This window comes from Streptomyces sp. NPDC053542, assembly GCF_044544685.1.
Lineage (GTDB): Bacteria > Actinomycetota > Actinomycetes > Streptomycetales > Streptomycetaceae > Streptomyces.
The window spans coordinates 232,999-290,296 of the sequence record NZ_JBITXL010000011.1; the positions used below are offsets into that span (position 1 = coordinate 232,999).

General features: G+C 72.7%; 46 protein-coding genes and 1 pseudogene (3 of these 47 only partly in view). 20 read left to right on the forward strand and 27 right to left on the reverse strand.

Translation table 11 applies throughout. The annotated features are described in order from the left end of the window. Nucleotides 1-8 carry the 3' portion of an ATP-binding protein gene (locus ACIGXO_RS28670; RefSeq protein WP_399792529.1) on the forward strand. The gene continues 2,350 nt to the left of window position 1, outside the view, so the window shows 8 of its 2,358 coding nt (coding positions 2,351-2,358); its start codon lies off the left edge, out of view; the stop codon is at nt 6-8. On the opposite strand, the gene ACIGXO_RS28675 is transcribed toward ACIGXO_RS28670, so the two are convergent. The 3 genes from ACIGXO_RS28675 to ACIGXO_RS28685 form a co-directional block, all read right to left on the reverse strand. Beyond that, a protein-coding gene (locus ACIGXO_RS28675) for an MFS transporter (protein ID WP_399792531.1) crosses the window boundary here: on the reverse strand, nt 1-1,248 show its 5' portion. 54 nt of this gene lie to the left of the window's left edge; the window shows 1,248 of its 1,302 coding nt (coding positions 1-1,248); it begins with the start codon at nt 1,246-1,248; its stop codon lies off the left edge, out of view. The genes ACIGXO_RS28670 and ACIGXO_RS28675 overlap by 62 nt on opposite strands. A gap of 3 nt (nt 1,249-1,251) precedes the next feature. Then, complete coding sequence (locus ACIGXO_RS28680; RefSeq protein ID WP_399792533.1) at nt 1,252-2,685, reverse strand: CitMHS family transporter; 1,434 nt, start codon at nt 2,683-2,685, stop codon at nt 1,252-1,254. Between the two features lie 149 nt (nt 2,686-2,834). Then, entirely contained in the window at nt 2,835-3,449 is a 615-nt protein-coding gene (locus ACIGXO_RS28685; RefSeq protein ID WP_399792535.1) for a TetR/AcrR family transcriptional regulator, read from the reverse strand. 121 nt (nt 3,450-3,570) lie between these two features. Here ACIGXO_RS28685 and hmgA point away from each other — a divergent pair, with 121 nt between their 5' ends. From hmgA to ACIGXO_RS28700, 3 genes are all read left to right on the forward strand, one after another. After that, nucleotides 3,571-4,929: a homogentisate 1,2-dioxygenase gene (hmgA, locus tag ACIGXO_RS28690; protein ID WP_399792538.1), complete on the forward strand. Its 1,359-nt coding sequence runs from the start codon at nt 3,571-3,573 to the stop codon at nt 4,927-4,929. Nucleotides 4,930-4,941: 12 nt separating this feature from the next. After that, nucleotides 4,942-5,691, forward strand: coding sequence for a GntR family transcriptional regulator (locus ACIGXO_RS28695; RefSeq protein WP_399792540.1), 750 nt, complete (start codon nt 4,942-4,944; stop codon nt 5,689-5,691). Between the two features lie 83 nt (nt 5,692-5,774). Continuing rightward, complete coding sequence (locus tag ACIGXO_RS28700; protein WP_399792542.1) at nt 5,775-6,983, forward strand: type ISP restriction/modification enzyme; 1,209 nt, start codon at nt 5,775-5,777, stop codon at nt 6,981-6,983. Between the two features lie 21 nt (nt 6,984-7,004). Here ACIGXO_RS28700 and ACIGXO_RS28705 read toward each other — a convergent pair whose 3' ends face one another. Both ACIGXO_RS28705 and ACIGXO_RS28710 read right to left on the reverse strand, forming a co-directional pair. Beyond that, a complete protein-coding gene (locus ACIGXO_RS28705; RefSeq protein ID WP_399792544.1) occupies nt 7,005-8,750 on the reverse strand; it encodes an amidohydrolase in 1,746 nt (581 codons plus the stop codon). A gap of 311 nt (nt 8,751-9,061) precedes the next feature. Next, nucleotides 9,062-9,322 carry a hypothetical protein gene (locus tag ACIGXO_RS28710; protein ID WP_030252229.1) on the reverse strand — a complete coding sequence of 87 codons (261 nt, stop codon included), beginning with the start codon at nt 9,320-9,322 and terminating at the stop codon, nt 9,062-9,064. Between the two features lie 342 nt (nt 9,323-9,664). Here ACIGXO_RS28710 and ACIGXO_RS28715 point away from each other — a divergent pair, with 342 nt between their 5' ends. Then, on the forward strand, nt 9,665-11,464 hold the full coding sequence (locus tag ACIGXO_RS28715; protein ID WP_399792546.1) for a protein kinase: 1,800 nt from the start codon (nt 9,665-9,667) through the stop codon (nt 11,462-11,464). A 3-nt stretch (nt 11,465-11,467) separates the two neighbouring features. On the opposite strand, the gene ACIGXO_RS28720 is transcribed toward ACIGXO_RS28715, so the two are convergent. Then, nucleotides 11,468-12,274 (reverse strand): SGNH/GDSL hydrolase family protein, encoded by an 807-nt coding sequence (locus ACIGXO_RS28720; protein WP_399792548.1) that lies wholly within the window; start codon nt 12,272-12,274, stop codon nt 11,468-11,470. Nucleotides 12,275-12,576: 302 nt separating this feature from the next. Between ACIGXO_RS28720 and ACIGXO_RS28725 the strand changes: the two genes are divergently transcribed. From ACIGXO_RS28725 to ACIGXO_RS28755, 7 genes are all read left to right on the forward strand, one after another. Then, nucleotides 12,577-13,812, forward strand: a complete 1,236-nt coding sequence (locus tag ACIGXO_RS28725) for a S8 family peptidase (protein ID WP_399792550.1) — start codon at nt 12,577-12,579, stop codon at nt 13,810-13,812. A 237-nt stretch (nt 13,813-14,049) separates the two neighbouring features. Beyond that, nucleotides 14,050-14,463, forward strand: a complete 414-nt coding sequence (locus ACIGXO_RS28730; protein ID WP_399792552.1) for a hypothetical protein — start codon at nt 14,050-14,052, stop codon at nt 14,461-14,463. 2 nt (nt 14,464-14,465) lie between these two features. Then, entirely contained in the window at nt 14,466-15,608 is a 1,143-nt protein-coding gene (locus ACIGXO_RS28735) for a GNAT family N-acetyltransferase (RefSeq protein WP_399792554.1), read from the forward strand. Nucleotides 15,609-15,928: 320 nt separating this feature from the next. Then, the gene (locus tag ACIGXO_RS28740) at nt 15,929-16,741 is read left to right on the forward strand and encodes a glycosyltransferase family 2 protein (RefSeq protein WP_399792556.1); all 813 of its coding nucleotides are present in this window, start codon (nt 15,929-15,931) and stop codon (nt 16,739-16,741) included. Next, nucleotides 16,738-17,847, forward strand: a complete 1,110-nt coding sequence (locus ACIGXO_RS28745) for a glycosyltransferase family 2 protein (RefSeq protein WP_399792558.1) — start codon at nt 16,738-16,740, stop codon at nt 17,845-17,847. Before ACIGXO_RS28740 ends, ACIGXO_RS28745 begins: the two co-directional genes overlap by 4 nt. Continuing rightward, the gene (locus ACIGXO_RS28750) at nt 17,844-18,674 is read left to right on the forward strand and encodes a polysaccharide deacetylase family protein (protein ID WP_399792560.1); all 831 of its coding nucleotides are present in this window, start codon (nt 17,844-17,846) and stop codon (nt 18,672-18,674) included. Before ACIGXO_RS28745 ends, ACIGXO_RS28750 begins: the two co-directional genes overlap by 4 nt. Nucleotides 18,675-18,761: 87 nt before the next feature. Continuing rightward, nucleotides 18,762-22,682: a polysaccharide biosynthesis C-terminal domain-containing protein gene (locus ACIGXO_RS28755; RefSeq protein ID WP_399792562.1), complete on the forward strand. Its 3,921-nt coding sequence runs from the start codon at nt 18,762-18,764 to the stop codon at nt 22,680-22,682. Nucleotides 22,683-22,789: 107 nt separating this feature from the next. Here ACIGXO_RS28755 and ACIGXO_RS28760 read toward each other — a convergent pair whose 3' ends face one another. Further along, on the reverse strand, nt 22,790-24,175 hold the full coding sequence (locus ACIGXO_RS28760) for a xylan 1,4-beta-xylosidase (RefSeq protein ID WP_399792564.1): 1,386 nt from the start codon (nt 24,173-24,175) through the stop codon (nt 22,790-22,792). Between the two features lie 235 nt (nt 24,176-24,410). Here ACIGXO_RS28760 and ACIGXO_RS28765 point away from each other — a divergent pair, with 235 nt between their 5' ends. Next, nucleotides 24,411-25,544 carry a DUF5925 domain-containing protein gene (locus ACIGXO_RS28765; RefSeq protein WP_399792566.1) on the forward strand — a complete coding sequence of 378 codons (1,134 nt, stop codon included), beginning with the start codon at nt 24,411-24,413 and terminating at the stop codon, nt 25,542-25,544. A gap of 376 nt (nt 25,545-25,920) precedes the next feature. On the opposite strand, the gene ACIGXO_RS28770 is transcribed toward ACIGXO_RS28765, so the two are convergent. From ACIGXO_RS28770 to ACIGXO_RS28800, 7 genes are all read right to left on the reverse strand, one after another. Beyond that, nucleotides 25,921-26,883 (reverse strand): pirin family protein, encoded by a 963-nt coding sequence (locus ACIGXO_RS28770; protein ID WP_399792568.1) that lies wholly within the window; start codon nt 26,881-26,883, stop codon nt 25,921-25,923. 18 nt (nt 26,884-26,901) lie between these two features. Continuing rightward, nucleotides 26,902-27,684, reverse strand: a complete 783-nt coding sequence (ddaH, locus tag ACIGXO_RS28775; protein WP_399792570.1) for a dimethylargininase — start codon at nt 27,682-27,684, stop codon at nt 26,902-26,904. A 207-nt stretch (nt 27,685-27,891) separates the two neighbouring features. Beyond that, on the reverse strand, nt 27,892-28,284 hold the full coding sequence (locus ACIGXO_RS28780) for a GntR family transcriptional regulator (RefSeq protein WP_399792734.1): 393 nt from the start codon (nt 28,282-28,284) through the stop codon (nt 27,892-27,894). Nucleotides 28,285-28,393: 109 nt separating this feature from the next. After that, nucleotides 28,394-29,578 (reverse strand): methyltransferase domain-containing protein, encoded by a 1,185-nt coding sequence (locus ACIGXO_RS28785; protein ID WP_399792572.1) that lies wholly within the window; start codon nt 29,576-29,578, stop codon nt 28,394-28,396. Between the two features lie 204 nt (nt 29,579-29,782). Further along, nucleotides 29,783-31,285: a tripartite tricarboxylate transporter permease gene (locus ACIGXO_RS28790; RefSeq protein ID WP_399792574.1), complete on the reverse strand. Its 1,503-nt coding sequence runs from the start codon at nt 31,283-31,285 to the stop codon at nt 29,783-29,785. A gap of 3 nt (nt 31,286-31,288) precedes the next feature. Then, complete coding sequence (locus ACIGXO_RS28795; RefSeq protein WP_399792576.1) at nt 31,289-31,828, reverse strand: tripartite tricarboxylate transporter TctB family protein; 540 nt, start codon at nt 31,826-31,828, stop codon at nt 31,289-31,291. Continuing rightward, entirely contained in the window at nt 31,825-32,808 is a 984-nt protein-coding gene (locus ACIGXO_RS28800; RefSeq protein ID WP_399792578.1) for a Bug family tripartite tricarboxylate transporter substrate binding protein, read from the reverse strand. Before ACIGXO_RS28800 ends, ACIGXO_RS28795 begins: the two co-directional genes overlap by 4 nt. Before the next feature lie 154 nt (nt 32,809-32,962). On the opposite strand from ACIGXO_RS28800, the gene ACIGXO_RS28805 reads away from it, so the two are divergent. After that, nucleotides 32,963-33,637, forward strand: a complete 675-nt coding sequence (locus ACIGXO_RS28805; protein WP_399792580.1) for a response regulator — start codon at nt 32,963-32,965, stop codon at nt 33,635-33,637. Between the two features lie 201 nt (nt 33,638-33,838). Then, on the forward strand, nt 33,839-34,828 hold the full coding sequence (locus ACIGXO_RS28810; RefSeq protein WP_399792582.1) for a lytic polysaccharide monooxygenase: 990 nt from the start codon (nt 33,839-33,841) through the stop codon (nt 34,826-34,828). Nucleotides 34,829-34,889: 61 nt separating this feature from the next. On the opposite strand, the gene ACIGXO_RS28815 is transcribed toward ACIGXO_RS28810, so the two are convergent. Further along, nucleotides 34,890-35,774, reverse strand: coding sequence for an esterase/lipase family protein (locus ACIGXO_RS28815; protein ID WP_399792584.1), 885 nt, complete (start codon nt 35,772-35,774; stop codon nt 34,890-34,892). A gap of 370 nt (nt 35,775-36,144) precedes the next feature. On the opposite strand from ACIGXO_RS28815, the gene ACIGXO_RS28820 reads away from it, so the two are divergent. Next, nucleotides 36,145-36,756 carry a pyridoxamine 5'-phosphate oxidase family protein gene (locus ACIGXO_RS28820; RefSeq protein WP_399792736.1) on the forward strand — a complete coding sequence of 204 codons (612 nt, stop codon included), beginning with the start codon at nt 36,145-36,147 and terminating at the stop codon, nt 36,754-36,756. Here ACIGXO_RS28820 and ACIGXO_RS28825 read toward each other — a convergent pair. Both ACIGXO_RS28825 and ACIGXO_RS28830 read right to left on the reverse strand, forming a co-directional pair. Continuing rightward, a complete protein-coding gene (locus ACIGXO_RS28825; protein WP_399792586.1) occupies nt 36,732-37,814 on the reverse strand; it encodes a helix-hairpin-helix domain-containing protein in 1,083 nt (360 codons plus the stop codon). The genes ACIGXO_RS28820 and ACIGXO_RS28825 overlap by 25 nt on opposite strands. Before the next feature lie 125 nt (nt 37,815-37,939). Beyond that, nucleotides 37,940-42,214: a DNA polymerase III subunit alpha gene (locus ACIGXO_RS28830; RefSeq protein WP_399792588.1), complete on the reverse strand. Its 4,275-nt coding sequence runs from the start codon at nt 42,212-42,214 to the stop codon at nt 37,940-37,942. A 205-nt stretch (nt 42,215-42,419) separates the two neighbouring features. Here ACIGXO_RS28830 and ACIGXO_RS28835 point away from each other — a divergent pair, with 205 nt between their 5' ends. Then, on the forward strand, nt 42,420-43,496 hold the full coding sequence (locus tag ACIGXO_RS28835) for an ABC transporter permease (protein ID WP_399792590.1): 1,077 nt from the start codon (nt 42,420-42,422) through the stop codon (nt 43,494-43,496). Between the two features lie 104 nt (nt 43,497-43,600). On the opposite strand, the gene ACIGXO_RS28840 is transcribed toward ACIGXO_RS28835, so the two are convergent. After that, nucleotides 43,601-44,371, reverse strand: a complete 771-nt coding sequence (locus ACIGXO_RS28840; protein ID WP_399792592.1) for an SDR family NAD(P)-dependent oxidoreductase — start codon at nt 44,369-44,371, stop codon at nt 43,601-43,603. Between the two features lie 133 nt (nt 44,372-44,504). Between ACIGXO_RS28840 and ACIGXO_RS28845 the strand changes: the two genes are divergently transcribed. After that, complete coding sequence (locus ACIGXO_RS28845; protein WP_399792595.1) at nt 44,505-45,161, forward strand: TetR family transcriptional regulator; 657 nt, start codon at nt 44,505-44,507, stop codon at nt 45,159-45,161. A 105-nt stretch (nt 45,162-45,266) separates the two neighbouring features. Here the strand turns inward: ACIGXO_RS28845 and ACIGXO_RS28850 are convergent, their stop codons facing one another. Further along, nucleotides 45,267-46,910, reverse strand: coding sequence for an amidohydrolase (locus ACIGXO_RS28850; RefSeq protein WP_399792597.1), 1,644 nt, complete (start codon nt 46,908-46,910; stop codon nt 45,267-45,269). A gap of 257 nt (nt 46,911-47,167) precedes the next feature. On the opposite strand from ACIGXO_RS28850, the gene ACIGXO_RS28855 reads away from it, so the two are divergent. Then, the gene (locus tag ACIGXO_RS28855) at nt 47,168-47,722 is read left to right on the forward strand and encodes a TetR/AcrR family transcriptional regulator (protein WP_399792738.1); all 555 of its coding nucleotides are present in this window, start codon (nt 47,168-47,170) and stop codon (nt 47,720-47,722) included. 92 nt (nt 47,723-47,814) lie between these two features. Further along, nucleotides 47,815-48,578, forward strand: a pseudogene (locus ACIGXO_RS28860) (metallophosphoesterase family protein). A 96-nt stretch (nt 48,579-48,674) separates the two neighbouring features. On the opposite strand, the gene ACIGXO_RS28865 reads toward ACIGXO_RS28860, so the two are convergent. From ACIGXO_RS28865 to ACIGXO_RS28900, 8 genes are all read right to left on the reverse strand, one after another. Next, nucleotides 48,675-49,742: a S1 family peptidase gene (locus ACIGXO_RS28865; protein WP_399792599.1), complete on the reverse strand. Its 1,068-nt coding sequence runs from the start codon at nt 49,740-49,742 to the stop codon at nt 48,675-48,677. A gap of 343 nt (nt 49,743-50,085) precedes the next feature. Beyond that, a complete protein-coding gene (locus ACIGXO_RS28870) occupies nt 50,086-51,126 on the reverse strand; it encodes a slipin family protein (protein ID WP_399792601.1) in 1,041 nt (346 codons plus the stop codon). Between the two features lie 276 nt (nt 51,127-51,402). Further along, on the reverse strand, nt 51,403-52,302 hold the full coding sequence (locus tag ACIGXO_RS28875) for a S1 family peptidase (RefSeq protein WP_399792603.1): 900 nt from the start codon (nt 52,300-52,302) through the stop codon (nt 51,403-51,405). Between the two features lie 275 nt (nt 52,303-52,577). Continuing rightward, nucleotides 52,578-53,381: a DUF1684 domain-containing protein gene (locus ACIGXO_RS28880; protein WP_399792605.1), complete on the reverse strand. Its 804-nt coding sequence runs from the start codon at nt 53,379-53,381 to the stop codon at nt 52,578-52,580. 5 nt (nt 53,382-53,386) lie between these two features. Further along, nucleotides 53,387-54,745 (reverse strand): NtaA/DmoA family FMN-dependent monooxygenase, encoded by a 1,359-nt coding sequence (locus ACIGXO_RS28885; RefSeq protein ID WP_399792607.1) that lies wholly within the window; start codon nt 54,743-54,745, stop codon nt 53,387-53,389. Continuing rightward, a complete protein-coding gene (locus ACIGXO_RS28890) occupies nt 54,745-55,776 on the reverse strand; it encodes an LLM class flavin-dependent oxidoreductase (RefSeq protein ID WP_399792609.1) in 1,032 nt (343 codons plus the stop codon). The genes ACIGXO_RS28885 and ACIGXO_RS28890 overlap by 1 nt, the downstream gene beginning before the upstream one ends. A gap of 35 nt (nt 55,777-55,811) precedes the next feature. Next, nucleotides 55,812-56,792: an ABC transporter substrate-binding protein gene (locus tag ACIGXO_RS28895; RefSeq protein WP_399792611.1), complete on the reverse strand. Its 981-nt coding sequence runs from the start codon at nt 56,790-56,792 to the stop codon at nt 55,812-55,814. Between the two features lie 38 nt (nt 56,793-56,830). Continuing rightward, nucleotides 56,831-57,298, reverse strand: partial view of an amino acid ABC transporter ATP-binding protein gene (locus ACIGXO_RS28900; protein WP_399792613.1) — the 3' portion only. The gene runs 312 nt beyond the window's last position; the window shows 468 of its 780 coding nt (coding positions 313-780); its start codon lies beyond the right edge, outside the window — the gene reads right to left on this strand; the stop codon is at nt 56,831-56,833.

A 57,298-nucleotide genomic window follows, 5' to 3' on the forward strand; every position in this document is an offset into this window, starting at 1 on the left:
AGCCCTAGGGGGCTTGTTGCGGCGCCCGCCGGCCCGGCGCCCGCCGGCCCGGGGCTCGCCGCCGGACCCGCGCGGCGCCCGTACCGCGACCGCGGCCGAGCCCAGCAGCAGCACGCCGAGCAGGACGAAGGGCGCGGCGGCGCCCGCGACACCGGCGGCGAGGCCCGCACCGGCGGGCGCCGCGACCTGGCCGAGCCGGTTGCCGGTGAGGCGCAGCGCGAGGGCCGTGGAGCGGGCGTCGTCGGGGGCCGCCTGCACGACGGTGCTCATGGAGAGCGGCTGGCCGACGCCCAGGCAGAAGCCCAGCGCGGCCAGCACGAGGGCCAGCCCCCAGACCGGCAGCGGCACGGCGATGGCCGCGCACAGAAGGGCCGCCGCCGCGCAGGTGGTGGTCAGCAGGACGGTGCGGCCGAGGAGCCGCAGCATCGGGGTCATCGCCAGCCGGCAGGCGATGGTGGCCGCGGCGCGCAGGCTCAGCAGCACGCCGATGGTGGCGGGCGCGATGTGGTGGGCCTCGCCGACGACCGGGAGGTAGGCGGTGAGGATGTCGGTGGCGGAGAGCACCGAGAGGCTGATGAAGATGCCGGCGCCGACGCCGCGGGTGCGCAGGATGCCGAGGACCGGTGCCCGGCGGGCCTCGGCGCGCGACGCCCCGCCCGCGGGCCGCGCGTCCCGCCGCTCCAGCCGCCACAGGGCGGTGCAGGCGCAGGCCGCGGCGGCCGCGGAGACCAGCAGCGCGGTGGCGCTGGTCCGGGCCATGGCGCCGTCGTCCTCGGAGATCAGCAGCCCCGCGCCGACCGGCCCGATGAGCTGGCCGAGCGAGGCGCCGATGGTGAAGTGCCCGAAGTTGCGGTCGCGCTCCTCGGGGGCGCTGCGCCGGGCGACGATGGACTGGGCGCCGATCACGAAGCAGAGGTGGCCGAGGCCCATCACGCCGCTCCAGGCGGCCATGGCGGGCAGCGAGCCCGCCACGCCGCTGAGCGCGCAGCCGCCGGTGATCAGCGCGACGCCGACGGCCAGCAGGGGCGTACAGCGGCCGTGGTCGGTGCGGCGGCCCAGCGGGACCGCGACCAGCAGCGGCAGCAGCGCGTACACGCCGGTGATGACGCCGACGGCGGTCTCGTCGGCGCCCAGCGCGAGCGCCCGGTAGGAGACGGCGGGCCGTGCCATGCTCACCGCCGCCTGGGCGAAGGAGAACGTGAGTACCAGGCGCAGCAGCCAGCCCCTGCCGGGCGTCGCGGTCTTCATGGGTCAGATGATCCCGTACAGGAGTCCCGCGCCGAGCACCACCAGCGAGGTGAGCGCGGCCCATTTCACGGTGAACCTGGTGTGGTCGCCGAACTCGACCTTGGCCATGCCGACCAGGACGTAGACGGCCGGGACGAGCGGGCTGGACATGTGCAGGGCCTGGCCGATGAGGGAGGCACGGGCGATCTCCAGGGCGCCCACCCCGTGGGAGGCGCCGGCCTCGGCGAGGATCGGGACGATGCCGAAGTAGAAGCCGTCGTTGGACATGAAGTACGTCAGCGGGATGCTGAGCAGGCCGGTGACCAGGCCCATGTGCGGGCCGAGCGCGTCGGGGATGTTGGAGACCAGCCAGCGGGCCATGTGCTCGACCATGCCGGTGCCGGTGAGGACGCCGGTGAAGACGGCGGCGGCGAAGACCATCCCGGAGACGTTCAGGACGTTTTCGGCGTGTGCCGCGATGCGTGCCTTCTGGTCCTTCATGTGCGGGAAGTTGACCGTCAGCGCGATGGCCGCGCCGATCAGGAAGAGCACCGGGATGTCCATCACCTGCATGATCAGCAGGGTGAGCAGCGCGACGGTGAGCGCGGCGTTGAACCAGTACAGCTTGGGGCGCAGGGTGGCGCGCTGCGGGTCCAGGCCCTGGAAGTCGCCGTCGAAGGCCGGGCCGCCGCCGGTCCCGGCGGAGCCGCCGCCGGTGGGCAGCGTGCCGGCGGTGGTGCCGCCCTTGGCGCCGGCGCCCGCGCCGACGAGGACGGTCTCCTTCTCGGTGACCTCGGCGTCCTCGGTGACGACCTCGGCGTGGCCGGGCTCGTCGAGGGTGAGGAGGCCGAGCCGCTTGCGCTCGCGGCGGCCCAGCACGTAGGCGAGGGCGAAGACGGCGACCAGGCCGGTGGCCAGGGCGGGGATCATGGGGACGAAGATGTCGCCGGCGTCCAGCTTCAGCGCGGTCGCGGCACGGGCCGTGGGGCCGCCCCAGGGGAGCGTGTTCATGACACCGTTGGCGGTGGCGGCGACGCCGGTCATCACCACGAGGCTCATCTTCAGGCGCTTGTAGAGCGGATACATCGCCGAGACGGTGATCATGAAGGTGGTGGAGCCGTCGCCGTCCAGCGAGACGATCGCGGCGAGCAGGGCCGTACCCACGACCACGCGGACCGGGTCGGCCTTGCAGAACTTCAGGATGCCGCGGACGATCGGGTCGAAGAGGCCGACGTCGATCATCACTCCGAAGTAGATGATCGCGAACATCAGCATCGCGGCGGTCGGCGCCAGGTCGCCGATGCCCTTGATGACGTAGTCACCGAGGTTCGCGCCCTGTCCGACCAGGACACAGAACAGCGCTGGAATGAGCACAAGTGCCGCCATCGGCGACATCTTCTTCATCATGATCAGCACCAAGAAGGTGGCAATCATGACAAACCCGAGGATTGTCAGCATTGGGGGTACCTCACGTTCGCCCTTGAACACCTGCCAGGGGGTGGCGGTCGCAGCGACGTTAGGGGCGGCGAAGTTTTGTTAACAAGACCTTGACGTGTGAGCAATACGAGCAAAACCCCAGGTCAATAGGGGGAGCGGGCGCAGCGCGCTCAGTCCAGCACCCGCCCCAGGTACGCCCGCAGCAGCTCCTTGGTCTCCGCGACGATCGCCGGATCGCCCTCGGGCGCGACCCGGAAGGCCAACTGCACCAGTGCGTCCGCCGCCTCCACGCCCACCAGGAACGCGGTCCGCAGCCGCTCCTCCGCCGGGTCCAGGCCGAGCGGCCCGGCCAGCAGCGCCAGCAGCCGGTCGGCGACGCGGTGGTTGGCCTCCCGGGTGGCCTGCGGCGCCGGCACGGTGAACTCCACCAGCGCGAAGCCCGGCACGGACCGCTTCATGGCGAGGTACTCCTCGACCACCACATCCATCGCGTACCGCCAGTCCAGCCGGTCCCCGGCCGCCGCGAGCCCGGCGGTGACCCGCTCCGCGTACCCGTCGAGGTTGCGCAGCGCCAGCGCCTCGGCCATCGCGCGCTTGTTGGGGAAGAAGCGGTAGACCGAGCCGATGGGCACCCCGGCCCGGGCGGCCACGGCGCGGGTGCTCAGGTCCTCGTACCCCTCCTCGTCGAGGACGTCGGCGCAGGCGTCGAGGATGCGGGTCAGACGCTCGGCGCTGCGTCGCTGGACGGGGGCACGGCGGAGTGACGGGGTATCCACGTACTCCATCCTGCCCGCACTCCGGCCGGTTCCCGCCGCACGCGGGGGTGACACCGGGCGTTTCCGTTGACGGGCCGGGGCACCAATCCTAGTGTCATGCACAGGATTCCTTGAGCGGCGGGAGCACGCGATGACAGGCACGGACGCGGAGCGGGCGAGGAAGACGGCCGAGGGACTGGCCCACTCCTCGGGGTTCGGGAACGAACACACCTCCGAGGCCGTCCCCGGCGCACTGCCCACCGGCCGCAACTCCCCCCAGCGCGCCCCGCTCGGCCTGTACGCGGAGCAGCTCAGCGGCACCGCGTTCACCGAGCCGCGGGCCGCCAACCGCCGGTCCTGGCTGTACCGCATCCGCCCCTCCGCGGCCCATCCGCCGTTCCGCCGGACGGACAACGGCGGCCTGCGCGGGGCCCCCTTCACCGAGACCGAGCCGGACCCGAACCGGCTGCGCTGGAACCCACTGCCCGAGCCCGCGCCCGGCACGGACTTCGTCGCCGGGCTGTGGACGCTGGGCGGCAACGGCGACGCGCGGCAGCGCACCGGCATGGCCGTGCATCTGTACCACGCCAACGCCTCCATGGAGCGCCGGGTGTTCAGCAGCGCGGACGGGGAGTTCCTGATCGTCCCCGAGCACGGCGGGCTGCTGCTGCGTACGGAGTTCGGGCTGCTGCGCGCCGAACCGGGGCACGTCGTGCTGATCCCGCGCGGCGTGCGGTTCCGCGTCGAGCTGCTGGCGGCCGGCGCCCGCGGGTACGTCTGCGAGAACTACGGCCGCCCCTTCCAGCTCCCCGACCTCGGCCCGATCGGCGCCAACGGGCTGGCGAATCCCCGGGACTTCCTGGCCCCCGTCGCCGCGTACGAGGACGTCGAGGGCCCGCACGAGGTCCTCAACAAGTTCTGCGGCAACCTCTGGACCGCTACCTATGACCACTCCCCGCTCGACGTCGTCGCCTGGCACGGCAACCACGTCCCCTACGTCTACGACCTGCGGCGCTTCAACGTCATCGGGTCCATCTCGTACGACCACCCGGACCCGTCGGTCTTCACGGTGCTCACCTCCCCCTCCGACACCCCGGGCCTGGCGGGCGTGGACTTCGTGGTCTTCGCGCCGCGCTGGCTGGTCGGCGAGGACACCTTCCGGCCGCCCTATTTCCACCGCAATGTGATGAGCGAGTACATGGGCCTCATCGAGGGCGCGTACGACGCGAAAGCGGAGGGCTTCGTGCCCGGCGGCGGGTCGCTGCACAACATGATGTCCGCGCACGGCCCGGACCGCGCCACCTACGAGAAGGCGAGCACCGCCGAGCTGAAGCCCCAGAAGGTCGACGACGGGCTGGCGTTCATGTTCGAGACGCGCTGGCCGGTGCTGCTCACCGAGCAGGCCCGTACCGCCGACCACTTGCAGAGCGGCTACGACGACGTGTGGCAGGGTCTCGAACGTCAGTGGGAGTCCGGGGGAGGATTCCCCGGAGAACACATTCGTCCCTGACCGGAGCCCGCCGTGACGACCTTCGCGCCCGACTCGCTCGCCCTGAACCGCAAGCTGCCCCTGTGGTACCAGGTCTCGCAGTCGCTGCGGGCCTCGATACTGGGGCGCTCCCCCGAGGCCCCGCTGCGGCTGCCCACCGAGGAGACGCTCGCCGCGCACTACGGGGTGAGCGTGCTGACCATGCGGCAGGCCCTCAAAGAGCTGGAGACCGAGGGGCTGATCAGCCGGCACCGGCGGCGCGGCACGTTCATCGAGCCCGCCGCGCGGCGCGGCACCCCGGTACGGCTGCTGGGCTCGGTGGACGCCATCGTCGCCCAGCAGTCCGGCATGGTGAGCGAGCTGCTGGAGCACGGCACGGGCCCGGTGCCGCCGGAGCTGGCCGAGCACTTCCCCGGGCTGCCGGAGGTCGCCGTGTACCGGCGGCTGCGCAGCGACGAGCGGACCGGCGAGCCGACCAACCACGCCGTCAACCACGTCCGTCCGGACGTCGCTGCCCGCATCGACCCGGCCGAGCTGGAGCGCCACCCGATGACGAAGGTGCTGCGGGACGCGGTGGGCGTACGGATCGGCCGGATCACCGACACCGTGGAGGCGCGGCTGGCGGACCCGGAGACCGCGCGGCTGCTCGAGGTCCCGCTGCTCAGCCCGATCCTGCACTACACGGGCATTACGTACGACGAGGCGGGGCAGGTGGTGGACGTGGCGCGGATCCATTACCGGGGCGACCGTTTCTCGTTCACGGTGACGCTGGACGCCCACTGACGCTGCTCCGTGCGACCCTGCCGCCGGTTCCGGGGCGTGGTTACGATGCCGGGGTCATCCGAACCGTCCGGGAGGGTTGCCGCGTGACGGCCAAGCAGGACGTGCCCCTGCTGTCCGACCTGATGCCGTGGTCCGTCGCCGCGCCGCGGCTCGGCCGGGCCTGGATCATGGCGCCCGACACCGGGTCGCTGCGGGCGCGCTGGGACGCGCTGCTGCGGGCCGACGGCCCCGCGGAGCGCGAGCGGCTCTTCCGCCCGTCCCGGGCCCGCACCCTGCACACCGCGGTCGGCCAGCTACCCGGCCAGGCCACCGCCACCGGCCGGCTGGCCCGGCTGGCCCCGGGCGACGCGCCCTGCGCGGAGCCGCTGCGGGTCCGGCACGGCGTGTACGACCAGCTGTGGCTGCTGCCCGACCACCGGCTGATCGACGCGGCCCGGCCCGAGCTGTGGCGGGTCGCGGACGCCGCCCAGCTCTTCGCCGTCGAGCAGCCGCGCGTCCCGCAGGACACCGGCCCGGCGCTCGCCCTCTCCACCGTCCTGCCCGTCGGCCGCCAGGGCCGCGTCCGCCCCCTGTACCGCCGCCCCGCCGGCACCGAACCGAACCTCGCGCCCGGCCTCCTCCGCCACCTCGGCGACCGGCTCGGCCACCCGGTCACCGCCGAGGACGCCTTCGCCTACCTCGCCGCCACCGCCCGGCACGACGGCGGCGGCATCGCCGTCCCGCTCACCGCGGACCCGGACCTGTGGGCGCGCGGGGTGGCGCTGGGGCGCGAGCTGATCCGGCTGCACACCCGTGGCGCGGGCACCGGCGAGCGCCCCCGGCTGCCCGGCGGGCGCCGCCCGTACGTCCGCGCCGCGCTGCCCGCCCGGGGACTGCCCACGGAGATCGCGTACGACCCGGAGGAGGAAGCGCTGGACATCGGCGGGGGCCGGATCTCCCCCGTACCGGCCGCCGCCTGGGACGCGCACGCGGGCGGCGTCCGCGTCCTGGAGGCGTGGCTGGAGCGGCGCACGGGCGCCGTCGAGCCGGGCACGCTGGAGGCGGTCCGCCCCGCCGCCTGGCCCCAGGAGTGGACCACCGACCTCCTGGAGCTGATCACCGTACTGGCCCTGCTCGGCGAACTCGCCCCCGAGCAGGACCGTTTGACGGCCGCGCTCGCCGCGGCCACGACAGTCGGCGCGGCGGAGCTGACCGCCGCGGGCGTCCTCCCGGCCCCCGCGGCGGCGCGCCGCCCGGCCTCCGTCCTGGACCACCAGGAGGAGGGCCCGGAGGGCCAGTTCGCGCTGCTCTAGCGGAGCCCGCGGCGCGCAGGGTTACTTCTGCGGCACGAGCTCCGGCCCCAGCGAGCTGAACTTCTCGCTGCTCACCACGCGCTTCGGGGGCCAGGTGATGTTCGGCGGCGGCCAGGACTGGCCGGTGCGCTCCAGGAACCACTGCGGCGGCTCGTACATGGGCGGCTCGTAGCCGTCCGGGAGGGCGGTCTTCCAGCGCACGCCCTTGGTCCGCTCGGCGAACTCGTCCTTGACCGCCTTGAGCCGCGCGGGCTGGGTGATCAGGTCCACCGCGGTCGCCGCGAGGTACTTCGCCGCCGCGAGGAGGGCCGCGTGGCCGGGCGCCGCCGCGGCGCAGGCGGCCGTCGACCAGGTGTGCATCTTCGTGCCGATGGGGGCCAGCGCCGCGCCCATGGAGACGGTGGGCACGTTCCAGCTGATGTCGGCGACATCGGTGGAACCGCCGCCCATGAAGACCGGGTTGGGCGGGGTCAGTTCGCCGATCTTGTCGTGCAGCCCCTTCTCGGGCAGACCGAGCGACTTCTGCAGGTCCTTGGCCAGCCGCTGGGCCTCGTCGCTGAACTCCGGCGGGCCGATCTTCCGCATGTTGTCGTGCATCAGCTCGGCGAAGGACCGGGACGGCAGCTGGTTCCAGCAGGCCGAGGTGATCCGGTGCCGGACGGTGGTCCGGCTGGCCTTGGCGGCCGCCTCGGACACCTCGATGACCTTGTCGAGCAGGACCTGGACCCGCTCCGGGCTGCCCTCGCGCACGTAGTACGAGATCTCGGATATCTCCGGGGTGACGTTCGGGATGTCACCGCCGTTGTTGATCACCCAGTGCAGCCGCCCGGACGGCGCGAGGTTCTCCTCGCGCAGGAACTCCGACATCGTCGCCATCATCACCGCGGCGTCCAGCGCGCTCTTGTTGCCGAGCGGGGTGCCCCCATGGCCCGCGACGCCGAGGAAGGTGAAGGTGACCGCGGTCATCGCGGTGGACGAGCCCCAGCCGGTCGCGTTGGAGGTGGACGGGTGCCAGTCCAGGAAGGCGTCCAGCCCGTCGTACACGCCCTTGCTGACCGCGTACGTCTTGCCGATCAGCTGCTCCTCGGCGGTGGAGCCGAAGAACTTCACCGTCACGTCGAGGCCGTGGGCCTTCGCCGCCTTGGCCACGGCTGCCGCGGCGGCGGCCGCCGCGGTACCGAGGGCGCAGTGCCCGCAGCCGTGGCCGGGCCCGTACCCGGGCGCGAACGGGTCGTGGACGTACTCCAGCGGGTCGTGGTGGCCCACGCCCTTGCGCTGCGACAGCCCCGGCAGCGCGTCGTACTCGCCGCTGAAGCCGAGCACCGGGCCGCCCTTGCCGTGCCGGAAGGTGGCGGTGAAGGCGGTCGGGAAGCCGGCCGTGCCGAACTCCACGTCGAAGCCGGCGGCCTTGAGGAAGTCCGCCTCGGCGAGCGAGGACTTCCACTCGCGCAGCGAGAGTTCGGCGTTCTCCCAGATCTCGTCGTCCAGCCCGGTGATCCTCGCCCGCTGGTCGTCGATCCAGGCCAGCGCGGCGGCCTTGGCCGGGGAGTCCTCGGCCAGCCCCTCGGGCGCCCGATATCCGTCGGGGTCGGCGGCGGTGGCGTCGGACGCCGCGGCCATCGCGGGGTCGGCGGCGGCGCTCATGGCCGCCGTGCTCACCCCCGCGGCCCCCAGCAGTTGAACGATCCTGCGTCTGCTGAGCCCGCCGGGGGCCGCCCCCGCGTCGTGCCCGTGCTTGTGCTCGTGGTCGTCGTGCAGATCACACACCGGCGCCTCCCGCGGCAGAGATGGTTGTACGGGGCAAGCGATCTGCACCCTGGCGCGGAATGATCGTCACGTCAACAGCCCGGTGAGAGATCACCGTTACGAGTGAGGCGGTGATCCGGCCGGAAACGGCGAACGCGCCCGTCCTGCCCCCGGGCTGCCGGGGAGGAGGACGGACGCGTACGACCGTGACACTGGGCTGCGTGGCCGGGACCGGGCGGTGTCCAGGGGCCCGCGGACGGGGCCGGATCAGCGGCGGGGAGCTGTCGGGGCGCACTCGGGGCGCACCGGAGCACCGCTCGGCGCGGCTCCGCTCAGCCGTGACCGCCGAAGAGCGACCGGCGCAGCCGGCGCAGCGGCGCGAAGAGCGACACCCGCGCTCCGCGGCTCTTCCGCGTCCGCGCGTGGTCACGCTTGGTGATCTCCTGCATCAGCGACGTGGCGCCTTCGGTCTCCCGCTGCGGTATCGCCGGTCCGCCGAGCACCGCGAGGTGGCGGTCCAGACGCGCACTGGACGCGCCGCCGCATGTGATGGCAGGCACTCGCGGCCTGCTGCGTACTGCAATCTGTTCCATGACACTCCCCACCCGTACGAGGGCACCCGGCCCGGGCAGGGTAACCCTATCTCTCCCGCACGACCTTCGCGCAGCCCGTTATCAGTATTCACCTGCCCCGCAAGGGCGTTGACGAACACCATACGGAACGTCCGCGTACCGCACCTACTCCAGGTCGAGTTGACGGCGTACGGGGGCACGCGGTGGCCCCGAGCGTGCGCCCCCCATGACGGAGCGTCACCACCGGGCGCCGGACCCTCTCACGCGCCGCTCCGGATTGCCGCCGAGGGGGCGGCAACGGCGGCGAACAGAGGTACGTTTTCTCCACATCGCTCCTTTTGCGGGGTCGAGGGGGCTCGTGCCATGGACGCAGGTGCGGGGAACGAACGGGTACTGGCGGGCCGCTACCGCCTGCTGGACGAGCTGGGCCGCGGCGGCATGGGCGCGGTGTGGCGGGCCCGGGACGAGCTGCTGGGCCGCGAGGTGGCCGTCAAGGAAGTGCGGGTGCCGCGCGAACTGCCCGCGCACGAGGAACGGTTGCTGTACGCGCGGCTGGAGCGGGAGGGCCGGGCCGCGGCCCGGATCGCGCACCGCAATGTCGTGACCGTCTTCGACGTCGTCACCGAGAGCGGCCGCCCGTGGGTCGTGATGGAGCTGATCCGCGGCCTCTCGCTGGCCGAGGAGCTGGCGGCGGACGGTCCGCTCTCCCCCGTGCGCGCGGCCCGGATCGGCGCCGAGGTACTGGCCGCGCTCCAGGTGGCGCACGCGGCGGGTGTGCTGCACCGCGACGTCAAGCCCGGCAACGTCCTGCTCGCGAACGACGGCCGGGTGGTGCTCACCGACTTCGGCATCGCGACGGTCGAGGGGTCCTCCGCGCTGACCCTGACCGGCGAGCTGATCGGCTCGCCCGAATTCCTCGCGCCGGAGCGGGCGCTCGGGCGGACGCCGGGCCCGGAGTCGGACCTGTGGTCGCTGGGCGTGACGCTGTACACGGCGGTGGAGGGCGCGCCGCCGTTCCACGAGGAGACGCCGCTGGGCACGATGCGCGCGCTGGTCGACGAGGAGCTGCCGCCGCCGCGCCGGGCGGGCCCGCTGGCGCCCGTACTGGCGGGGCTGCTGCGCAAGGACCCGCGCGAGCGGCTGCCGGCGGAGGAGGCCGCGGGGATGCTGGCGGCGGTGGCGAGCGGCGGGCAGCCGGTCACGGTGACGGCCGCCGCACCGCCGTCCCCGTACTCCCCGACGCTCGCGGCGCCCGGTGTGCCCTGGGGCGGCGGCACGGGCTCCGCGTCAGGTGCCCCGCCGCCTCCCGTGGGCTCCTACGGCCCGCACGCCACGCAGCCGCACCGCCGCCGGCGCCGCTCGGCCGCCGCGCTGGCCGCGACCGCCCTGGCCGTCGCGCTGGCGGGCGGCGGCGCCGCCTGGGCACTGCTGGGCGGGAACGGCGACCCGGGGCCCGGAGCGGACGACCGCACGCCGTCCGCGAGCGCGCCGCCGGGGACGTCCCGGGGCGAGGACACCGGCCGGGGCGGTGGGTACGGGGGCGGGGCGCGCACGTCACCGCCCGAGGTCAGGGTCACGGCCGCCGTGTCGACCCTGCGCGGCAGCTACGGGGGCCGCTGCCCGCCGCCGGCCGCCGCGGCCCCGGCGTTCTCCGGGGTCATCACGGTCAGCCGCGGTCCGGTCGAGGTGGTCTACCGCTGGGACGTCGACGGCCGCGGCACCTCCGACGGGCCGTGGCGGACGGTCCGCTTCCCGGACGGCGGGGCGCAGCGGGTGACGGTCGGGCTCAAGGTGACGGCGTACGAGACGGGCGGCACCCGGACGGGCCGGGCGGGGCTCCGGGTGCGCAGCCCGGCGGCGGTCGCCTCGAACCGTGCCGCGTTCTCCGTGACGTGCGAGGGGGAGGCCCCGGGCGGCGGGGCCTCCCCTGCTCCTTCCTCCTCGGCGCCGGTCCCTACGGGCACGCCCCCGGAGCCGTCTCCCACCGAGGCGCCTCCGGAGCCGTCCCCTACGGACACGGGGGCCTCCCCTACGTACAGCGGGGGCTCGCCCCCAGGGGGCACGAGCTCGCCCTCAGGGGACACGGGCTCGCCTTCAGGGGATGAGAACGCGCCTTCGGAGGGCGACAGCTCGCCCTCGTACGGCGGGGGTTCACTCCCGTAGAGGTCACGCGGTGGCGCGGAACACCGGCAGATAGCCGCTGGACTGGCCGGTGGCGGTCGGGTGGTAGGACTCCTCGACGGGATAGGCGACGCTGTGCAGCCAGGAGCTGCCCGAGCAGATCTCGTGGCCGGCGAAGGTGGTGTTGGCGTCGCCGAAGGCGAAGCCGTGGTCGGCGGCGCGCTTGGCGGTGACGGCGTTGAGGTCGTCCGCCGCAGCGTTTATCGCGGCGCGCTCCTTCTCGGTGAGGCCGGCGACGCAGCTGCCGCTCAGCTTGTAGAAGCGGGGATAGCCCAGGACGGCCACCCGGGCGTTGGGCGCCTTGCCGGAGATGGCGCTGTACACCTGGTCCAGCTTCCCGGGGAGGGTGTTGTTGATGTACGTGCGCGCCTGCTGGACCCGGGACAGGCAGGTGCTCTCGGAGTAGAGCACGCAGGTGGTCATGGTGTCGGCGAAGCCGGCGTCGTTGCCGCCGACGGTCAGGGAGACGAGGGTCGTGTCACCGTTCACCGAAGTCAATTGACTGTTGAGGACATCACCCGTACGGGCCCCCGAGCAGGCCGCGAAGGTGAACGAGGCGGGTGAGTTCGCGGCGGCCCAGAGGGCGGGGTACGCCTTGCTGCTGCGCTTGCAGGAGCCGCTGCCACTGTCGTAGCTGCCGGCTCCGAGGCCGGAGGAGTAGGAGTCGCCGAGCGCCACATAGCGGGCGGCGCCGTCGAGTTGGGCTGCGGAAGCGGGAGCGGTGCCGATGAGCGCCAGGGACGAGGCGGCGAGGAAGGCGGACAAGAAGCCCGCGCATCTGGAAACTCTCATGGAACCTCCAATAGCAGGATCTCTGCCGCAACCGTGGTAGCAGTACGACACGGGTGATGGAAGTGTTCATGCCAACTTTGCTACCCGCGTAGAGCATTACTGGCCATGCGCCTCGACGGATTGCCGCACTATGTCGTGCATATGACATCAAGCCAGGCCCTCTTGAATATCGCACTACCTCTCGGCGAATCTTTCGTCCGGGCGGCCACTCGCACCCTCAACAGCCGCCCGTAGCACACGAATCCGTGTGCCACCCCCCAAGCGCACGCACCACGCGCACCTGATGAGGAGGACCCCCTCGCATGGCAGTGATGCGTACCACCACGAAGGTTTTCGGCCGGATTCCGGCCAGGCTCCGGATCGCCACCGCGATCACCGCCGCGTCGGCCGCCGTCACCCTCGGCGTCACCGCGCTCCCCGCCCAGGCCGCACCCGCCGAGGGCACGGTCATCGGCGCGGGTGCCGAGAACGCCGTCCGGGGCAGCTACATCGTCACCCTGAAGAAGGCCGCGGGCCTCAAGGCCGCGTCCGCCGACGGCAGACGCCTGATATCCGCGCACGGCGGCACCGTGCGGCACACGTACACCGCCGCGCTCAACGGCTACGCGGCCCACCTCTCCGCGGCGGAGGCGAGACGCCTGGCCGCCGACCCGGCCGTGGACCAGGTGTTCCAGGACACGACGGTGCACGCCACCGGCACCCAGGCCAATCCGCCGTCCTGGGGCCTGGACCGCATCGACCAGACGAACCTCCCGCTGGACCGCAGTTACACGTACCCGGACAGCGCCGGAAGCGGTACCACCGTGTACGTCATCGATACCGGGGTCCGGATCAGCCACCAGGACTTCGGCGGCCGCGCCGTGAACGGCTACGACGCGGTGGACAACGACAACGTCGCGCAGGACGGCAACGGCCACGGCACCCATGTCGCGGCCACCGCGGCCGGCACCAGCTACGGCGTCGCCAAGAAGGCCAGGATCGTCGCCGTACGTGTGCTCAACAACTCCGGTTCCGGCACCACCGCCCAGGTCGTCGCGGGCATCGACTGGGTCACCAAGAACCACAGCGGCCCGTCGGTGGCGAACATGTCGCTGGGCGGCGGGGTGAGCACCGCGCTGGACAACGCGGTGAAGAACTCCATCGCGAGCGGCGTGACGTACGCGATCGCGGCCGGTAACTCCAACGCGGACGCGAACACCTCCTCGCCGGCCCGCGTCCCCGAAGCGCTCACGGTCGGCGCCACCACCAGCACCGACGCCCGGGCGAGCTACTCCAACTACGGTTCCCGGCTGGACCTGTTCGCGCCCGGCAGCAGCATCACCAGCGCCTGGCGGACCTCCGACACCGCCACCAACACCATCTCCGGTACGTCCATGGCCACCCCGCACGTAGCCGGCGCGGCCGCCGTCTACCTCGCCGGGCACCCGTCCGCCTCACCCGCAACGGTCTCGAGCGCCCTGGTCGGCGGCGCCACGTCCGGCGTCGTGACCAGCCCGGGCAGCGGCTCCCCGAACAAGCTCCTGAAGATCGTTCCGTAACCGCCGGGCGCCCGCGCACGCCGGCGCCCACCACGCTTCCGACACGACCGGAAGCACCTGTTCCCCAGCTCGTACCACAGGTTGCCGACGAGCCACGTCCACCGTGAACAGCGCGGCGGACGTGGCTCGTTCACGTCTCCTCCCCGCCTTGACGGGCACCCGGCAGGCGGGCCACATTGAAGCCCGGCATCGGGTGCGTATGAGCATCAGGCCGCTTTATGGGGGGCAAAGCTGCCAATGCAGACCAAGACCATCAACAGCAACAGATCGAGCGGCAGCAGACCGGTCCGGGGGGAGCCGACGCCACTGCTCGCGGGCGCCGCCGTCGCGGTGGGGGGTGTGGGGGCCGTGCTGGCGCTCGCCGACCTCGCCTCGCCGCTGCGCGCACCCTGCACGCTCTTCTTCCTGCTCGGCGCGCCGGCGGCCGCCATCGCCGCCGCCCTGGGACGCCTGGACCCGCTCAGCCGCACGGTGGTCGCGGGCGCGGGGGCTCTCGCCGTCGACATGCTGGTCGCGCAGACGATGCTGGCGCTGCACGTGTGGTCGGCGCGCGGCGGGGTCGTGGCCGTGGCGGCGATCAGCGGCACCCTCTTCCTGCTGGCGAGCGTGCGGCGCCGGGGTGCGTCCGCGCCAGATGCACGGACGGACTGAACGTGGACATCAGCGTGTACCGCCCCGGCGAACTGAGCGGCGCCGACCGGGCGGCGTGGACCGCCGTGCAGTCCCAGGCACACCTCCTGGGCACACCGGCCCTGGCGAATCCCTTTCTCGCACCGGAGTTCGCGCTCGCGGTGGGCCGCTGCCGCCGCGGCGTGCGGATCGCGGTGATCCGGGAGGACGGCGAGCCGGCCGCGTTCCTGCCCTTCCAGCGGACCTCGCTGGGCGTCGGGCGGGCGATCGGCCTCGGCGTCTCGGACGCCCAGGGCCTGGTGCACCGGCCCGGTTTCCAGTGGGACGCGCGCGAGCTGCTGCACGCGTGCGGGCTGGCGGTGCTGGAGTTCGACCACCTGGTCGAGGGCCAGAAGCCCTTCGAGACGCATCCGCTGCAGTCGTTCCCGTCCCCGGTGATCGACGTGGACCAGGGCTTCGAGGCGTACCTGGCCCGGCTGCGGAAGCAATCGCCGAAGTTCACCCGCACCACCCTCGCCAAGGAGCGCAAGCTCGGGCGGGACGTGGGCGAGGTGCGGTACGTCCACGACGAGCGCGATCCGGCCGTTCTGCGCCGGCTGATCGACTGGAAATCGGCGCAGTACCGAAGAACAGGACGCAGCGACCGCTTCGCGCGGCCGTGGATCACGCACCTGGTGGAGCAGTTGTTCCACACCCGCACCGGCTCCTTCGCGGGCGTGCTGTCGGTCCTGTACGCCGGCGGGCGGCCGGTCGCCGCGCACTTCGGGCTGCGTTCGGAGCGGGTACTGGCGTGCTGGTTCCCCGCCTACGACCCGGAGTTCGCGAAGTTCTCGCCGGGACTGATCCTGCATCTGCGGATGGCCGAGGGGGCCGCCGCGGATTCCATGGCGTACCTGGACCTCGGCCGCGGCGAGAAGGAGTACAAGGACTCTTTCAAGACGCGGGAAATCCAGGTTTCCGAAGGGTGGGTGACGCGGCGCCATCCGGTGGCGCTGGGACATCGCGCGCGGCGCGCTCCGGTAAAAGCACTGCGGAACACCGTGGTGACCCGGCCGGAATTATTCGAGCCGGCCGACCGACTGCTCAAACGGATGGGCCGGATCCGTACCGGAGACCACGGAATGATCCGCTCCTTTTCCACCGACAAGACAAAAGGGGATTTGTAGTTTCAGCTCTTGCCATAGAATGCCAATCATCAATACGGTCGTACAATCCACCCGCAACGGAACGTCATCCAGCGGCTCTAGGGGAGGGCTCAAGCGCCGCGACGGGGCCCGGGGCGGGGCGCGGTAGGGGGGTGCCGTGCTCGATACGTGTGCCAGCGTCGAGCCACGAGCCGCGGAAACACGCATGCCAGCTCGCTCTGTCCGTCCGGTGTTCCAGTTCCATGCCGTGCTGAACAGAGTGTGAACCCCCCTTTCGAACCGGAAACACATCCGGGCTGCCCGGGGGTGGGCGGCCTACCGGACGAGAGGGAAAAAGACTCATGAGCTCGTTCCTTCGCCCTGCGGAGACGGATCAGAAATCCGCCGCGCGGATTCCCGCACAGGCGCAATACCGACCCGTTTCCTCGCACTTGGCGATAGCCCCGCCGGTCAGCGTCGTGATACCGGCGATGAACGAAGCGGAAAATCTCCCGTACGTCTTCAAGACACTTCCGGACTGGATCCATGAAGTGGTCCTGGTGGACGGGAATTCCACCGACGACACCGTGCAGGTGGCGCGGGACCTGTGGCCGGACGTCACGGTCGTGAAGCAGCGCGGAAAGGGCAAGGGGGATGCCCTGATCAGCGGCTTCGCCGCGTGCACCGGCGAGATCATCGTCATGATCGACGCGGACGGCTCGGCCGACGGCGCGGAGATCGTCTCCTATGTCTCGGCGCTGGTCGGCGGCGCCGACTTCGCCAAGGGCTCGCGGTTCGCCAACGGCGGCGGCACCGACGACATGACGCCCATCCGCAAGCTCGGCAACCGTGTGCTGACCACCCTGGTCAACGCCAAGTTCGGCGCCCGCTACACCGACCTGTGCTACGGCTACAACGCCTTCTGGCGGCACTGCCTGGACGAGATCGCGCTGGACTGCGCGGGGTTCGAGGTCGAGACGCTGATGAACATCCGCGTCGTCAAGGCAGGGTTACGCGTCCAGGAGATCCCGAGCCACGAGTACAACCGCATCCACGGCGTCAGCAACCTGCGCGCGGTCCGGGACGGCATCCGGGTCCTGAAGGTCATCCTGCGCGAGCGCGGCACCCGTAAGCGTGCGGTGCGCCCGGCGATGATCACGGGAGAGGTGTCTTGAGCGTCCGCATCTCCGTGGTGATCTGCGTGTACACCGAGGACCGCTGGGGCGACATTCTCGCCGCGGCGGCCTCGGTGCGTGACCAGCTGCACCCGGCACACGAGATCCTGCTCGTCGTCGACCACAACCCGGCCCTGCTGACGCGGCTGCGCACGCAGTTCGCCGGGGCCACCGACATCAGCGTGCTGCCCAACGCCGGGCCCAGAGGTCTCTCCGCCGGCCGCAACACCGGCGTCGCGGAGTCCACCGGCGAGGTGGTCGCCTTCCTCGACGACGACGCGGTCGCCGAGCGCGAGTGGCTGCTGCACTTCGCCGAGGGCTACGCCGACCCGAAGGTGATGGCGATCGGCGGCCGCACCGAACCGGTCTGGGCCTCCGGGCGCCGCCCCGCGTGGTTCCCCCGGGAGTTCGACTGGGTCGTCGGCTGCACCTACCTCGGCCTGCCGCCGGGCCGGACCCGGGTGCGCAACGTCCTCGGCGGCAACGCCTCGTTCCGCCGCGAGGCGTTCGAGATCGCCGGCGGGTTCGCCACCGGCATCGGCCGGGACGGCGACAAGCGGCCGCTGGGCTGCGAGGAGACCGAGCTGTGCATCCGGCTCACCCGCGCCTGCCCGGACGCCGTCCTGCTCATCGACGACCGCTCGGTGATCCACCACCGGGTGCCCGCGGGCCGCGAACGCTTCGCGTACTTCCGCACCCGCACCTACGCGGAGGGCCTGTCCAAGGCCCTGGTCGCGCGCAGCGTCGGCGCTCAGGAGGGGCTGGCCACGGAGCGCCGCTACACCACCCGCGTACTGCCCGCCGGGGTGGCGCGCGGCGTCCGCGACGCGCTGCTGCGCAGGCCGGGCGGCGCGGCCCGGGCGGGCGCGATCGTGGCGGGCGTGGCCGCGGCCGCCGGCGGCTATCTCGTCGGCACCGCCCGCACCCGCCGCTCCGGCGGCGCCTTCGTGATCGCGGCGGTACCGGGCCCCGCGCCGGACACCGGGAGCGAGCCGCCGCCGGCCGAACCGGTACGGCTGACCGTACGCACCGAGAAGCCCGCGCGCGCCGACGCCCAGGGCCCCGCCGAGGGAGTGCTGCGCGGCGACGAGGGGGCGGTCGCATGACCGGCCCCGAAGGCACCGGCCTTGAGGGTTCTGTCCTCTCCCCCGTGCCGATCCTCATGTACCACGCGGTCGCCCACAAGCCGGCCCCCGCGACGCACGGCCTGTCCGTCGCGCCCGGCGCGTTCGCCGAGCAGATGGCGGTCCTGGACGACGAGGGATACCACCCGCTGACCACCGCGCAGCTCGCGGCGGCCTGGCGGGATGGCGCCCCGCTGCCCTGCCGCCCGGTCCTGATCACCTTCGACGACGGCTACGAGGGCGTGCACCGCTACGCCCTGCCCGTCCTCGCCAAGTACGGCTTCCCGGCCACCCTGTTCGTCTCCACCGGCTGGCTGCCGGGGCCGTACGACACCGGTGGCGCGCTGGACACCATGCTCGGCTGGGAGCAGGTGCGGGAGCTGGCATCCGCCGGGGTGGAGATCGGCGGCCACAGCCACACCCACCCCCAGCTGGACCAGCTCGCCGACGACCGGCTCTGGTCCGAAGTGCTGCGCTGCAAGGCGATCGTGGCCGAGCAGCTGGGCGCGGCCCCGGTGTCCTTCGCCTACCCGTACGGCTATTCCAGCCGGCGGGTGCGGCGCACGGTGCGCGCCGCCGGCTTCCACCAGTCGCTGGCCGTCGGCAACGGACTTGCCGGGTACCGGCAGGGCCCGTACGCGCTGCGCCGGCTGACCGTGCGGCGGAGCACGGACCTGGCGGAGTTCCGGCGGATCGTCGCCGGCGAGGCCATCGGCCGCACCTTCGCCAAGGACCGCGTCCTCACCAAGGGCTACGCCCTGCTCCGCAGATCGCGGCAGGCGATCCGGCACTGCACGCCCGGGAGCTGACCCCCGCGCGGTGCAGCGCCGACGAAAGGCCGTCAGTGGGGCCCGGTGACACAGAGTGCCGGGCCCCAGGAAAGGGAACCCGAGCCAGTGTCTGACACGACCACCCGGACCGAGGAACGCCCGCAGGACCAGGCACCGGGCGGGCGCAAGCCGCGGTTCCCGGGGCGCGGCGGCGGCACGCCCCTCTTCCGCAACGCCTATGCGCTGATGCTCAACACGGGCATCTCCGGGCTGCTGGGCCTCGGCTTCTGGCTGGTCGCCGCGCGCTACTACACCGAGTCCGCGGTCGGCCAGGGCTCGGCCGCGATCGCCGCGATGAAGCTGCTGGCCGGGCTCACCGCGCTGACGCTGACCGGCGCGCTGGCCCGCTTCATCCCGGTCGCCGGGCGGGCCACGGGCAGACTGGTCTTCCGTACGTACGCGGGCAGTTCGCTGGTCGTGGCGGTGGCCGCCGGCATCTTCCTGCTCACCCTGGACCTGTGGGGTCCCTCGTACCGTTTCCTGCACGGCCCGCTCAACGGCCTGGGCTTCATCGTGGCGGTGATCGCCTGGTCGCTGCTGACCCTGCAGGACGGGGTGCTGACCGGGCTGCGCAGCGCCCTGTGGGTGCCGGTGGGCAATCTGGTCTTCTCGGCGGTGAAGCTGGCGCTGCTGATCGCGATGGCGGCGGCGATCCCCACCGCGGGCGTCTTCGTCTCCTGGGTCGCGGCGATCGCGGTGTCCGTGCTCCCGCTGGGCTGGCTGGTCTTCCGGCGCCTCGTGCCGCGCCACATCGCCGCCACCGCGCCCACCGTACGGCCGCCCTCGCTGCGCGAGATGGGCCGCTTCCTGGCCGGCGACTACACCGGCTCCCTCTTCTCGCTCGCGGTGGTCTACCTCGTACCGGTCATCGTCGCCTCGCAGGTCAGCGCGGCCGACAACGCGTACTTCTACATCACCTCCACGATCGGCGGCACGGTCAACCTGCTCGCCATCAACATGGGCGCCTCGCTGACCGTGGAGGGCGCGCACGACCCGGCGCGGCTGGCGGAGAACACCCGCGCGGCGCTGCGCCGGATGGCCCGCATCATGCTCCCGGTCTGCCTGTTCCTCTTCGTCTGCGCGCCGTACATCCTCGGCGTGTTCGGCAAGGGGTACGCGGATGCCGCGACGCCCCTGCTGCGCTGGCTCGCGGTCGGCGCGGCGCTGCGCGTGGTGATGGAGACGTACTTCGCGGTGCTGCGCGCGCAGAGCCGCACCTCGGGCCTCGCCTACCTCCAGGGCCTGCTGTGCCTCCTCGTGCTCGGCCTGACGCTGCTCCTGCTGCCGCGGCTGGGGCTGGCCGGTGCGGGCGTCGCGGAGGTGTGCAGCCTGGCCGTGATCGCCTCGATCGCGACGGTGAAGCTGTACGGCGTGGTCCGCGGCCGCCCGGTGGCGCCGCTGGCCAAGACGCCGGCCGACGGCGTGGCGCCCGACGGCGACCTCGCGGACCTGGCGATCCACGGCGACCTGGGTGACGCGGTCCGCACGCCCACCTGGGCGCAGCGCGCCCGGCTCGACGTGGACACGATGCCGCTGGGCGTGCATGTGGACTTCGATCACATGGAACGCCGCCCGGATGTGCGGCCGCCGCTGGTGGAGGAGCCGGTGCCGGAGGCGTACCGGAAGACGGCGGGCGCCGGTACGGGTACGGCGAGCGCCGGTACGGGTGCGCCTCCGCCCCCGGGGAAGCCGTCCTGGGCGAAGGAAGCGGCACAGGAGGCCCCGCAGGAGGCTGCGCAGGCGCCCGGCGGCCCGGCGGAGGCGCATACCCTGCCGCTGCCGGTCGTGGTGCCGCAGAGCGCCTCGGAGGCGCACACCGTACGGCTGCCGAGGGTCACCCCGGCGGCCGCGGCCCCGGCGGCTCCTGCCGCGGCGGGCCGCACGGCCGGCACGAGCGGCGCGTCCCCGGGCGCGCGCGGCAGTGTGGCCGCCCGTCTCGCCGCCCGCCCGGACCTCGGCGTCTGGGCCCTGCTCGGCACCGCGCTCGCGCTCTTCTGGCTGCCGCTGCGCGGGATGGGCGACGCCGACCTGGACCGGATGGGCGGCCTCGGCCTGATCTCCGTCCTGCCGGTCGCCACCCTGGCCGGCGCCGCCCTGCTCGCGGTGGCCTTCGCCGCGGCGCTGTGGCTCTCCCGGCCGTACCGGGTCCTGCTGGCCGCGACGCTCCTGCTGACGGTCGTGGCGCTGCACGCGCTGCCCGCCGTCCTGGAGGCCGAGCCGCGCTTCGCCACCGCCTGGCAGCACCTGGGCTTCCTGGACTACATCGGCCGCACCGGCACCGCCGTACCGGACCTGGACGCGCGCTGGAGCTGGCCGGGCTTCTTCGCCGGGGCGCAGTTCCTCGCCGAGGCGTGCGGCGTCACCGACTTCGACGCGCTGCTCCGCTGGTGGCCGCTGACCATCCAGCTCCTGTACCTGGCCCCCGTGTTCCTGCTGCTGCGCTCCGTACGGGCGGACTGGCGCGCGAAGTGGAGCGCGGCATGGCTGTTCGCGCTGTGCGGCTGGGTCGGCCAGGACTACTTCTCGCCGCAGGGCTTCACGTACCTGCTCTACCTCGTCTTCGTCGCGGTGCTCCTGGTGTGGTTCCGCGACCCCCGGGTGCTGCGCGGCAAACTGCGCCCCGGTGAGGCCGAGGTGCGCCCGGCGGACCGCGGACAGCGCGCGGTCCTGCTCTGCGTACTGATCGCCCTGTTCACGGTCTCCGTGGCGGGCCACCAGCTCACGCCCTTCGTGATGCTCGGCGTGCTCGTCTTCCTGGTACTCGTGCGCCGTTCGACGCTGCGCGGCCTGCCGCTGCTGCTCGGCGTGCTGGTCGTCTTCTGGATCGGCTTCCTCGCCGAGCCCTACTGGTCGGGCCACTTCGACGAGCTGTTCGGCGGCATCGGCGGCCTCGGCTCCAACGTCACCTCCTCCGTGGCGGGCCGTATCGAGGGCGGCAGCAGCACCCACAAGCTCGTCCTGTACACCCGGGTCCTGCTGGCCGGTTCGGTGCTCGCGCTGGCCTGCTGGGGCGTGCTGCGGCGGCGCACGGCGGGCTTCGCCGAGCGGTCGCTGCCGGTACTCGCCTTCGTGCCGTTCCTGGCCTTCGGGATGCAGTCCTACGGGGGCGAGATGGCGCTGCGCGTCTTCATGTTCGCGCTGCCCGGCGCGTGCGTGCTCGGCGCGCTGGCGCTCTTCCCGCGCCCGGACGCCGAGCGCCCTGCTGAGGACGGCCCTGCCGCCGGTCGCGCCACCGCCGATCGCCCTGCTCCCGGCCGCCGCGGTCTCGGGCCGCTCGCGGCCATGCTGGCGGGCCTGGTGCTGGTCTTCGGCTTCCTCGTGGCCCGCTGGGGCAACGAGCCGTTCGAGCGGACCCGGACCGGCGAGGTCGCGGCGATGGAGTACGTGTACGCGCACGACGAGCCGACCGTACGGCTGCTGTGGCTGACCGACGATCCGGTCGACAACGTCACCCCGGACATGCCGTGGGGCGCCAAGGACATGGAGCGCGTCCAGTACGAGCCGACCCTCGCGCCGCGCGACCCCGTGCTCGTCGGTCCGCTGGTCAAGGCGCTGAGGGAGGCGGGTCCGCAGTCGTACCTGATCGTCAACCGCGGCCAGTCCGAGGCGCTGCGGCTGGACGGCGGCTACCCGGACAGCTGGGAGCGGCGGCTGCGCGCGAACCTGGACAACCGTCCCGAGCTGCGGCGGGTGGTCGTCAACGCCGACGCCGTGCTGTACGAGCTGACGGATCCGCCGGCCGGCCCGGTACCGCAGCCCGCCCCGGGCCCGGCGGGCCCGAAGGTCACCTGGACGCCGTGGTCGGTGGCGGGCGGCCTGGCGGTGGTGGCGCTGATCGTGCTGCTGGGCACCCGCGAGATCGTGCGGGTGGCGCTGCCGCCGAGCGTGGGCAAGCAGCGCTGGGTCCAGGGCTCGTTCTGGTTCTCGCTGCCGCTCCTGGTGGTCTTCCTGGCGGCGCTGGTACAGCGATTCGTGACGCTGTCGTAGACCGCCTCAGGAGGGCTGCCTCCGCCCTGCTTCAGGAGGGCTGCCTCCGCCCCGCCTCAGGAGGGCTGCCTCCGCCCCGTACGAGTACGGGGCGGAGGCAGCCGCCTTCAGCGCTTCAGCCAGCGCAGCCCGTAGGCGGGCATGTCGAAGGTCCTGCCGTCGATCTTGGCCTGGATCATCCGGTCGAGGGTGTTGATCACCAGCACGCTGTCGTCGTCGGCGAGCACCCGTACGTTCGGCCGGTCCTCCGGCGCGATGGAAACAGACCGGAAGTCGGTCCCCGGCGGAAATTCCTTCCCGAATTTCCCGAGCAGTTTCATCATCGGCAATTCGCCGCCGCCGTCGTCCAGTTGCGTACTGCGCCACAGGCAGCCGGGACAGTCCTTGCCCTCGTTCTGCGGATTCCAGTACAGCGCGGTGGCCACGCCGGCCCGCGCCATCTCCATCATCGCGGCGGCCTGGACGGCGGTACGGTGCGGCTCGCTCCAGCCGTTCCGGTCGTCGTTCTCGTCCGCGACCTCGACGTACCACTCCGACCACCACACCGGCAGTCCGGTCTCCTGGCGCAGCCACCGCGTCACGTCGCCGAATTTCTTCGTCGCCCGGAATTCGTCCGGCGCGTACTCGTCGTCCTTGGTGTAACTGGAGCCATCGACGGCCAGGAAGTCGGCGCCGTCCTTGTGCTCGTTCCAGTACGCGACCGCGTCCAGGACCCGCTGGTCGACCGAGCCCCAGGGCCCCGCGAGGTCGGACGCGTAGGAGTCCTCACCGGGACCGTAGCTGTCCATCACGATGTACGGCCCGCCGACCTGGATTCCCGGGTCGACCTTCTTCAGCTCCTTGTAGACGAGGTTGTACAGCGTCGTGTAACCCTCGTAGTCCCAGCGGTTCTTCGCCTCGTCGAAGAAGCCCTTGAATTCGTTCCAGACGATGAAGTGCCGGACCTCCGGATAGCGTTTCGCTATCTTCCCCGCCAGCTTCGCGAAGTCCTCGTAGTGGTCCGGGCTCGGCGCCTTCTCCAGCTCGCCCCAGTCCGTTTTCCCGGCCTCGCCGCCCTTCATCCAGTCCGGCGAACAGCACAGGGTGAGGACGGGCGTGCCGCCGGTGCTCCGCATCAGCGCAAGGCGCCGGTCCAGGTCGCGGAAGTTGTATTTCCCGGGGCTCGGTTCCGGATTGCGCGCGCCCCAGCCCATGATGTGCTGATTCTGCGGCATCGGGTCGCCGTTGAGCAGCCGGTCGGCCGCCACCTTGGCGGTGTGCTCGCCGCGGTCGGCGCTGAACTCGGTGTGGGTGAACCCCCAGCCGAGCTGAGCCATCGGGTTCGCGCTGCCGAACACTCCGTTGTTGACGCCCCTGCCTTCCTGTCCCCCCGGCGGAAACCCGCACATGACCAGGAGTAACGACAGAACTGCCACCCCCGTGCCGAGAAGCGCGGTGATCGCCCACCGCGTGCGCCCCGGTATTGCCACCCGTAACCCCCCATGACGTCTCACAACGGGCAACCCTAGCCAGATTACCGGCTGTTGGGTCGTCATACCGCGTAACGGTTGCGCTGTGGACAGAACTACCACGCCTCCTGTCAAGTGCCGGTCAAGCCCGCGTCCACCTCCGGTCGGGACCGGGTGATCCGGCGTGCCTCACCGGTCCGGCCCGGGTGATCTCCGGTCCGGCCCGGGTAATCCCGAAATTCCGTGTACGGCACGCGGGTCATGCCGGATCATGGCCGCCATGTGTGCCGATCACCTTCCGCCGGCGGCCGCCGAGGAGTCACCAGCCGCCGCCGAGGAATCGCTGCCGATCCGGCTGACGATGGACGACAGCGACTCCCCGTCCGATGTGGTGGACGCCCTCTTCCTGGGGCGGTTCGCCAACGGACGGCAGCCGTACGCCCGCAGCCGCTCCCTGGAGCGCGTCAAACCGGGCCTGACGCTGCTGCCTCCCGGCGCCGAAGTACTGCGCTCAGCGCGCGACGACGACCGCAGCGCGACCCTCGCCGAGGGCAAGGGCTGGACGCTGCTCGTCTCGCGCTGGAACCGCGGTGCCGACATCACGGTCACGGCGGTCAGCGACGAGCTGGCCCAGAAGGTGCTGGGCCAGTCCGCGGACGGCGCCGAGGACGAGCCGGAGCCGCAGCCCGCCAACGTCACCATGGGCTTCTGGTACTACTCCCCGCGCCGCGGCCCGTACCGCACCACCCGGCAGATCTCCGCCGGCACCTGGGAGGAGATCCGCCCGAACTACACGGCGCCGGTCGCCGGCGCGCTGGACGGCCTGATGGAGGTCACGCCCGAGGAGATCGCGGGCCGGCTGCTGCTCCTGCACGGCCCGCCGGGCACGGGAAAGACGTCCGCGCTGCGCACGCTCGCCCGCTCCTGGCGCGACTGGTGCCAGGTCGACTGCGTACTGGACCCGGAGCGGCTCTTCAACGACGTCGGCTATCTGATGGACATCGCCATCGGCGAGGACGACGCGAGCGGCCGGGGCCGCTGGCGGCTGCTGCTCCTGGAGGACTGCGACGAGCTGATCCGCGGCGAGGCCCGGCACACCGCCGGGCAGGCGCTCTCCCGGCTCCTCAACCTCACGGACGGCCTGCTGGGCCAGGGCCGCAACGTCCTCGTGGGCGTGACGACCAACGAGGACCTGGAGAGGCTGCACCCGGCAGTGGTCCGGCCCGGGCGCTGCCTGGCCCGTATCGAGGTCGGCCCGCTCACGCGCACGGAAGCGGTGGGCTGGCTGGGCACGGACGAGGGCATCGGCCGCGACGGCGCGAGCCTCGCCGAACTGTACGCACTCCGCCGCGGCACCCGCCCCGCGGCCGTCCCCACCCAGGACACGAACTCGGACGCGGGGCTGTACCTGTAGCGACACGGGTTGCACCTGTAGCGGCGCGGGTTGTACTGGCGGCGGCGCGGCTCGCGCCTTCGATGGTGCGGGGCGTGCCGGTGGCGGTGCGGCTCGCGCCGGAGGCGGTGCGGGTCGTACGCGCGGCGGGGCGGGTGGCGCCTTCGGCGGTGCGGGGCGTGCTTTCGGCGGTGCGTCTCGTACGCGTGGCGGTGCGGGTTGTACCGGTGGTGGTGCGGGTCGGGCCTTCGGCGTGCGGGGCGCGCCTTCGATGGTATGGGGCGCGCCGTCGGCGGTGCGGCCCGTACGCGCGGCGATGCGGGTTGTACCGGTGGCGATGCGGCACGCGCTTTCGGCGGTGCGGCCCGTACGCGTGGCGCGGTGCGGGCCGGCCGCCTCACCGCCGGGGCCCCCGCGGCTTGAGCGGCACCGGCGGCAGCGCCGGGGCCGGCAGCGGCGGCCCGTCGTAGCCGTGCACCGTCCCGAAGCGCTCCCCCGCCATCCACGCCTCCCGCGCCGCCGCCACCTCCTCACCGCTGCGCGCGACGAAGTTCCACCACATGACGATCCGTTCCTCGAACGGCAGCCCGCCCAGCAGCATCAGGCTGCTGTCGACATCCGCGCGCACCGGCAGGTCGCCCCGCCCGCACCCGAGGTACAGCAGCGAGCCGGGCCCGAGCCGTACGCCGTCCACCTCGGTCTCCCCCTCGATCGTCAGCACGGCGTACTCGAAGTCGCTCTCCAGCGGCAGCCGTACGTGCGTCCCCGCGCCGATCGTGATGTCCGCGCCGACCAGCGGCGAGTGGATCGTGCCGGGCGACCGCGCGCCCGCCAGCTCCCCGAGGATCACGGTCGCGCTCAGCCCGCCGCCCCCGGTGATCACCGGCAGCTCGGTGTGATGCTCGAACGACGGCGCCTTCCCCCGCTGTTCGTTCGGCAGCGCGACCCACAGCTGCGCGCCGTGCAGCACCCGGCCGTGGTCGCGCGGCGACTCCTCCGAGTGCGCGATCGCCCGGCCCGAGGTCATCAGGCCCAGCTCCCGCGGCCGTACGGTCTGCAGGGAGCCGAGGCTGTCCCGGTGCAGCACCTCGCCCTCACGCAGCCAGCTGACCGTCTGCAGCCCCATGTGCGGATGCGGCGGCACCTGCATCCCGGGCTCCCCGGCGATGTCGTCCGGACCGTAGTGGTCCACGAAGCACCACGCGCCCACCATCCTGCGGCCGAGGTTCGGCAGCAGTCTGCGGACCAGCGTGGACTCCCCCAGCGGAACCTGCTTGCCTGGCTGGACGTCACGGACCGGTCCGGTCCGGCCTCCGCCCCCGCAGAGACTGGCCGCGGGCTTGAGATCGAGGTTGCTCATGCGGTCACGATATGGCGGTCATGCGGGCAGCTCCCGCAGGCGTACGGACAGACACGTCACACATCCCTCCAGCTTCTCGAACTCACCGATATCGACGGGCACCGGCGTGTACCCGAGGTCCGCGAACAGCTCCGCGCTCTTCGGCGCACTGGCCGCCATCAGCAGTTTTCCACCGCCCAGCAGCACGACGTGGGAGCCGCTCTCCTCCGGTACGGCGAGGAAACGCGGGAAGAGCGCGCGCGCCTCGTCGTCGACGAGCGGCGGGTATCCGATGACGGTGCCGTCGGGAAGTGCGGTAACGGCCGACTTCAAGTGCAGGACCTTGCTGACCGGTACGGCGACGACCCGCGCCCCCAATGGCTCGAAAGCAGCCCGGATTTGGCGCACTCCGTCCCCATTGGTACGCCCGCCGCGGCCCACGTACACCGTGTCGCCGATTTTCAGCACGTCCCCACCGTCCAGCGTCCCCGGCGCACGGACCCGGGCCACGAAGCAGCCGAGCGCCTCGACACTCTCCGCGGCCGCCGCGGTCTCCGGCTTCCGCTCGTCCGCGCCGGGCCGCGAGATCAGCGCGGCGTTGCGGTACACCACCATGGTGTCCTCGACGAAGACCCCGTCCGGGCAGTCGTCGGCGGGCGGCACCTCGACGGTCTCCCAGCCGTGCGCCCGCAGCGCCCCGACGTACGCCTCCCACTGCCGCAACGCGAGCCCGGCATCCACCGGCCGCCGGTCGATATGCGTGACCAGCCCTTCCGCAAGCCGCGGACTCGGCCGCCGAACAAGCGCCTTCTTACTGGCCATGACGCGCCCACCTCCGGACTCCCAGGCACGAACTCCGCAGCGAGACTGCACGGAATCCGCACGGACTTACTGAACGACGAGTTAGCAAGACCACCTTACGCGGGGGTCGGTGGACGTGGTCAGTGGACGGGTCGGTAGACGGGGTCGGTGGACACTGGTGACTGGCTCGCTACTGCTGACTGGCGAGCGGTCACCTGTCCCCGGTGGTCATCCGTCCTGGCCGTCCTCGCCATACGTGGCGCGCAGGGCCGTTACCGCGGCGGTCAGCGCGGCCTGGTGGTCGAGGCCGAGCCGCTGCGCGCGCTGGGCGAAGGCCAGGGCGGCCTCCGCGGCCTGCTGAGCACCCGCGTCCCCGGCGGCCGCGACGAACGTACCGTTCCGGCCCCGGGTCTCGATCACCCCGTCGCTCTCCAGCGCCCGGTACGCCTTGGCCACCGTATTCGCGGCCAGCCCGAGCTCCCCCGCCAGCCCGCGCACCGTCGGCAGCCGGAACCCGGCCGGCAACCGCCCGCTCCGGGCCTGCTCGGCGATCTGGGTGCGGACCTGCTCGTACGGCGCGTCCGCCGCTTCCGGATCGACGACCAGCTGCAGAGGGGACAGGACCACGGTGACACTCCCGGTAGAGGTGAGGCTACAGAACCTTTGTCCCAGCCATTGTGCTCCGCCCCCGCCCGAGCCCCTCCGACCGACGCGACCGTCGCCACCCTCCTCACCCCTCCGTTTCCGCTGTGCGACCGCCTTCCGCGGCGCAGCCGCCCGTGCTCGGTGGCAGCGGCACCGCGCGGTCCGGGCCGGCCGGGTCGTACGCGACGTAGTCGCCGGGCCGGTGCCAGTGCAGGAGGAAGCGGCGGCCCGTGCGGTACGCGTCCAGGCCCGCCCTGCAGTACGCGACCATGTCGTCCGGCAGCGCGTCCAGCGGGAACCAGGCCAGCTGGGAGCACTTCTCCGGCTCGCGGTTGACCGGCTCGCCGCCCGCGCCGTACGCCGCCTCGAAGAACCAGCCGATCCGCGGCCGCCCGTCCGGCGCGCGGTGCTGCATGACCAGCGCGACCCGCAGGTCCGCGGGGGTCAGCCGCAGTCCGGTCTCCTCGGCCGCTTCGCGGATCATCGCCTCCCGGACGTCCTCGCCGTCCTCGGCGTGCCCGCTGGGAGCGTGCAGCAGCCCGTCGGCGTATCCGGTGTTCGCGCGTCGGGCGAGCAGGACCTCGTCCCCGCGGCGCAGGATCAGATGGACATCGATCACCTCCGTATGGCGGGCCGGCGGCGCGGGGTGGACCACCAGCGCGTACCGCTCGTCCCGCACCTCCCTGCCCCACAGCAAGGGGTCACCCGAGAGTCTCTCCAGTCGTGTGCGGCGGGCCAGCGGAGCGGTCAGCGCCTCCAACTCCGCGGCCCTGATACCGATCGGGTCGGACTCGCCCCACCGGCCCTCGATCAGCACCAGCCGGCCCCCGGGCCGCAGCAGCCGGACCCACCGGCGCAGCACCGCCTGCGGATCCGGCAGCGCCCACAGCAGATGCCGAACCAGGATCGCGTCGAACCGCCGCTCCCCCACCGGCGGTTCGGCGGCGTCGCCGACCATCAGCCGCGCGGTCGGCGTCCGGTCCTCGAGCCGCGCCGCCGCGAACTTGGCGCGGGCCTTGTCCACCATCCGCGGCGAGCGGTCGATCCCCGTGACACGGTGGCCCTGCTCGGCGGCGAGCAGGGCCAGGCTGCCCGTGCCGCAGCCGAGGTCGAGGACGTCGGACGGCCCGGGCGGCAGCCAGTCCCGCAGCCGGTCCGCCCATGCCGCTCGTACCGCCGGATCACGCAGTCCGTGATCGGGCTCGTCGTCGAACCGCTCGGCGGCGGATTCCCAGTAACCGGCGTCGGTGACCGGCGTGTCGGTAGCCATGAACCGATGGTGACAGGCACCACTGACACTCGCTCCGGCCTGTGGATAACCCGGTCTTCCGCCCGGGCGCCGGCCGGGCGGAGATGCCGGAGGACCGGCCGCCGCCCCGCCGCCGCCCCGCCGGCGCCCCGCCCCGGCAGGCTCGCGGCAGGCTCGCGGCCGGCTCCCGTCTCGACCGGCTCGCGACCGGCTCCCGTCCCGCTCTCAGTCCTCCGCGCGCGCGGAACGCCCGCGCGGGAGCGCCCTCTTGATCCACGGCCAGGCCAGCAGCACCGCGATCACGGCGTAGACGGTGACCGAGAACGGCGTGTTGACCAGGCCGGTGACGCTGCCGTCGCTGATCTGCAGCGCCCGCCGCAGCTGCTGTTCGGCGGCCGGGCCGAGGATGACGCCGATGACGGCGGGCAGCACCGGCAGCCCGTACCGCCGCATGCCGAGCCCGATCAGCCCGATGATCAGCAGGATGACCAGGTCCAGCGGTTCACCGCCGACCGCGTACGCGCCGACCGCGGCGAAGAAGAGGATCCCGGCGTACAGGTACGGGCGCGGGATCTTCAGCAGCTTCGCCCAGACGGGCGCCAGCGGCAGGTTGAGGACGAGGAGCAGCACCATGCCGACGAACAGCGAGGCGATCAGGCCCCAGACGAGCTCCGGTTCGCGCTCGAAGAGCAGCGGCCCGGGCTGGATGCCGTACTGCTGGAAGGCCGCCAGCATCACCGCGGCGACGGCGGTCGTCGGCAGGCCGAGGGTCAGCATCGACACGAGCGTGCCGGCCGCCGACGCCGAGGACGCCGACTCGGGCCCGGCGACGCCTTCGATGGCGCCGCGGCCGAACTCGTCGCGGTGCTTGGAGAGCCGCTTCTCGGTGACGTACGAGAGGAAGGTGGGGATCTCGGCGCCGCCGGCCGGGATCGCGCCGAACGGGAAGCCGATGAGCGGCCCGCGCAGCCACGGCTTCCACGTGCGCCGCAGCTCCGCCTTGCCCAGCCAGGGGCGGCCGACGGGGATGGACTCCCCTGCCGTACGCCGCAGGTGGGCGGCCACCCACAGCGCCTCCCCGATGGCGAACAGTCCGACGGCGACGATGACGACGTCGATGCCGTCGGCGAGTTCGAGGGTCCCGAAGGTCAGGCGCTGCTGGCCGGTCATCTGGTCCAGGCCGACGAGCCCGAGGGTGAGGCCGATGAGCAGCGAGGCGAAGCCGCGTATCCGGGAGCTGCCGAGCACGGAGGTGACGGCGATGAAGGCGAGCACCATGATGGCGAAGTAGTCGGGCGCGCCGATGTCCACGGCGAGCGCGGCGACCGTGGGCGCGAGGACGACCAGCAGGATCGTGCCGATCATGCCGCCCGCGAAGTGCCCGCAGGCGGCGGCCGCCAGGGCCTGTGCGCCGCGCCCGGCGCGTGCCATCGGGTTGCCTTCGATGGCCGCGACCACCGCCGCGCTCTCACCGGGCGTGTTGAGCAGGATGGAGGTGGTGGAGCCGCCGAACATGCCCCCGTAGTAGATCCCGGCGAACATGATGAACGCGCCGGTCGGGTCCAGTCCGTAGGTGACGGGGAGCAGGAGGGCGACGGCCATCGCGGGGCCGATGCCCGGCAGTACCCCGATGGCGGTGCCGAGCAGCACTCCGATGGCGGCCCACAGCAGGTTGAGCGGCGTCAGCGCCGTACCGAAGCCGTCGATGAGTGAGGACAGGGAGTCCATCGTCTACAGCACCCCCATCAGCGGGCCGCCGGGCAGCGGCACGCCCAGCAGGTTGTTGAACACGACGTAGGTCACCAGGGACAGGACGGCCGCGATGAGCGGGTCCCGGGTGAGGTTGCGGCTGCCCAGCGCGTATGCGGAGCCCCAGAAGAGCAGCGCGCCGGAGATCGGGAAGCCGAGCGGGCCGATGAGGACGGCGTTGGCGAGGAAGACGCCGGCCAGGAGGGCGACGGTGCGCCAGTCGCCGGGCTCGGTGAGGTCGATGTCCTCGCCGCTCTCGGCCTCGCCGCGGCCGCCCCGCAGGACGTCGACGGCGAGGAGCACGGCGACGACCAGGAGGAGCACCCCGACGACGATGGGCACGGTGGTGGGCCCGATGGGGCCGCGCTGGGTGATGTCGGTGTCCATCGTGACCGCGTCGGTGAGCACGAGGACGCCGAGGACCAGGAGGATGAGGCAGACGCCCAGTTCGGAGCGGCCGCGCAAGGAGGCGCGCAGCCCGCTGCCCTTCGGGGGCGCGGTGGGTTCGGTACCGGTGCTCACAGCCCCAGCTCCTTCAGTACGGTGTCGACGCGCCGGTCCTGGGCGGCCAGGAAGCGGCCGAATCTGTCGCCGGTCATGAAGGCGTCGCTCCACCCGTTGCGCTTGAGTGCGTCCTTCCACTGCTTGGATCCGTGCAGCTCGGTGAAGAGGGTGGTCAGCTTCTGCCGTTCGACGTCGGTGAGCCCCGGGGGCGCCACGATGCCGCGCCAGTTGGTGAACTCGGTGTTCACGCCGGCTTCCTTGAGGGTGGGCGCGTCGAAGCCCTTGACCCGCTCCGGGCCGGTGACGGCCAGCAGGCGCAGCTCCCCGGACTTGATCTGGTCGAGGTACTCGCCGACGCCGGACACCCCGAAGGCGACCTTGCCGCCCAGTACGGAGGCGAGCAGCTCACCGCCGCCGTCGAACGGCACGTAGTTGACGGACTTGGGCGTGATCCCGGCGGCCTTGGCCATCAGCATCGGCGCAAGGTGGTCGGGTCCGCCGGCGGAGGAGCCGCCGCCGACCGGCATCTTGCGGGGATTCTTCTTCCAGTCGGCGAGCAGCTGATCGAACGTCTTGTACTTGGAGTCCTTGGCGACGACCACGATGTCCGGCTCCTCCGTGAGCCGCGCGATGGGGGTCGTGTCGCCGAGCCCGGAGGGCGAGTGGTTGGTGTGGACGGCGCCGACGACGCCGAGTCCCATGGACATCGCGAGCTTGCCGTTGCCGTGCTCGTTGACCATCCGGCTGAGGCCGACCGTGCCGCCGGCGCCGGGGAGGTTGAAGACCTCGACATTGTGGTTGAGCCCGGCGTCCTCGATGCTCTTCGCCGCCGTACGGGCCGTGATGTCGTATCCACCGCCCGGCGTGTTGGGCACCATGAACTGCAGGCCCGGGATCCGGGTCCCGGTGTCGGCCCCGCTGCCCGAGGTCAGCAGGGGCGGGCCGAGGAGGACGAGCAGAACCGCCCCCAGGAGGGCGAGGGGTGTGCGCGCACGCACAGATGACACCACCCTTCTCTTACGTGTGGCTTCGTGGCTCTGTGGGGGGCGGAGATCGTGGTGAGGGCCACATGTTGCCCGGGGGTTAACTCCGCGTCTCGCTTCCGGTATTAAGGGTCGTTGTGAACGTTGTGGTCGCGGAAGGGATCGTTCGATGACCAAGGTGCTGGTCGTCGACGACGACTTCATGGTCGCCAAGCTGCACAGCCACTACGTGAACGCCACCGAGGGCTTCTCTGTGGCCGGCGTGGCGCATACGGGGGCCGAGGCGCTGCGCGCGGCCGAACGGCTCCGCCCCGACCTCCTCCTGCTGGACGTCTACCTGCCGGACATGGACGGGATCAGCGTGCTGCGCCGGCTGCGGGCCCTGGAGAGCGGGACGCACGCCGACGCGCTCTTCGTGACGGCGGCACGCGACGCGCACGTCATACGGGACGCGTTGCGGGCCGGTGCGCTGCACTACCTGATCAAGCCGTTCGACCGTGCCTCCCTTCAGGAGCAGCTGCGGCATGTGGCCGCGTTGCGCACCCGTCTGGACCGGCTCGGCGAGGCCAGCCAGGAGGACGTGGACCAGATCTTCGGCACCCGTCCGCGCGCCTCCAGAGGTCTGCCCAAGGGTCTCGCCGCTCATACGGCGGATCTGGTCGAACGCACCCTGCGACAGCACGAGGACGGCCTCTCGGCATCGGAGTGCGCGGCGGCGGGCGCGCTGTCCCGGGTGAGCGCGCGCCGCTACCTGGAGTACTTCACGGGCACCGGGCAGGCCGAGGTCTCGCTCCGGTACGGCGGCACGGGGCGCCCCGAACGGCGCTACCGGTGGATCGCCTGACGATCGCCCGCCTCTTGGGTCTTGGAGCGTCTTGGAGTCTGGGACTTAACCACCGCTGAGCGGTTCCTTAAGCCACCCATAAAGATCGCCAAGAGGCCGCTCCGGACGGCGAATTCGCTGGTCGGCGGGGCTAGCGTGCTGCCCGCCGGGCACCGCCCCGCACGGCATGAACTCCCGCACGTCCTGAAGGAGACCCCCACGATGACCGCTCGTCGCAAGGCCGCAGGGCTCGCCCTCTCCACCCTCGTCCCGCTCGCCCTCACCGTGTTCGCCGCGGGCCCGGCGGCCGCGCACGGCTCGATGACGGACCCGGTGAGCCGGATCTCCGCGTGTTACGCCGAGGGCCCGGAGTCACCGGACTCCGCGGCCTGCAAGGCGATGGTCGCGGCCGGCGGCGTGCAGGCCCTGTACGACTGGAACGGCGTACGGGACGGCGCGGCGGGCGGCCAGTCCAGGACCCGCATACCGGACGGCAAGCTCTGCAGCGCGAACAGCACGGAGTACAAGGGCCTGGACCTGGCCCGGGACGACTGGCCGGCCAGTCCGATGGCGGCGGGTGCCCACACGTTCCGGTACAAGGCCACCGCACCGCACAAGGGCACGTTCGAGCTGTACCTCACCAAGGACGGCTACGACCCGGCCAAACCGCTGAAGTGGTCGGACCTGGAGGAGAAGCCGTTCGCGAAGGTCACCGACCCCACCCTGACCGGCGGCGACTACGTCTTCGAGGGCAAGGTGCCGGCCCGCTCCGGCCGCCACCTGATCTACAGCATCTGGCAGCGCTCGGACAGCCCTGAAGCCTTCTACACCTGCTCGGACGTGGTCTTCGGCAAGGACGGCGGCAGCGCGGGCACGGCAGCGGCCACCGCGCCGACCGAGCGACAGCTCGCGTCCGGCGCGGACAAGTCGTCGATGGAGCACATGCACCACGGGAGCACGGGCAAGGACGCACACTCGGGCGCGGACACACGCTCGGGCGCGGACGCACACTCGGACGCGGACGCACAGTCGGGCGCGGACGGCGTGCGCCCCGACGGCTCGTCCGGCAAGGCGGTGACCACGCAGCTCGCCGAGACCGGCGGAGACGACTCGACCGCTCCGCTCGCCATCGGCGGCGCGGCCGTACTGGCACTGGGCGCCTCGCTGCTCTTCGCCGCCGCCCGCCGCAAGGCCGCCCGGAACGGCGGCTGAGGACGGCCGACGGTGCGCTGCTCCCCGGCCCTCGGGGAACAGCGCACCAACGGGGTGGTGATCAGCTCGGCATGCAGGTCGTCGGCGTCGCGTGGGCCGGGTCCAGGGCGTTGGCCGTCTCGTGGAAGGCGACCCGGTCGGCCAGGCCGATGACCAGGTGCTCGGAGAAGTCGGTCGGGCAGAGGTCCTGGACCAGCACGTTCCGCACGCCCGGGCCGTTCAGGAACTGGCTCTTGTAGGGCGTGACCACCTCGTCGTACTTGGTCGCGATGACCGTGTAGCGCACGCCGGGCACGGTGTCGCCGCCCTCGTTGAGGCGGTTGAGGAAGTCCGAGCCCACCATCTGGTCGTTCAGGCTCGGTGCGAGCGAGTCGAGGTACTTCTTGGCGCCCGGGAACTGGTCCAGGAGCCGGGTCAGCCCGTTCACGTCGGTGCCGTGGTTGTCGGGCGCGATGCCGACCAGCGCGTTCACCTTCGCCGCGCCGCCGAGGAACTTGAGGTAGTAGCGCGGCATCATGCCGCCCTGCGAGTGGCCCACGAGGTCGGTCTTCGCGGCACCCGTCGCGGACAGCACCCGGTCGACGTACGCGGAGAGCTGCTCGGCCGACTTGTCGACCGGACCGAGGCCGTGGAAGAGGGGAACGCCGGGCAGTTGCCCGTAGTCGAAGGAGAAGACGCAGTAGCCGCGGGCGACCAGGTACGGCGCCAGGCCGAGCCAGTTGTCCACGGAGTTGCCGAAGGTGCCGTGGACGAGGACGACGGGCCGGGGATGGGCGGCGGACGGCTTGCAGGAGTAGTCGTTCCAGCCGGCGGAGACGGTGGCGGCCGGAGTGGCAGCTGCCGCTGTGGGGGTGGCCGCGGTGGCGGCGCCGAAGGCGAGGGCGAGGGCGGAGACGGCGGTGGCCGCACGTCTCCAGGACAGCGCTCGGTGCGTGGTCGTGTTCATGCGATGCTCCTTGCGGGAGGTGAGGGGACTCCGAAGTGCTCGCCGAGTCATCACCTGCGATCCGGATCGCATGGCTCAACGCTGTGATCGACCGTCAAGTTACGACTGAGTAAGGTCGGTGGTCCAGCCGTGTGACGGTGAAAGAAGTGGCACACGATTCTCACCGGACGTACGGGTTATCCACAGGCTCCGGCCGCTGTCGGCGGTCCGGCGTAGAGTCATTGCCATGGCGCTCGCGAGCCGCGCGGGCCCGCCGTGACAGGGGGAAACGGCAATGAGTACAGCATCAGCGGAGCCGATGGAGCCGACGGTCGATCAGCCGGCGGACAGGACGCGGACGGCATCGGCGGGCGGGCACTTGGAGGGCCTGGTGGAGGTCACGTCCGAGGCGGAGCTGCGCGAGCTGGTCGGCGAGCCGAACCACCGCGCCGCCCACAAGACCCGTCCCGCACTGCACGAGCTGGACCGGCAGTGGCTGGCCCACTCCCCGTTCTGCCTGCTCGCCACGGCCGACGCCGAGGGCCGCTGCGACGTCTCGCCCAAGGGCGACCCCGCGGGCTTCACGCTTGTGCTGGACGACACGACGATCGTCATCCCCGACCGCCCGGGCAACAAGCGCGTGGACGGCTTCCGCAACGTCCTGGCCAACCCGCACGTGGGCCTCGCGTACGTCCTGCCCGGCCGCGGCGACACCCTGCGCATCAACGGGCGGGCCCGGCTGCTGCGCGACGCCCCCTTCTTCGACGAACTGGTCGTCAAGGGCCACCGTCCGGCGCTCGCGCTGCTCGTGGAGATAGAAGAGGTCTTCCACCACTGCTCCAAGGCGTTCCTGCGGTCCGGCCTGTGGCGCACGGAGACCTGGCAGCCCGAAGCCCTCCCCACCCGGGCCCGGATATGCAAGGCCGTGGAGGCCCCGGACGTCCCGCTCGAAGCCCTCGAGGCCCACTACGGCCCGCGCTACGCCGACCGTCTGTACGGCTGACCGTAAGGCCCGCGGGGCCGGCGTCCCGCGGCCGACGCGGGGGCGGCCGCAGCCGCGGCGGGCCGGGCGGCGTGCGCACCGAAGCGGGCGCGCGCACGGTCGGCGGCGGCTTCGATACGGCGGGCCTTGTCGTCCGCCGGGTCGAACGTCAGCTGGCGGGCGGCGCGTTCGGCCCGGCGGAGATCCTCGGCCCGCAGCGCCACCGCCCGTACGCGAGCGCGTTGCAGGCCGAGCGCGGAGTGCAGCGCGTAGGCGACCTCGGTCAGCGCGGGCCCGTGCGCGGTCGGCTCGGCCAGCCGCCGGGTGCGGGTCGTGGTGGAGCGGTCGGCGTAGCGGACGGTGAGCGTGAGCGCGCCTGCCACCTGACCGCCGCTGCGCATCCGGGAGCCGAGCTCGTCCGCGAGCGAGAGCAGCGCCCTGCGGCGCCGCGCCTCGTCCAGCTCGTCGTGGGCGAAGCGGTGTTCGGCGGCCATCGAGCGGGCCGGTGCGTTCGGGGTCACCGGCGTCGGGTCGATGCCGCGGGCCCGCTCGGACACCCGGCGGCCGGCCTTCGCGCCGAGGATGCGCTGCAGGGTCGCGGGCGGCGCGGCGGCGATCCGCCCGACGCTGTCGAGTCCGTACGCGCACAGGGCACGGGCCGCGGCGGGACCGATGCCGTGCAGGGCAGCGGCGGGCCTGCGGTCGAGGAAGGCCGCGACGCCCTCGGGGTCGCCGGGGACGACGCGTACCTCTCCGGGTGACGCGTCCTGGGCGGCCATCCGGGCGAGCAGGGGGTTGCCGGCGATGCCGATGACGCACTCGGCGTCGTACCAAGCCAGGGCGCGCAGCCGGAGCAGCTCGGCGATGCCGGCGGCGTCCCGGCCGAAGTACCGCTGCGCACCGCGGACGTCGGCGAGCGCGGCGTCCGGCGGCAGCGCCTCGACCACGGGGGTGAACTCCCCCAGCAGCGCGATCAGCCGCTCGTACGTCTCCTCTCCGAGGGGCGAGGCGGCCCCCGACGCTCCGGCCGCCGCGGCCGGACGGAACCGTACGTACAGCGCGACCCCGGCCCTGGGCACCCGGCCCAGGCCCGGAGCACCGGCGGCATCCGCCGGAGAGTTCCCGGAAGGAGGCGAGGAAGGCCCCGAGGAAGGCCCCGAGGAAGGAGCCGAGGAAGAAGCTGAGGAAGGGGGCTTTCGGTAAGTCATCCTGCGCTCCCTGGACTGGCGTGCCACAGCTTGCGGCCGGTGGCGGCACGTTCGCCCGCGGGCTGGAGATCGGCCCACGGGTGCAGGGTGTAGCCGGTGGGCAGGCGAATGACCCGCTCGTCGTCCGGCGCTGACGAGTCGTCCGGCGTTGACGAGTCGGCAGCGGTCGCCAAGTCGGCAGGCGCTGCCGGGCCGCTCGGCGTCGCCAGGTCGCCCGGTGTCGACGAGTCGGCAGGGGGCGCCGAGTTGCCCGGTGTCGCCAAGTCGGCCGGTGGGGTGGGAGCACCGCCCCACTCGGGTGCTGTGCCGGTGCCCGCCTCCGCGGCGGCGTACCGCTCACGGTCGGCGGAGCCGCTCCGGCTGTGGGGGTGCCCGGCGACGCGCGCCCCCGGGTTGTGCCCGGCGGCGACGCGCGCCGTGGCAGACACGGGGGCCGTGCCAGGCGCGGAGGCCGGGTCGGACGCGGAGGCCGCGGCCGGGGTTCCCGAGGCCGGAGTCCCGGAGGCCGAGGCATGGGCCCCTGAGGCCAGAGCCCCGGAGGCCGAGGCATGGGCGCTCGAGGCCGGAGCCCCGGAGGCCGGGGCCGAGGCGGGCGCGGGAGCCGTAACGGGCGCGGGGGCCTGGGTTGTCGCGGCAGCTGCCGGTGTGGGGGCGGGGGTGGAGGTGGGGGTGGAGGTGGGTGGGGGGAGGGGAGGGTGGGAGGCCAGGTGGGAGGTGACCGCGCGGAGGCCGCCCTGCCGTCGCAGCTCCGCCAGTTCCGCCAGGTTCCAGACCGCGGTGCCGACCACGCTGAGGCTGCGGGGGCCGCGGCGTTGGACCGTGCCGCGTACCAGGAGCAGCCAGGAGTGGAAGACGGTGTGGGCGCAGGTCTCGTGGCTGTCGTCGAAGAAGGCGCAGTCGACCAGGCCCGTGCTGTCGTCGAGGGTGGTGAAGATGACCCGGCGGCCGGAGCGGATCGGCGGCGTCTGGGTGGCCGCCTTGGCGCCGGCGACCAGGACGGTGTCGCCGTGCCGGGCTTCGCGCAGGCGCTTGGCAGGGAGTACGCCCAGTTCGTTCAGGAACTGGGCGTGGTCCCCCATCAGGTGCCGGGAGGCGTCCATGCCCAGTACGCCCAGCTCTGCGCTGAGCCGTTCGGCGTCGCTCAGGTCCGGCAGTCCGGCCGGTGCCGATGCCGCGGTGGTCAGCGGGAGTTGGGTGTCGGCCGGTGCGCCGCGCTGCTGGCGGTGGAGTTCGGCGATGTGCAGCAGCAGGTCGCGGCGGTTGGCGCCGAAGGCGTCCAACGCGCCGACCCTGGCGAGGCGTTCGAGTACGGGGCGGCCCGGGTGGGCCCGTCGCCACAGGTCCTGGAGCGAGGAGTAGGGGCGGCCGGCGGCGATCCGTTCGGCCTCGGCCTCGCTGATGCCGTGTACTTCGGAGAGCGCCAGCCGCAACCCCCACGTCCCGGAAACCTCGGAAACCTCGGAAGCCCCGGAGGACCCGAAACCCCCGGAACCCCCGAAACCCCCGGACCTTCCAGAAGTCCCGAACCTTCCAGAAGCCCCGGACACCCCGGGACCCTTGGCAGCCCCGCGCCCCTTGGAAGCCCCGGGACCCTTGGAAGCCCCGGAAGCCTTGGCAGCCCCGAGAGCCTTGGAAGTTCCGGAAGCCTGAGCCCCAGAAGCCCAAGCACCAACAGAGCCGCGCCCCACCCCAGCAGCACTACGTCCCGTATTCTCCCCACTCTCCCCAGACACCAGTTCGATTCGATAAGCGACATCCGATCGGTTCACGTCCAGGGGAAGGATCGGGACGCCGCGGCGGCGGGCGTCGGCGAGGAGGAGGCGCTTGGGGTACATGCCGGGGTCGTGGGTGAGCAGGCCGGCGTAGAAGGCGGCCGGGTGGTGGGCCTTGAGCCAGGCGGACTGGTAGGTCGGTACGGCGAAGGCCACCGCGTGCGCCTTGCAGAAGCCGTACGAACCGAACGATTCGATGATCTCCCAGGTGCGGGCGATGTCTTCGGAGGAGTAGCCGTGCCGCGCGGCCCGTTCCGCGAACCAGGCGCGGATGGGGCCCTGCGACTCGGGGTCGGACAGGCCGCGGCGCACCCGGTCCGCCTCGTCCAGGCCGCAGCCGGTCATCCGGTTCAGGATGTGCATGACCTGTTCGTGGAAGACCACGACGCCGTAGGTCTCGCGCAGGGATTCCGCCAGGTCGGGGTGGGGGTAGTGGACGGGCCGGCGGCCGTGCCGGGATTCGATGAAGGGCCGCACCATGTCGGCCGCGACCGGCCCCGGACGGAAGAGCGAGATGTCCACGACCAGGTCGTGGAAGGTGGCGGGCTGGAGCCGGCCGAGCAGGTCGCGCTGGCCCGGCGACTCGATCTGGAAGCAGCCGAGGGTCTCGGTGGAGCGGATCAGGCCGTACGTGGCGGGGTCGCCCGGCGGCACCTGTGCCGGGTCATCGAGGTCCGGCGCCGGCCGCCCGGTGGCGCGGGCGATCTCGGCGGTGGCGTGCGCCATCGCGGACTGCATCCGTACGCCGAGCACGTCGAGCTTGAGCAGGCCGAGGTCCTCGACGTCGTCCTTGTCGAACTGGGACATGGGGAAGCCCTCGCCGCCGGTGGGCACCACGGGGGTGCGTGCGGTGAGCGTGGCGTCGGAGAGGAGTACGCCGCAGGGGTGCATGGCGATGCCGCGGGGCAGCGCGTCCAGCCCTTCCACCAGGTCCCAGAACGGTGGGGGCGGCGGGTTGTCCCGCAGGGCGCGCAGCTCGGGCAGTTCCTCCAGTGCCGCCCGCGCGTCCCGCGCCCGGATGTGCGGGAAGGACTTGGCGATCCGGTCCACCTCGTCGGGGGCCATGCCGAGCGCGGCGCCGACGTCGCGCACGGCGTGCCGTACGCGGTAGGTCTCGGGCATGGCGACGGCGGCGACGCGGTCGGCGCCGAAGCGGTCGAAGATCGCGTGGTAGACCTCCAGGCGGCGCGCGGACTCCACGTCGATGTCGATGTCGGGGAGGACGGCGCGGCGCTTGGAGAGGAAGCGTTCCATCAGCAGGCCGTGCTCGACGGGGTCGGCGTGGGCGATGCCGAGCAGGTGGTTGACGAGGGAGCCGGCGCCGGAGCCGCGCGCGGTGACGCGGATGCCGAGGCGCCGGGTGTCCTCGACGACCTGGGCGACGGTGAGGAAGTACGACGCGAAGCCGTGGTGGTCGATGATGTCCAGCTCGCGGTGGAGGCGTTCCCAGTACGTGCGGGCGGCCGGGCCGCGGTCGTAGCCGCGGCGGACCATTCCGGCGGCAGCGCGGGAGCGGAGTACGCGGGAGGCCGTACGGTGCTCCGCGCCGACCAGCCGCGGTTCGGGGAAGTGGACGGTGCCGAGTCCGATGTCGTCCTGGGCGTCGACGAGGCACTCCCCCGCCGTCTCCTCGGTCATGGCGAGCAGCCGGTGGGCGGTGTCGCGGCGGTGGCCCGCGGCCTCGGCGATCCGTTCGGCGGTGCGGGCCATGGTGTCGGCGTCCTTGAGCCAGCGTTCGCCGCTGTCCCGGGCTTCGGGGCGGTGGGGGTCGATGGGGACGAGGCGGCGGGCGGAGTCCAGGACGTCGGCGACCGGGCCCTGGCCGGGGTCGGCGTAGCGGACGGCGTTGCTGAGGACGGCGCGGACGCCCTGGTCGACGGCGAAGCCGAGGGTGCGGGCCGCGAGCCGGAGGGAGCCGGGGCCGGTGCCGGTGCGGCCGTGGTGGACGGCTTCGAGGCGCAGCGCGTCGCCGTACAGCTCGCGCCAGGGGGCGAGGAGGCGGGCGGCGCGGTCGGGGCGGCCGGCGGCGAGCGCGCGGCCGACTTCGGAGTCGGGGCCGAGCAGGACGGTGATGCCGTCCGCCGCGGTGGCCAGGTCCTCCCAGGACAGGAGGGGGCGTTCGCGGTCGGTGGCGTGGGCGGCGGAGACCAGCCGGCACAGGGTGGCCCAGCCGCGGGCGCCGTCGCGGGCGAGGAAGACGGCGCGGGGGGCCGATTCGTCGATGAAGGCGCCGCCGCGTACGGGGGTGCGGCGGCGGGTCGCGGGGGTGGGGTCCGGCTGCCGTTCGGCGATGGCCAGCTCGGTGCCGAACAGCGGGCGGATGCCGGCTTCGGCGGCGGCCTTGGCGAAGCGTACGGCGCCGGAGAGGGAGTCGCGGTCGGTGAGGGCGAGGGCGTCCATGCCGCGTTCGGCCGCCCGCTCGGCGAGCCGTTCCGGGTGGGAGGCGCCGTACCGCACGGAGAATCCCGATGCGGTGTGCAGGTGCGTGAACCGGGACATTCGCACCTCCTACCGCTTGAGCACCCCCTGGCTGACCTTGCATCCCCCGTCTCACTCACACCATAACGCTTTCTTCGAACGTCCGTGCGAACACGTTCGTACGGACGTGTTCGCACGACGCGCCGGACAGGCCCGCCCGACCGCATATCCCTCATACAAAACCGGAAGATAAGGGGCGAATCGCTACAGATATGAGGAGCGGCACATGGCCACACCGGACGGCGGCACCGGAGCCGGGGCCGGCGACGACGCCCGCACCACCTTCGCCGGAGAGCTGAAGGACGCGGTGTCGGCGCGGGCCGCGCTGCTGATCGTCGGGGTGCTGGCCCTGACGGCCGCGTTCATCGCCTCGTACGCGGGCGCCTTCCACTCCCCCAAGCCCCGGGACGTGGCGTTCGCCGTCGTCGCGCCCCCGCAGCAGCGCGGGCAGCTGGTCGCGAAGCTGGACGGGATGCGGGGCTCGCCGCTCGACGCGCGCCCTGCCGGGTCGCGGGCCGAGGCCGTACGGCAGCTGAAGGACCGGGACATCGACGGCGCGCTGGTGGTCGACCCGCGCGGCAAGCAGGACGAGCTGCTGGTCGCCGGCGGCAGCGGCAGCTCCCTCTCCGACGCGCTGCAGAAGGTCCTCACCAAGGCGGAACAGGCGCAGCAGCGGACGGTCAGGACGACCGACGTGGCCCCGGCGGACCCGCAGGACGCCCGCGGACTGTCGTCGTTCTACCTGGTCGTGGGGTGGTGCGTGGGCGGCTACCTGTGCGCCGCGATCCTCGCGATCAGTTACGGGGCGCGCCCCGCCAACGGCCGGCGGGCCGCCATCCGGCTCGGCGCGCTGCTGCTGTACTCGGTACTGGCCGGGCTGGCCGGTGCGCTCGTCATCGGCCCGGCGCTGGGCGCGCTGCCGGGCAGTGTCGTGGCGCTGTGGGGGCTGGGCGCGCTGATCGTGTTCGCGGTGGGCGCCGCGACCCTGGCGTTCCAGGGGATCGCCGGGATCGTGGGCATCGGGCTGACCATCCTCGTGGTCGTGATCGGCGGCAATCCGAGCGCGGGCGGCGCGTACCCGTATCCGCTGCTGCCGCCGTTCTGGCACGCGATCGGGCCCGCGCTGCCGCCGGGCGCGGGCACCTGGGCGGCCCGTTCGATCGCGTACTTCGACGGGCGGGCGATGGCGGGGCCGCTGCTGGTGCTCGCCGCGTGGGCGGTGATCGCGGCGGTGCTGACGCTGGTCTTCGCGCTCCTCTCCCCGGGGCGGGGCGCGATCGGGCGGAGCGAGCCGCGGCGGTAGCGGAGCGAGCCGCGGCGGTAGCGGAGCGAGCCGCGGCGGTAGAAGCACACCCCGGCCCGTGCCCGCCCCCGCAGGCCCCGCAGGCCCCGCCGGCCCCGCACGGCTCACATGTGCGTGCCGCCGTCGATCCGGATCTCCGTGCCCGTGACGAACGCGCCGTCCTCGGAGGCCAGCATCGCGATGACGCCCGCGACCGTCTCCGGGCCGGCGAAGCCCTCGCCGATGGCCGGCGCGAGCTTCACGAACAGGCTCATGTCGGCGTCCTCGGGCAGGCCGGGACCCCGGCCCGTCGTCATGCCGCTGGCGATCGACCCCGGCGCGACGCACACCGCGCGCAGCCCCTGCTTGCTGTACTCGCTCGCGATGGCGTGGGTCATCGACTGGATGCCGCCCTTGCTCGCCGCGTACGCCGCCATGTACGGGTGCGCGAACGAGGCCGAGGTCGAGCTGAAGTTGACGATCACCGGCCGCTCGCCCGCCAGCAGGGCGGGCAGCGACTCGCGGATCATCAGGAACGTGCCGGTCAGATTGATCGAGACGACCTGGTTCCAGAAGTCCAGGGTGGTCTTGTGGGTGTGCTCGGACCGCAGGATGCCGGCCGCGTTGACCAGTACGTCGAGGCCGCCGAGCGTCTCCACGGCGGCGGCGACGCCCGCGCGGACCGCGGCCTCGTCGGATATGTCCAGGACCGCGGTGGTGAGCCGGCCGGCCGTGCCGTCGGCGGCGGCGCGCTCGGCGGTGACCTTCAGGCCCTCCTCGCTGACGTCCACCGCCACGACGCGGCCGCCCTCGGCGAGGACCCGGTGGACGGTGGCCTGCCCGATGCCGGACCCGCCGCCGGTGATCAGTACGCGGCGGCCCTCATAGCGGTTCATGGCGTTCTCCGTTCTCGTGGGTGCGCGGCTCTCCCTCGAACACGCGCGACTCCGTCACCGTACGCCTCGATGGCACTCTGTGCCACCTCTGCACTTCCTGCCACCTCGGCGTACCGCGGCGTAGACTCCGCCCATGCCCACCGCACCTCCCTCCCGTCCGTCCCCCCGTCCGTCCTCCCTCACCGAGCGGCGCAAGGCCGCGACCGAGCTGGAGATCGCCCGTACCGCGGCGGCGCTGTTCGCCGAGCGCGGCGCCGCCGTCACCGCGGAGGACATCGCCCGCGCGGCGGGGGTCGCGCCGCGCACCTTCTACCGCTACTTCCGCACCAAGGAGGACGCGGTCGCACCGCTGCTGACGGGCGGCGTACGGGACTGGGCCGAAGGGCTGGCCGAGCTGGCCGCGCGGGAGCCGGAGCTGCCGCTGGGCGAGGTACTGGAGCGGGCGGCCCGCGAGGCGCTGACGCCCGCCGACGCGCGGGCCGAGGAGGCGCTGGAGTGGACCCGGGGTCTGCTGCACGCGATGCAGGACAATCCGGCGCTGCGCGCTGTCTGGCACCGCGCGCACCACGAGTCCGAGCTGGCGCTGATCGACGTACTGACCCGGACGACGACGGCCGGGCCGCTGGAGGTACGGCTGACCGCGGCCGCGGCGGACGGCGCACTGCGGGCCGCGGTCGAGGTGTGGGCGGCGGGCGAGAGCGATTTGCCTCCGGCGGAGTTGGCCGGACGTGCGATCCGTACTGTGGCGGCGGGGTTGCCGTGGCTCGGGGAGGCTCGGGGGGCCGGGTAGCAGCCGCTGGGTGGGTGGCTAGGGCCGGTTGCCCGGCTGCCCGCCGGTGGGGGTGCCGCTGTGCCCACCCGTGCCGCCCCAGCGGCACGATTGCCCACAGCTGGGTCAGATGGAGTGCGCCACCTCTCCCCCCACCACGACCGTTTCGGCCACCGTCCCCGGAATGTCCTCCGGGGTGATGCGCAGGATGTCGCGGGAGAGGAGGACGAAGTCGGCGAGTTTGCCGACGGTCAGTGAACCCCGCTCGTTTTCGAGGAAGTTGGCGTAGGCCGAGCCCATGGTGTAGCCGTGTACGGCGGTTTCCACGTCGATGGTCTCCTGTGGGCCCCACGGCTCGCCGCCGCTCAGCGGGCGGCGGGTGACGGCGGTGTAGATACCGATCATGGGGTCCATCTCGGCGACGTTCCAGTCGCTGGAGAAGGCGAGCACGGCCCCGGCCTCCTTCAGGCTGCGCAGCGGCCACGCCTTGTGCCAGCGGTCGGCGCCGACGTTCTCCGCCCAGTCCTGGCCGGGCCCGGCGATCTCGGGGGCCGCGTGCCGGGGCTGCATGCAGGCGACCACGCCCAGTTCGGCAAAGCGCGGGGTGTCGGCGGGGTCCAGGCACTCGACGTGCACGATCTGGTGGCGGGCGTCGCGCGGCCCGTTGAACTCCCGGGCCCGCTCGACCGCGTCCAGTACGGTACGGATGCCACGGTCACCCGTCGCGTGCACGAAGCACTGGAAGCCGAGCGAGTCCAGCTCGGTCAGCAGCTCGGCGAACTCCTCGGGCGGGTAGAAGGTCTCGCCGCGGTGGTGGCAGCCCGCGTACGGCGCGAGCAGCGCGGCGGTGCGCGGCTCGACCACGTCGTCGATGTAGAGCTTGAGCGGTCCGACGCTCAGCCGGTCGTCGTCGTACTTCTCGGCGGCGCGGGCGAATTCGACGAGGTCGGCACCGGTGGTGCCGCGTGGATGGAAGAGGGCCGCGACGATGCGGGACCGCAGGCGGCCCTCCTCCCGGGCACGCTCGAACAGCGCCAGGTCGTCCAGGGAGTTCTGCGGTTCGACGACCGTGGTGATGCCGAAGCGGATGGCGTCGTCCAGGCTGCCGGCCAGCCGCCGGTACTGGCGGTCGGGCGACGCCCACGGCACCCCGAGGTCGCGCAGCGCGCGGTGGCCGTCCCGGGAGAGGCCGCGGACCGCGAAGTCCTTGAGGAATCCGGTGGGTTCGCCGGTGGCGGGGTCGGTCTCGGCACGGCCGTACGGCAGGTCCGTGCGGTCCTTGGTGATGCCGAGGCGGCGCAGGGCCGCGGTGTTGAGCCAGGCGGTGTGCACGTCGTAGCTCAGGACGAAGGCGGGGGTGTCGCCGGTGACCGGGTCGAGATCGGCGGCCCGCGGCATCCGGCCGCCGGGCAGGGCCGAGTAGTCCAGCGCCTCGGCCTCGATCCACTCGGCGCCGGGGTGGGCGTCATGCCAGGTACGGATGCGGTCGTGCACCTCGTCGAGGGTGCGGGCCCCGGCCAGCTGTACGCAGGCGTCGTCGGAGCCGAGCCGTACGTGGTTGTGCGCGTCGATGAAGCCGGGCAGCACCAACTTGCCGTGGGCGTCGAGCACTTGGGTACGCCCGGAGACCCACTCATCGGCCCCGGCATCCGGGCCGAGCCAGACGATCCGGCCGTCGCGCACCGCCAGGGCCTCGGCCTCGGGGAGCGCGGGGTCCACGGTGTGGATGCGGGCGTTGCGGAGGACGAGATCGGCGGGCGGACGAGACATGCTGCGGCTCCTGTGGACGGTGAACGGCGTTCCGGACGCGGAAGACTTTGAACGGTGCTCTAACTTATTGAACGGCATTCAAAATGCGCCCGGTGCCCCGCACAGGTCAAGACCTCGCGGCGAATCCCCCGGGATAAGGTCGGGACGGCAGGGGCGCGGACGATCACAAACCCCGACGTTTGGACACAGGCTCTTCCGGAGGAAAGGCGGGCCGGGCGGTGGCACGACGGCGGGACGGGCAGGTCGCGGCCGACCGGATGCTGGAAGAGGCGATGGAGGCCATCGCCGAGGGCGGCCTCGCGGCGCTCACCATGTCGGCGCTGGCCCGGCGGCTCGGCACGAGCGGCGGCCACATCCTGTACTACTTCGGCAGCAAGGACCGGCTGCTGCTGGAGGCGCTGCGGTTCAGCGAGGCGAAGCTCGCCGAGGAACGCCGGGCGCTGCTGGCCCGCCGGCTCGGCGCGGTGCGGATGCTGGACGCCTTCATCGGCCTGTACCTGCCGCGCGGGCCGCGTGACCCGCGCTGGATGCTGTGGATCGAGCTGTGGGCCCGTACGGTCGCCAACGAGCCGCTGCGCGAGACGCAGGAGGAGCTCGACCGGGGCTGGCGCGACGACCTGGCCGCGCTGCTGGCGAAGGGCGTCGCGCAGGGCCGTTTCGCCGCCGGGGACTGCACGGGCCGCGCCTCCGAACTGCTCGCGCTGCTGGACGGGCTCAGTACGCGGGTGGTGCTGGGCCAGCACGGCGCGGACCGGGCCACGGCCCTGGCCACGGCGAAGTCGGCCGCGGCCCGGCTGGTGGAGCGCGTCTGAGACCTCCCGGACATCCGGCCCCGGGGCGGCGAGCGTGTCAGCCGAGAGCCGAACCGACCACCACGCTCCCCGTCCCCTGCCACCCTCCCCCCATGACCGACACCGCCGCGGTAGCCGTCCTGTCCGACATCCACGGAGTCGCCCCCGCGCTGGAAGCCGTACTCGCCGAGCCCGAGGTGCGGGCGGCGCGGACCGTCGTCCTCACCGGTGACCTGCTGTCCGGGCCGCTCCCCCGCGAGACCCTCAACCTGCTGCGCGGCCTCGGCGACCGCGCCGTATGGCTGGCCGGCAACGGCGAACGCGAGCTGATCGCGTGCCACCGCGACCGCCGCGCCCCGGCCCCCGACGCGGTCACCCCCTGGGCGGCCGGGCAGCTCTCCCCGCCGACGTCGCTCACCTCGCCGCGCTCCCGGCGACCGTGACGCTGGACGTGCCGGGCCTCGGCCCGGTCCTCTTCTGCCACGCCACCCCGCGCGACGACGCGGAGGTGGTGCTCGCCGACTCCCGCCCGGAGCGCTTCGCCGAGGTCCTGGCAGGGGTCCCGGAGGAGGTGCGCACGGTGGTCTGCGGCCACACCCACCTGCCGTTCGTCCGGATCGCGCACGGGCGGCTGGTGGTCAACCCGGGGAGCGTCGGGATGCCGTACGGGCGGGACGGTGCGCACTGGGCGCTACTCGGGCCGGGCGGCGGCGCGGTGACGCTGCGCCGCACGCCGTACGACCGCGAGGCGGCCTGCGCCCGGATCGCGGATGAGTCCGGCTTCCCGGGAGCGGCCAAGTGGGCGGACGAGTACGTGCGGAAGACCTACACCGCCGAGGAGGTGCTGGCCGCGTTCGGGCCGCTGGACGGACGGTAAGGGCCTGTGTCCACTGGCCTGCGTCCGCTCCCTGAATCGGCAGACGGCCCGGCCCCGCGGTACGGGAGCCGGGCCGTCGGGCCGTCGTGCGGGGCGTCAGCCGATCTGCGCCCCGTACGCCTGCAGGGCCTCGGTGACCGGCTGGAAGAAGGTCTCGCCGCCCGAGGAGCAGTCGCCGCTGCCGCCCGAGGTCAGGCCGATGGCCTTGTCGCCGTCGAACAGCGCGCCGCCGCTGTCGCCCGGCTCGGCGCAGACGTCCGTCTGGATCAGGCCGTCGACGGTGCCTTCCTGGTAGTTGACGCTGGCGTTCAGGGCCTTGACGGTGCCGTCGTGGACCTGGGTGGTGGAGCCGCTGCGCTGGACGTTCTCGCCGACGGTGGCCTCGGCCGCGCCGGTGATCTCCTGGTTGCTGCCGTTGTAGAGGTCGACGGCGCTGGGGTGGTCGGTGTCGGCGGTGTACTTCACCAGCGCGTAGTCGTTGCCGGGGAAGCTGGAGTCCTCGGTGGCGCCGATCTCGCCGCCGCCCTGGGAGTCCGACCAGCTCTTGACCGCGTTGCCGCAGTGGCCGGCGGTGAGGAAGTAGGGCTGGCCGTCCTTGACGACGTTGAAGCCGAGCGAGCAGCGCGAGCCGCTGCCCCAGATCGCGTCGCCGCCGGCGATGAAGGGCTTGAACTCCCCCTTGCTGCGGTTGAGCTGCACCTTGCTGCCGAGGCTCTCCACGACCTTGGTGAGCTTCGCCAGCTTCGCGCCCTTGACCGTGCGGTCGGCGGTGACGACGACCTTGTTGCTCTTGGGGTCGATGCCCCAGGAGGTGCCGGGGATGGTGGCCTTGGACTTCAGGGTCTGCCGGGCGCCGTTCAGCTGGGCGAGGGTGTGCTGGACGATTCTGGGCTCGGCGCCCTTGGCCCGTACGGTGTCGGCGGCAGCCTCGTCCACGACGTTGACGACCAGCTTCTTGGCCTTGGCGTCGTAGTACGAGCCGGCCGTGCCGTCGGTGAGCTGTGACGCGAGCTTGCCGGCCGCGGTGGGCGTCAGCGAGAGCAGCTTCGAGGTGGGTGCGGGGCTGGCGTTGGCGCTGAGCGCGAAGGCGGCGCTGGCGGCGACGGCGAGGGCGCCCGCTCCGGCCAGGGCGGCGCGCCGCTTGGGTATGCGTCGGTGCTTCAACTCAAGACCTCCCGTGGGGGGAAGGGCCCGCCTACGTGGGGGAAGAGCGGGCCCTGTGAGGGGTGAGAGTCTGTGCTCGGGGTTCGAGACACGGACGAGCACGGACCGACGGTCGCGTCCATGCCAATGCGCCGCCGAGTATTCCCACCCGTCACAGGCGCGCACAAGACCGGGTTCCGGTCTTGTATTCGACGATTCACCGTTCGTCCACGGGTTCTGCACACCGATATCCGTGCATGTCCCTCCCCTGTCCGGTATGGAGCACACACGGTGAGCAGCGGATGATCAGCGCACGGTGACGCCGCCGCTCCCGCGCTCCCCCACGCGCCAGTCGGTCAGCGCGTCACTTGGACGTGTCGTCCCGCGGCGCCCGCTCGGCCCCGGGCACCTCCACCTCCGGGATCTCGACGCCCGGGACCTCGACCCCCGGCAGTTCGATGCCGGGCAGGTCGCCCTCCGCCGCGTCCAGCGGGATCTCCTCGCGCCCCACGGCCTCCCGGGGCACGTCCTCCCGGGTCATCCGCTCCCTGCGGAGCTCCTCCGGGCGCGCGTCCCCGGGCTCCGGCCCCCGGCCGCCGTTCCCGTCCCGCGCCCGCTCGTACGCCTCCGTCTGCGCCTGGGCCTGGAGCCCGGAGCGCTCCAGGAAGCGGAGCAGTTCGACGGGGAAGGGCAGGACGAGCGTGGAGTTCTTCTCCGCGGCGACCGCGACGACGGTCTGCAGCAGCCGCAATTGGAGGGCTGCGGGCTGGTCGGACATCTGCTGGGCGGCCTCGGCCAGCTTCTTGGACGCCTGCAGCTCGGCGTCGGCGTTGATCACCCGGGCCCGCCGGTCGCGGGCCGCCTCCGCCTGCCGGGCCATCGACCGCTTCATGGTCTCCGGCAGCGAGACGTCCTTGATCTCCACCCGGTCGATCTGCACGCCCCAGCCCAGCGCGGGGCTGTCGATCATGACTTCCAGGCCCTGGTTGAGCTTCTCCCGGTTGGAGAGCAGATCGTCCAGGTCGCTCTTGCCGATGATCGAGCGCAGCGAGGTCTGGGCGACCTGGGAGACGGCGAAGCGGTAGTCCTCGACCTGGATGACCGCGTCGGCGGCGTCCACGACCTTGAAGTAGACCACCGCGTCCACCCGGACCGTGACGTTGTCGTGGGTGATGCCCTCCTGGGCCGGCACCGGCATCGTGACGATCTGCATGTTGACCTTACGCATCCGGTCGATACCCGGGATGATCATGGTGAATCCCGGTTCGCGCACGGCTGAGGCCAGCCGCCCGAGCCGCAGCACCACACCGCGTTCGTACTGCTTGACCACGCGGGCCGCCGCCATGACGTACACCGCGCCCGCCGCGGCCAGCGCCACGCCGGTGGTGACCAGTTCCTCGACCATCACGGCCCCCTAGGGCGTGTCCACCGTCCGAGTCGCACGTAGTTACACGGTATGCCCGGTTGCCGGGGCGGTCGAGTCCCGGGCGGGCGCCGCACGTCGGACGCCTGCCAGACGCTCGTCAGCCGCACGTCAAAGGGCCCCCGCTCGCCGCGGCGAGCGGGGGCCTACTGCTGCTGGCTGCAGTCCAGGGGCGCAGTATTCCTCAGTACGTGCGGGGTGCCGAGAACACCCGTCCGGCCATGGGGAAGGGCCGGGGCGTGCTCAGTGCCGGCGTGCTCAGTACACGCTGACGCCGTAGGCGCTCAGCGCCTCGGTGACCGGCTGGAAGAACGTGGTGCCGCCGGAGGAGCAGTTGCCGCTGCCGCCGGAGGTCAGGCCGTACGCCTTGGTGCCGTAGTACAGCGGGCCGCCGCTGTCGCCGGGCTCGGCGCAGACCGTGGTCTGGATCAGGCCGGAGACGATGTCGCCGTTGCCGTAGTTGACGGTGGCGTTCAGGGCGGTCACCTTGCCGCTGTGGGTGCCGGTGGTGGAGCCGCGGCGGGTGACGGTCTGGCCGACGGACGGGGTGCCGGCGCTGGTGATGTCCTGGCCGCCCACGGTGCCCTCGTGCGAGACCGAGCCGGTGTACTTGATGATGCCGTAGTCGTTGCCGGGGAAGCTGGAGCCGCTGGTCGGGCCGATCGACGCGCCGCTGCCGGTGGTCCAGTTCGGGTAGCCGTCGGTGCAGTGGCCGGCGGTCAGGGCGTAGTAGGTGCCGCTGCTGCTGCGGACGTTGAAGCCGAGCGAGCAGCGCCAGCTCGGGGCGTAGATCGCGTCGCCGCCCGATATGTACTTCTGGAACTTGCCGGCGGTCCGCTCGATGCTGAGGGCACCGGCATTGACGCCCGCCGCCTTCTTGATCTTCGCTATCTCGGCCTGGGAGACGGTCTTGTCGACCGTGACGACGAGCTTGTTCGTCGCCTTGTCGACCCGCCATGCGGTACCCGCGACATCCGCCGCGCGGACCGAGTCGCCGGCCGCGGACAGCTGCGTGGCGCTGAAGGTGGCAGCCCGGTGCACGTCGGCGCTGGCACTGGGTACGGCCACGGCGCCTGCGACGAGAAGGCCGGACGCCACGGCGATCAGCCGGGTGCGTCTGGTGACGCCGCTGCGGGGGGTGGTGCGCTCGTTCCTCACTTCTTCCTCCGAGGGGAATCGGGGGTCGCCTGTGGGCGGCCCGTGAGGCGCAGTCAGGCAGCACGGGTTCCGTTTTCCGCGTGCCCCTGACAAGCGCTGGACGGGAGTCTGGAGCGTCCGGGCGCGGTGCGCAAGAGGCCGTTTCCGGTCCGGGGCATGACGGATGGCCCCGGCAGCGTGAAGATCTGCTGCCGGGGCCGTCGTTCCGACCCCCTCGGTCGGATCTTCGACGTGCGGCCCGCCGAACCGGTTCCTGCGCGGCGGGTCCGCGCGCCTCATCCGCCGCTGAGCTGCGGTTCTCCGCTGAGTTGCCGTTCTCCGGCGCGCAGCGCGAACGGGAGGGTGTTGCCCGGCGGCGGGAAGGGGCAGATGAAGTGATCGGCGAAGGCGCAGGGCGGCAGCAGGGTGCGGTTGAGATCGACGGTGACGGTGCCGTCGGCGGCGGGCGCGGGCGGCCGCAGGAACCGGAAGCGGTAGCTCTCGGTGCCGCTGGTGGCGTCCGCGAGCACGGCCCACAGCGACCCGTCGGCCTCCACCGCGGCCTGCAGCGTGTGCTCCTCGCCGTCGACGGTGAAGGCCAGTTCGCCAGCAAGGCCGAGACCGCGCTCCCGGCCGTCGGCGTTCGGCACCTGTACGGTCCGTCCCTGCTCGTACGGGCGGAACCGGCCGGTCAGCCGCCACCGCGCGTCGTACGGGAAGGCGTCGATCCCGGTGAAGGCGCGCAGCGCCTCGGAGTGCGGGTCGAAGACGCGGACGGCCCACAGGTCCTCGCGCCGCAGGACCACCAGCCGCCGGTCGCCGTGCGTGACGCGGGCGGTTTCCGGCCCGCCGTCCGCGCCGAGGCGCGCCTCGCCGTCGAGCGGTACGCCGTCCACCAGCAGCCCGTCCTCGGCCCCGGCGGTCAGGAGTACCGCGTCACCGTCCTCGGTCCACTGTCCCGGCACGCCCTCGATGCGGCCGCCGGGCTGGTCGGCGAGCCAGTACGTGCCGGTCAGCGCCAGGGGGCCGGTCGGCCCGGAGACGGTCCGCTCGCGCTCGGCGTGCCAGGCCCGCCAGTCCTTCTCTGCTTCCGTGCTCATGGTCATCAACCCTTCCATACCGGGCGCGCCGCGGGCCGCGGCAGACCCAGGTGCGAGCGCAGCGTGCCGCCCTCGTACTCCGTACGGAACGCGCCGCGCTCCTGCAGCAGCGGTACGACCCGGTCCACGAACTCGTCCAGGCCGCCGGGGGTGAGATGCGGTACGAGGATGAAGCCGTCGGCCGCGTCCTGGGTCACGAAGGCGTCCATCTCGGCGGCGACCGTCTCCGGGGTGCCGATGAAGGACTGCCGGCCGGTCGCCTCGATGACGGTCTCGCGGAGGGAGAGCCCCTTGGCCTCGGAGAGCGCCCGCCAGCGGGCGGCAATCTCCTGGGGGTCACCGAGCCGGGTCCGCCCCTGGGTGAGCTTCGGTTCGGGCTCGGGGTCGAAGTCGGGGAGCGGGCCGTCGGGGTCGAGGTGGGAGAGGTCGACGCCCCACACCTGTTCCGCGGTGAGCAGCGCGTTCTGCGGGGAGACCTGCTGGCGGCGGATGTGGTGGGCCTTCTCCTGGGCCTCGGCCGCGGTGTCGCCGAGCACGAAGGTGACGCCCGGCATGATCTTCAGCGAGTCGTGCGTCCTGCCGTGCGCGGCCAGCCGGCCCTTCACGTCGGCGTAAAAGGCGCGGCCCGCCTCCAGGGTGCCGTGCCGGGTGAAGATCACGTCGGCGGCGGAGGCGGCGAAGTCCCGGCCCGCCGGGGAGTCCCCGGCCTGGATGACGACGGGATGGCCCTGCGGGCTGCGCGGGACGGTGAACTCGCCCCGGATGTCGAAGTGCTGCCCGCTGTGCGCGAACGGCCGCGGCGTCCCGTCCTCGGACCAGGAGTCCCACAGCTCGCGTGCGGTGGCGACGAATTCGGCGGCGCGTGTGTACCGGTCCGCGTGGTCGAGGTAGCCGCCGCGCCGGAAATTCTCACCCGTGAACGCGTCGGAGGAGGTGACCACGTTCCAGGCGGCCCGGCCCTCACTGAGGTGGTCCAGCGTGGCCAGCCGCCGGGCGAGTTCGTAGGGCTCGTTGAAGGTGGCGTTGACGGTGGCGGCCAGGCCCAGCCGTTCGGTGACCGCGGCCAGCGCGTTCAGTACGGTCAGCGACTCGGGCCTGCCCACCACGTCCAGGTCGTGGATGCGGCCCTTGTGCTCGCGCAGCCGCAGCCCCTCGGCGAGGAAGAAGAAGTCGAAGCGGCCGCGTTCGGCGGTCCGGGCCAGGTGCACGAAGGAGGAGAAGTCGATCTGGGATTGGGACCTGGGGTCCTGCCAGACGGTTGTGTTGTTCACACCCGGGAAGTGGGCCGCCAGGTGGAGCTGCTTGCGTGAGGTGGACTTGCGTGAGGTCGTCTTGCGTGCGGTGGTCTTGCGTGCGGTCGTCATCAGGATGCCTCTCCGGTGCGGACGGCATAACGGCTGGCCGGGCGCTCCAGCCCCAGGTGGTCGCGGAGGGTGGCGCCCGGGTAGGAGCGGCGCAGCAGGCCGCGCCGGCGGAGTACGGGGACCGTGCCCTCGACGAGGTGGGCGAGGTCGCGTTCGGGGTCGGCGGGCCGGAGGTGGAAGCCGTCGGCCGCTTCGGTGGTGTGCCAGTCGGTGAGCAGCTCGGCGAGGCCGGCCGCGTCCCCCGGCGCCGGCAGCTCGACCGGCAGCGAGGCGAGCACCCGCAGCCGGTCGGGGTCCCGGCCCAACTCCTCGGCTCGCGCGCGCAGTTCGGCGCGGATCGTGGCCGCGGTATCAGGGTCCTCGGCGCCGATCAGCGCGACGTCGGCGCGGGCCGCCGCGGTCTCGCGGGCCGCCTCCTCGGTGGCGTCGACGACGATGACGGGCCGGCCCTGCGGGGGCCTGGGGACGATGGAGGGACCGCGTACGGAGAAGGGTTCGCCGGTGGAGGAGGTGCCGCGGAAGTCGACGTAGTGCAGCTTGCCGCGGTCGATGAACCGGCCGGTCGCGGCGTCCCGGATCTCCGCACCGTCCTCCCAGCTGTCCCAGAGCCGCCCCGCCACGTCGGCCACGTCGGCGGCCTCCCGCCACAGCGCGTCGGCGGGTGCCGCGGGGCGGCGGCCGAAGAGGGCCGCCTCGGCCGGGGTACGGGAGACGTCGGCCCGCCAGCCGGCCCGGCCGCCGCTGACCCAGTCCAGGGTCTGCACGGCGGTGGCGACGTGGAACGGCTCGGTGTGGGTGGTGGTCACCGTCGGGACCAGCCCGATGTGTTCCGTGTGCGGCGCGACCCGGGCCAGTACGGCGAGGGCGTCCGGGCCCGGCCGGGCGAAGGTGTCGCCGAGCGTGACGAAGTCGAAGGCGGCGCGCTCGGCGAGCCGGGCAAGGCGTACGTAGTGCGCGGCGTCGAACGGGCCCGGCGTGTCAGGGGCGTCGAGCGCGACGGCGAGGTGCGGCAGCCGCTGAGGTGCGGACATGGGGGTACTCCTTCTCTGCGTACTCTCGGTGCCGGTCACTCCGCGGTCCTGGGGAGCCCGCGCGGGTTGATCTCCGACTTCGGCACGGCCTCGTTCTCCAGGCCCCAGCGCTTGAGGACCTTCCGGTACGAGCCGTTGTCGATGACGTGCTGGAGGGCCGCGGCGTACGCCTTGACCAGGCCGCTGCCCTTCTTCGTGGTGGCCGCGATCTTGCCCTGGACGCCCTGGCCCGCGCCGGAGAAGGTGCCGATGACCTCGGTCTTCCCGGTGGTCGCCGCGTGGTAGGCGGAGGTCGGGTTGGGCCCGAAGTAGGCGTCGATCCGGCCCGACTGGAGGGCGAGGTAGTAGTCGGAGGGGTTCTTGTAGTACTTGATGTCGACGGGTGCGCGGCCCGCCTTCTTGTTCTCCTCGCTCCAGTCGACCAGGATCTTCTCCTGGTTGGTGCCGGAGTCGACGGCGATGCGCTTGCCCGCCACGTCCTTCGCGCCACGGACCTTCCAGCCGCTGCCCTTGGCGGCTTCGAGGGCCAGCTCGTCCTTCCGGTACGTGGCGAAGTCGTACTTGTCCTTGCGCTCCTCGGTGACGGTGACGTTGGAGAAGACGCCGTCGAGCTTGCCGCTGTCCAGGCCGACGAAGAGGTTCTCCCAGGACAGCGGCTGGATGTGCGGCGTGAGGCCGAGGGTGTCGGCGACCAGCGTGGCGATGTCCCGCTCGACGCCGATGAGGGTGCGGTCGTCGGTGGCGTAGAAGGTCAGCGGCGGCGCGCTGCCCGTGCTCTGGCCGAGGTTGAGGGTGCCGCGCTCCCGTATGCGGGCGGGCACCAGCGCGGCGATCTTCGGGTCCTTCTTCGCGTGGATGCGGTGCTGATCGGGGCCGGTGTTGACCTTGAGGGCCTTGCTGTCCGCGGCACCCCCGGCGTCCGGGATCTCGGCCCTGCCGCTTCCGCAGGCGGTGAGCAGGAGAGAGCCGGCGGCCAGGGCGAGGGCGGCGGTCAGGGCGTGGCGGTTCACGTTCATACCTTTCGTACCGTAAGAGTTCTTGTGGTGACGCAGCATCAGATGACCTTGGAGAGGAAGGACTTGGTGCGCTCGTGGCGGGGCGCGTCGAGGACCTGGGAGGGCGGGCCCTGCTCGACGATGCGGCCCTCGTCCATGAAGACGACGGTGTCGGCGACCTCGCGGGCGAAGCCGATCTCATGGGTGACGACGATCATCGTGGTGCCCTGGTGGGCGAGGTCCTTGATGACGTCGAGGACCTCGCCGACCAGCTCCGGGTCGAGCGCGGAGGTCGGCTCGTCGAAGAGCAGCAGCTTGGGCTCCAGGGCGAGGGCGCGGGCGATGGCCACCCGCTGCTGCTGACCGCCGGAGAGCTGCCGCGGGTAGGCGTCGGCCTTCTCCGCGAGGCCCACCCGCGCCAGCAGGCGGCGGGCGGTCCCGGCCGCCTCCGCCTTGGACCGCTTCAGCGCGGAGACCGGTGCCTCGGTGATGTTCTCCAGCACGGTGAGGTGCGGGAAGAGATGGAA

Coding starts and splice junctions, on each gene's coding strand:
- ACIGXO_RS28815 (WP_399792584.1), bottom strand. CDS start 35,774: ATGAACACGACCACGCACCGAGCGCTGTCCTGGAGACGTGCGGCCACC.
- ACIGXO_RS28750 (WP_399792560.1), top strand. CDS start 17,844: ATGACCGGCCCCGAAGGCACCGGCCTTGAGGGTTCTGTCCTCTCCCCC.
- ACIGXO_RS28790 (WP_399792574.1), bottom strand. CDS start 31,285: ATGGACTCCCTGTCCTCACTCATCGACGGCTTCGGTACGGCGCTGACG.
- ACIGXO_RS28895 (WP_399792611.1), bottom strand. CDS start 56,792: ATGAACGTGAACCGCCACGCCCTGACCGCCGCCCTCGCCCTGGCCGCC.
- ACIGXO_RS28845 (WP_399792595.1), top strand. CDS start 44,505: ATGCCCACCGCACCTCCCTCCCGTCCGTCCCCCCGTCCGTCCTCCCTC.
- ACIGXO_RS28890 (WP_399792609.1), bottom strand. CDS start 55,776: ATGTCCGCACCTCAGCGGCTGCCGCACCTCGCCGTCGCGCTCGACGCC.
- ACIGXO_RS28765 (WP_399792566.1), top strand. CDS start 24,411: ATGTGTGCCGATCACCTTCCGCCGGCGGCCGCCGAGGAGTCACCAGCC.
- ACIGXO_RS28855 (WP_399792738.1), top strand. CDS start 47,168: ATGCTGGAAGAGGCGATGGAGGCCATCGCCGAGGGCGGCCTCGCGGCG.
- ACIGXO_RS28680 (WP_399792533.1), bottom strand. CDS start 2,685: ATGCTGACAATCCTCGGGTTTGTCATGATTGCCACCTTCTTGGTGCTG.
- ACIGXO_RS28835 (WP_399792590.1), top strand. CDS start 42,420: ATGGCCACACCGGACGGCGGCACCGGAGCCGGGGCCGGCGACGACGCC.
- ddaH (WP_399792570.1), bottom strand. CDS start 27,684: ATGGCCAGTAAGAAGGCGCTTGTTCGGCGGCCGAGTCCGCGGCTTGCG.
- ACIGXO_RS28810 (WP_399792582.1), top strand. CDS start 33,839: ATGACCGCTCGTCGCAAGGCCGCAGGGCTCGCCCTCTCCACCCTCGTC.
- ACIGXO_RS28805 (WP_399792580.1), top strand. CDS start 32,963: ATGACCAAGGTGCTGGTCGTCGACGACGACTTCATGGTCGCCAAGCTG.
- ACIGXO_RS28770 (WP_399792568.1), bottom strand. CDS start 26,883: ATGAGCAACCTCGATCTCAAGCCCGCGGCCAGTCTCTGCGGGGGCGGA.
- ACIGXO_RS28715 (WP_399792546.1), top strand. CDS start 9,665: ATGGACGCAGGTGCGGGGAACGAACGGGTACTGGCGGGCCGCTACCGC.
- hmgA (WP_399792538.1), top strand. CDS start 3,571: ATGACAGGCACGGACGCGGAGCGGGCGAGGAAGACGGCCGAGGGACTG.
- ACIGXO_RS28740 (WP_399792556.1), top strand. CDS start 15,929: ATGAGCTCGTTCCTTCGCCCTGCGGAGACGGATCAGAAATCCGCCGCG.
- ACIGXO_RS28730 (WP_399792552.1), top strand. CDS start 14,050: ATGCAGACCAAGACCATCAACAGCAACAGATCGAGCGGCAGCAGACCG.
- ACIGXO_RS28710 (WP_030252229.1), bottom strand. CDS start 9,322: ATGGAACAGATTGCAGTACGCAGCAGGCCGCGAGTGCCTGCCATCACA.
- ACIGXO_RS28870 (WP_399792601.1), bottom strand. CDS start 51,126: ATGGTCGAGGAACTGGTCACCACCGGCGTGGCGCTGGCCGCGGCGGGC.
- ACIGXO_RS28830 (WP_399792588.1), bottom strand. CDS start 42,214: ATGTCCCGGTTCACGCACCTGCACACCGCATCGGGATTCTCCGTGCGG.
- ACIGXO_RS28850 (WP_399792597.1), bottom strand. CDS start 46,910: ATGTCTCGTCCGCCCGCCGATCTCGTCCTCCGCAACGCCCGCATCCAC.
- ACIGXO_RS28880 (WP_399792605.1), bottom strand. CDS start 53,381: ATGAGCACGGAAGCAGAGAAGGACTGGCGGGCCTGGCACGCCGAGCGC.
- ACIGXO_RS28725 (WP_399792550.1), top strand. CDS start 12,577: ATGGCAGTGATGCGTACCACCACGAAGGTTTTCGGCCGGATTCCGGCC.
- ACIGXO_RS28720 (WP_399792548.1), bottom strand. CDS start 12,274: ATGAGAGTTTCCAGATGCGCGGGCTTCTTGTCCGCCTTCCTCGCCGCC.
- ACIGXO_RS28885 (WP_399792607.1), bottom strand. CDS start 54,745: ATGACGACCGCACGCAAGACCACCGCACGCAAGACGACCTCACGCAAG.
- ACIGXO_RS28685 (WP_399792535.1), bottom strand. CDS start 3,449: ATGGAGTACGTGGATACCCCGTCACTCCGCCGTGCCCCCGTCCAGCGA.
- ACIGXO_RS28785 (WP_399792572.1), bottom strand. CDS start 29,578: ATGGCTACCGACACGCCGGTCACCGACGCCGGTTACTGGGAATCCGCC.
- ACIGXO_RS28840 (WP_399792592.1), bottom strand. CDS start 44,371: ATGAACCGCTATGAGGGCCGCCGCGTACTGATCACCGGCGGCGGGTCC.